The following is a 57671-nucleotide window of genomic DNA, read 5'->3' as shown; positions in this document are numbered from 1 at the left end:
ATGTTATTGGTCATGCCAGTCAGTTATTAGGACAAATGGCCATAGGTCTTGCTCAACGATTTAATGCACAACACCGCTTAGGCATGGATATGAATAGCCAGATTGGTAAAGATTTCTTTACTGATTTTAATGACGCCTCCTTGCAGGCAGCTCGTTCCGTACCTTCTTCAAATAACACAGGTACTGCCGTTCTATCTGTTGCTATATCGGATATCGCTCAAACCAAACTAAGTGATTATGAATTAATAGTCACTGACACAGGAACTAATGAGATAAGACTAATTCGCAAATCAGACGGTCAATCAACAACATTAAATTGGACGGATACGCCTCCAACACCACCAGCAGGGCAAATTGTCGTTGATGGAATGACTATTACTGTTAATGATGTTGGTAATTTAAATAATGATGATCGATTTACGTTAACTCCGACTCGTGGAGCTTCCAGGGATTTGAAGTTACTCATTACCGATGCACGAGAAATTGCATTTGCTTCACCTGTACGTACACAAACCTCATTAGCCAATACAGGCAATGGTCGGATTGCTTTAGGAGACATATTTAATACCACGACCGTTAACAAAGAATTTCGCATTGATTTTATTTCAGATACTCAATACAACTTAGTCAATGTGACAGACAGCATCACGACAGGTCCCTTTGCATTTACACCCAATTCTGACAATACTGTTCTCATTCCTGATGCATTGACACCGTCTTATTCTCTTGTTCTGTCTGGTATCCCAAAATCTGGAGACAGTTTTTCTTCGTCTTATAATAGCGGGGGAATAGGGGATAACCGCAATGGCTTGGAATTAAATGCCTTACAACGAAATAAAGTCTTTGAAGGTGGCACGGAAAGTTTATTCGATAGGTATTCTAATTTAATCGCCCAAGTGGGTGGAAAAACCTATCAAGCTAAACTTCGTAGCGACGCTGCCGATATATTACATCAACAAGCTGTCGAGTTTCGTGAAAGTAAAAGTGGTGTCAACCTGGATGAAGAGGCTACCAATTTATTACGCTTTCAGCAGGCTTATCAAGCAGCAAGTCAGGTAATGGCAGTTTCTGGTCAGATGATGGATATATTATTTGCCGCTATGAGGTGATTATGCGTATTTCAACGAATCAAGTGTATATGCGAGGCCTGAATAACATGTTGGCTCAGCAAGTTGAAACTCTAAAACTACAACAACAATTGTCATCACAAAAGAAATTGCAATCTCCATCAGATGATCCTATTACGGCTGCAAAAATTGATTTGATGAAACAACGCATTAATAGCACAGATCGCCTGCAGCAAAATCGTGATGCTGCTCTAAGTGCTCTAAGTTATGAAGAAAGTACCATGAGCAACGTTATCAATGTACTTCAACGAGTTCGCGAGATACAAGTACAGGCTGGAAATACATCGCTTTCAGAGGCCGATCGTAAAGCGCTAAGTGAGGAAGCACAAAGTTTATTAGAACAATTGCAGGGACTGGCTAATACTCAAGATAGTAATGGTTATTATCTATTTAGTGGTGCAAAAACATCCACACAAGCAATCACTCGAGATGCAAGTGGTCAATTCGTCTACAATGGGGATGAAACGCAACGATTTCAATCAATTAGTGGTGGGTTGAATGTCGCTGTTAATGATAATGGCTCTGACTTATTTATGCGAATCCCAAATGGCAATGGTTATTTTACTGTAAGCCAACCTGCAACACCGAATACAGGGAGTGGGGCTGTTAATTCAGGCACAGTCGTGGATATTGCTGCCTATGTTCCTGATGATTACACCCTGCAATTTGTTTTAAATACATCTAACCAGCTAGTGGTTATGGTGAGTGGCTTGAATAGTGGGCCGGTTATTCCGCCAACAGGCCTTCCTGATGATGCTCCGTTATATCAAGAAGGTGCTGCAGTAACGTTTAATGGCATTCAGGTTACAGTGACCGGTCAACCTGGTGTTGGCGATTCATTTAGTATCCGACCATCGCAAAATGAATCCCTTTTTTCAACAGTAGACAGAATGGTCGTGAATTTAAATCGTTCATTCTTAACAGCAGCTGATAAAGCAGTAGTCGAGACAGAAAATCACCAGTTACTGGATCAATTAGATTCCGCTCTTGATAACCTGTTGGCCTTTCAGGCTCAAGTAGGTGCGCGTTTAAATCAGCTTGATGTGGCAGAGCAAGTCAATGGTGATGTCTTACAAACAAGCCAGGAAACACTATCCTCCCTGGAAGATATCAATCTTGCCGAAGTCGCTGTAAAACTCGAGCTCCAACAAGTGTATCTACAAGCAGCTCAACAAAGCTTCGCAAAAATCCAGGGTTTATCGCTATTTGATTATATCTAAAGGTAGTCTGGTTGACGCGTAGGGGCAACCGAGGATATCAATAAGTCACCAATCAAATGAAGACCTGGTTGTCGCAGAGCGTCAACCAGGCTACGCTTGCTTAATTTTTCAATTTAACTTCTGAAAACTTTTATCCGATTGATTTAATTGGCGTCCCGGAGAGGATTCGAACCTCCGACCTGCCCCTTAGGAGGCGCAAAAGGTATAATCTCATATTGTGTCGTTAAATCCAATAGTCCTTGTATATAAAAGCTTTTTCCTCATTGCCAAGTCTCATGTTGTCCGATAAAATGCGCCAAAATCCGATAGTTTGGCTATACCCGTGGCTATACCAAAAATCATGAGGTAATTAATGGGAAAATTGACTGCAAAGCAGGTTGAGCATTTAGCAGCAGAAGGCAAAGAACGGCGAGAAGCTGATGGTGACGGGTTATTTCTAAGAGTCAGACCAAGCGGTGCTAAAAGTTGGTTGTTTTGTTATCGATTAGGCAGTGATAGACAATGGCTGCAGATGACTATTGGTTCTCTAAAAGATGTTTCCCTTAAAGAAGCTCGTGAGAAATTAAAAGAATTAAGACGCTTGGTTGCCGATGGGATTGATCCTAGAAATGCAAGGGCTGCAACAAAAGCAGAAAATACCCAAGCCGTTACGATGCAAGCCTTATTCAATTCGTGGATAGAGTTTATAAAAATCAGCAGTAATGTAACTGCTGTATGGATAAAGCGGCACGAAGATCGTTGGCGATTGCATTTAAAAGCTTGTTTGGGGAACATCCTGGCACGAGATATCACTCGTGCTCATTTATCAAGTGCTTTAGATGCAATGGTTCGCAAGGGAATAAAAGAAGAAACAAGAAAAGCACTGACAACCCTGAATCTAATGCTGGACTATGGCTTAACTCGCCATTTAGTTGAATCTAACCCTGCCAGGATGTTAAAGCCAAAGGATTTTTTTGTGACTGCTGCGAAGCCTCGTGATCGAGTTTTAGCACTGCCAGAACTACGTGAATTGTGGAAGGCGCTTGAGCAGGCCAATGATCTGGCATCTAACAACAATATTTCCAAAATGTCTCTGATAACCACCAGTGCGATAAAACTACTCATATTAACAGGTGCTCGTCGTTCAGAAGTGGCTGGGATGAAATGGTCAGAACTAAACTTTGAAACTGCGGAGTGGATTTTGCCTGCAGAGAGAAGTAAAAACCGTCAAGCACATGCAATGTATTTATCTGAGCTTGCAATAGCTATTCTGGAGGCTTTAAAGCCTATTTCTGGGCATTCTCTTTTTGTTTTCGATACAGGACGTTATTTAGAGCATGGGCATATTCATGAGGATTCTTTAACAGGAGTGATTGCTCGGCTAAGAGGTGTTGTTAAGGGAACTAAGAAAAAAACAGTAAATAATGCACCTTTAGAGCAAATGCAGCCGTTTACTATCCATGATTTAAGACGTTCTGCTGCGACAGCATGGGGTGAGTATTTGAAGACTGATCCTCATGTTATTGAGCGTATGTTAAACCATCAGCCAGCAAATAAATTAGTCGCTACTTATCAACGTGCTATTTATGCTGATGAGCAAAAGGAGGCTTGGCTTAAATGGGGTGAATTAGTTGAACACATGGTAGCTAATGATCCCAACAACTTGGTTTTATTTTCTAAAATAGTTTCGCGAAAGGAAGCGGTATGAATAATACGGTAGTAGTAGATCAAAATTTAACTCAGCTATTAAAGGTTGATGAAGAAAACAGACGCCAACTGTTGAGTGATGGGATCAAAGGTAATATCCCCTTTTTTATTATGAATATTAAAAGCAGCCAGTTTCAATTGCTTACGGTGGGGCAACTGCAGCAGATCCAGAGTGCGCATCCTGAGAAGGCGCGAATTTATTTAGAAGATTTCCAGATGACCATTTTTAATGGCAAAGTGGGTAACACGGCTCATAGTCAATTTTGCAATTTCAGTGACTTATGGACGAATAGCAGCCATTTGGAAGAGGTTCATCCCTTAGATAAAGAGGTATTAATGCCAGGTGATGAACATTATGCATCGGAATTAGATATTGCCAATATGGCGCAACGAGCCCTTATTAATCAGAAAGTAGCTTCAAAAGATTTTAAAAAGCAGGCGCGGAATTACTTGAAGTCAAATTATCCCAATCTATCTGAAACAGCAATCATAAGAATCATTGCGATTATTAACCCTGATTGCAGTAAAAGCGGTGGTAGACCTAAAATAAATTAGAAAAACCCTCATAAGGTTTTCATCCAGTGTTTATATGGAAATTTAAAAACATCATGCCTCTTTTTACCAAAACCCCTATAACCGTTTCAACTGTTTTGGTCTGTCATACCTTGTGAGACTACATGAGTCTTAAACAAACATAGGTAGAGATAACATGTATCAACTTCCCGAAAAAGGCTGCATTCGTCTTAAACATATTCTTCAGCTAATTGATGTTAGTAAATCAACATGGTGGAAAGGAGTTAAGGACGGTCGATTTCCACAACCTGTACGATTTGGTTCTCGCCTGACTATGTGGCGTGTGGAGGATATAAGAAGACTTATAGAACAAGGAAATTGTAAATGGAATTGATGACTGAGGGTACAATTTCTAAAGGCAAAGGGGTACATGTGGCGTTAGTAAGAGCATCAAGTATCAAACCTGAGCCTGTCGCTTGGCTTTGGAGAGATTGGCTCGCTGCTGGTAAGTTGCATGTGCTTGGAGGTACGCCAGGTACTGGTAAAACGACCATAGCTTTAGATTTTGCAGCAGTCCTATCTTCTGGCAGATGTTGGCCTGATGATTCACCTGCAAGTTGCGGCAATGTGGTGATATGGAGCGGTGAAGATGACCCCAAAGATACGTTAATCCCTCGCCTGCTTCAAGCAGGTGCAAATATGGATAACATATATTTTATTGCTGGTGTTCAGGAAGACAAAAAGAATCGATCTTTTGATCCTGCCATTGATATGGAACCACTATTAAAGAAGCTTGAAGAAATTGGCAATGTTCGTTTGTTAATAATTGACACTATTGTCTCTGCTGTTACAGGTGACAGCCATAAAAATGCAGAAGTCAGACGAAGCTTACAGCCTTTAGTTGATTTGGCTGGAAAATTAGGCTGTGCCTTATTGGGCATCACTCATTTTTCCAAAGCAACACATGGGCGGAATCCGATTGAACGATTAACTGGCAGTTTAGCTTTCGGAGCGTTAGCACGTGTGGTTCTTGTAGTTGCTAAGTTACCCAAAGAAGATGACGAAGACGAAATGACTTGGTTATTAATGCGTGCCAAGTCCAATATTGGCCCAGACGAAGGCGGATTTGTTTATCAGTTACAGCAAAACGAGCTGGCATGCCATCCAGGGGTATGTGGATCATTTATCAAATGGAAGCAGTTTGTCGAAGGCTCTGCCCGAGATTGGCTTGCATCTGCTGAAAAGACAAATGAAGGTAAGCGTCAAGGGGCATTGGAAAAAGCAATTAAGTTTTTATCAGAATTGCTAATGAATGGACCATTACCGCAGGCGGATATCGAAGCGCAATATCTACATGCTGGCCATTCGCATTCAACGATGAGGCGTGCCAAATCTAATTTGCAGATTCAGTCAGTCAAAGCAGGTGGATATTTTGGTAGTGAAGATCAGCAATGGCTCTGGACATTACCAAACACTGTCACTGAAGATGAAGATATAGGTTGAAGGTGATCAAAAACTCAGAAGATGCTCAAAAATAATATTGATCATCTTCTATTAAATTGAACATGTTCTGCAGGTTTTCAATCATTGATTGAGATTCAGTTTCGAAATTTGAACGATGGTGGGTGGAGGTAGCCGGGTTTTTGGGGTCGTAGGGGTCATCCGGTGGCATATAACTTTCTCAACATCTCTGCCAGTCAAAATTATAAGTGTTCCAAAATTTATCAACAATATATTTCATGTATCTTGAACTTTCATTCTTTATCTTTGATAATCATTACTATTATTTTTTGACTGATGAGAGGTCTATCTTGGAGACAACAATAGATAAATGGATTTCAGTAGAAGGCGTTGCTGAATACCTGGATGTTTCATCGGTAACCATCTATCGCTGGCTTGAAAAGGGAAAAATTCCAGCGCATCGAGTGGGTAAACAATGGCGCTTTAAATCCAGTGAAATTGATGCATGGGTCATTTCTGGAAATGCAGCAGAACAATCTACCGAAACAGAATAGAGATTTTTATGTTAGAAGATATCCAAAAAAAGCTATGGTCTACCGCTGACAAACTCCGTGCAAATATGGATGCAGCCGAATATAAGCATATAGTGTTGGGGTTAATTTTTTTAAAGTACATCTCCGATGCTTTTGAAATGCGCCGTCAAGAGTTAAAGAAACGCTTCATGGATTCGAGCGATGAATATTTTCTTCCAGATGCTGATGCAGAAATGCTTGCCGAAGAATTAGAAGATCGCGACTATTACAAAGTAGTGAATGCCTTCTGGGTTCCAGCAGCAGCTCGTTGGGAAAGTATTCGTGCACGAGCCAAACAGGCCGATATTGGCAAGTTAATTGATGATGCGCTGTCATTGATAGAGGCAGATAATCCGAAGCTTAAAGGGATATTGGATAAACGCTATGCTCGTGCGCAATTGCCCGATGGCAAGTTAGGAGAATTAGTTGATGTCATCTCTTCCATTGGCTTTGGCGCAGCTAACCAAAATGCAAAGGATTTACTTGGTCAAGTGTATGAATATTTTCTAGGTCAGTTTGCCAGCGCTGAAGGTAAAAAAGGCGGACAGTTCTACACCCCTGCAAGCATAGTACGAACCTTGGTTGCTGTTTTAGCGCCTCATGAAGGCAAAGTATACGACCCATGCTGTGGTTCTGGTGGTATGTTTGTTCAGTCTGAAAAATTCATTGAAGCTCATGGAGGCAAAATAGGTGATGTCTCTATTTATGGGCAAGAATCAAACCCTACAACCTGGCGCTTAGCTGCAATGAACCTTGCCATTCGTGGTATCGATTTTAACTTTGGCAAAGAGCCTGGCGATTCCTTTACTAAAAACCAACACCCTGATTTACGTGCTGACTTTGTCTTAGCTAATCCACCCTTTAATATTTCTGACTGGTGGCATGGTAGCCTCGAAAGCGATCCTCGCTGGGTATACGGCACACCCCCACAAGGTAATGCAAACTATGCTTGGCTACAACATATGCTCTATCATCTGAAACCTAATGGTCGGGCAGGTATCGTATTAGCAAATGGTTCCATGAGCTCAAGCCAAAACAGTGAAGGTGATATTCGCCGCAAAATGGTAGAAGCAGATGTCGTGGAATGCATGATTGCTTTGCCAGGCCAGCTATTCTTTAACACCCAAATTCCAGCCTGTTTATGGTTTCTTGCCAAACAAAAATCAATCCGTAAAGGCGAAGTATTATTTATCGATGCTCGTAAACTGGGAACAATGATTAGTCGCTCACAACTTGAACTCACGGATACTGACATCCAGAAAATTGCGGATGTTGTACATGCTTGGAGATCGGATGGCGAAACCAATGCAGATTATGCTGATATTCCAGGTTTTTGTCGTAGCGTCACTTTGGCTGAAATTGCAGAACATGGGCATGTATTAACACCAGGTCGGTATGTAGGTGCTGAAGTAGTAGAAGATGATGATGGAAGCTTCATGGAAAAAATGCAGCATCTAACGGAAAAATTAGGTGAGCAAATGGCAAAGGGAGCCGAATTAGATGTCGTTATTCGTAACAATTTGGCCAAGCTTGGATTTGAGATTTAAATCATGAATGAAGAGAAGAATATAGCTCATAATGTTGAGTACAAAAAATGGATTACTGATTTAAAATCCAAGTTAAAGCAAGCCCAGCTTAAAGCGGTTGTTACGGTTAACCAACAGCTATTAATGTTCTATTGGGATCTTGGAACAGATATTATCGAGAAACAGAAAATCACTGCTTGGGGTGAAGGCCTTCTTAAGCAATTAAGCCAAGATTTAAAGAGCGAATTTCCCGATATGAAAGGATTTTCAGAGCGAAATCTTAGGCTTATTCGCCAGTGGGTACAGTTCTGGATTGAGAGCTCTGCAAATTGGCAACAAGCTGTTGCCGAATTAACCCAAATCCCTTGGGGGCATAATCAAGTCATTATTAATAAATGCAAAAATGCTGAGGAAGGTCTTTATTACATTAGAAACACAATCGAATATGGCTGGAGTCGAAGTGTTTTAACGCATCAAATTGAAAGTAATCTCTGGCAACGTGAAGGTAAAGCACTATCAAATTTCACTAAAGCCCTCCCATCCCCTCAGTCTGATTTAGCGCATCAAACCTTGAAAGACCCTTACGTCTTTGATTTCTTACGTCTAACCAAAGGCTATGATGAAAGAGATCTAGAGCAAGGATTGATTGAGCACATAACCCAATTTCTTTTAGAGCTCGGCGCAGGTTTTGCCTACATTGGCAGGCAAGTACCTCTTCAGGTTGGTGAGCGTGAATTTTTTATCGACTTATTGTTCTATCATACCCGGCTTCACTGTTATCTAGTCGTCGAATTAAAAAATGTAGACTTTGAACCTGAGCATGTGGGTAAGTTAAATTTTTACATCAAAGCTGTGGATGCTCAATTACGACGGCAAGGTGATGAGCCTACGATTGGCCTCTTGCTCTGCAAAAGCCATGATAAATTGGTCGTAGAATATGCCCTTAGTGATGTTAACAAGCCCATAGGAGTATCTGAGTACCAGATTACTCAATCGTTGCCTGAAGAGCTTAAATCTAGCTTGCCTACTGTGGAAGAGATTGAGGCAGAGTTTAGAGGGACAAAAGACAATGACTGATAAAAGCTTTAGTAGAATAAAATTTACTAAGTACACAACTTTTAAAATAGGTGACTTCGCAGAAGTGAAAGGAGGAAAAAGGCTTCCAGTAGGGGAAAAATTTTCAGAGACTACAACGGACCATCCATATTTACGGATTGTAGATTTTAAAAGTAATGGGATTATAGATACTGCCTCATTGCAATTTATAGAAGAAAGCGTGTTTAACAAAATATCAAGGTATATAATTTCAGTTGATGATTTATATATTTCTATTGTGGGCACGATTGGGCTTGTTGGCTCTATTCCTCCCTCGCTCGATGGTGCAAATTTAACTGAAAATGCTGCAAAAATTTGTAATATTAATTCAAATATAATAAATAAAAAATATTTGGAGTATTATCTTCGATCGACTATCGGACAAGAGGAAATCCGTAAATTATCCGTGGGATCAACGCAAGCAAAATTAGCTTTATTTCGAATTTTACAAATTTCTGTTCCATGCCCATCCTTAGTAATACAAAACTCTATTGTGCAAGTACTAAACTCTCTTGAAGAGCGTATAAAAATTTTACATGAGATGAATAGTACGTTAGAGAATACTGCCCAAACTATTTTCAGATCATGGTTCATGGATTTCGACCCCGTACACGCAAAAGCAGAAGGCCGTGAACCTGAAGGAATGGATGCAGGAACAGCAGCACTTTTTCCTGATGGTTTTGAGGAGTCGGAGTTGGGATTAATTCCGAAGGGGTGGTCGATTGCAAAAATTGAGCAAGTGCTAGAATTAGCTTACGGTAAAGCATTAAAAGCAACAGACCGTATCTTTGGTTCAGTTCCAGTATATGGTTCTGGTGGAGTTACTGGATATCATAATGAAGCATTAATAAATGAACCATCAATTATTGTAGGCCGTAAAGGTACGGTAGGGAGCTTATATTGGGAGGATCAGCCTTTCTTTCCAATCGATACAGTATTTTATGTAAAAGCAAAAGTGCCCCTTACTTATTGCTATTACCTCCTTCAAACGCTGGGTTTAACTGAAATGAACACAGATGGAGCTGTTCCCGGGCTCAATAGAAATAATGTTTATCGATTAAAAATAGCTATGGGCTCAAATGAAATTATTCAAGCTTTTGATAATGCTGTAATGCCCCTTAGAAAAAAAATTTCCTATAATTTAGAACATATTAATATTCTCATTAAGCTACGAGATAATTTGTTGCCACGTTTAATCTCAGGGGAATTAACTCTGGCTGAAAGTGAAAAAGTACTAAGGGATTATGCATGACTAATATAGAAAAGGATTTTCTTGCGGATGCCTTATTGCGTCATAATTACTTACCTTTTCAAAAGAGACTAAAAGAGGAAATGCCCCCAATTTTCTCAACAGAAATGTTTAAAAAAAACATAGCCGATTTGCTCTCTTCAACTAGTAAAAGAGCGAAAGATTTTCCCGGCTATGATCAGGTTGAGTATCATCTAACACGATTTAATAATATTAATCGTATTTTATCCATACCACATCCTGTTTCTCATTCCAGACTTTGTATTTCTATTTGCGAGAATTGGGAAAGAATTGATTATATTTGCAACAACAAAAATAGCCAAATAAAGCCAATGTCCCATGAAGATGGACGTATCATAATAATGAATGGATATAATGATCCTTCTTTAAAATTTCGCAAAACCATCGATAATTCATTTGGAAAGTTTTATAGAGTGAACACTGATATATCTAATTTCTTTCATAGCATTTATTCACATGCAATACCATGGGCACTTGTGGGATTATCTGAAGCAAAAAAGATTACAAAGAATAGTTGGTACAATAATTTTGATTATGCAATTAGACAAACAAAGCGTAATGAAACCCAGGGCATAGCTATTGGTCCTGCAACTTCCAGTATTATTTCAGAAATTTTACTTGATAGTATAGACAAAGCACTGTGTGACGCTGGCTTTGATTTCATTCGGTATGTTGATGATTATACGTGTTATTGTGAAACCGAAGAAAAAGCTCAAGAATTTATTCGTACTTTATCTAAAGAGCTTGCTAGATATAAGTTAACCCTCAATATTAGGAAAACATTAATTACAAAGCTACCCATTCCTATTAATGATGATTGGACTACAGAATTACATACAAAGAACACTCATGCAGATTATATGAACTCCTATCAAGTCATTCACTTCTTGGATTTTGCAGTAAGATTGTCCAAGGCGCATCCGGAAAGTAGTGTATTAAAGTATGCAGTAGCCGTTATTAGTAAGAAAAAATTTAGCGAAATAGCTAGTAGGGATATGATGAACTACGTTTTGACTTTAGCTTTTCATCAACCAGCCTTATTGCCAGCTTTATATTCATTAATTGTTAGACATCAAAGTTCCTTTTTAGGTAACGATTTAATTATCAACAAGCTGATTCTTATCGTCGAAGAGAATGCAAAAAATCACCGATCAGATGGCATGTGTTGGGCAATATTTTATTTATGTTTGTTGAAGGCAGAGATACCACAAGAAACTTTGGACAAAGTGATAAAAACAAACGATGTTTTTTCTATACTGGCTTTATATTATGGCGGTAATCATAACGAAAGAATTGTAGAATATTGCAATTCATTAGATAAGCAAGATTTATATGAGTTGGATAGACATTGGATACTCCTTTATCAGCTATTTTTTGATGGTACTTTAGCTAACCCTTATAAAGATGGTGCATTTGAGCTTCTTAAAAAGCAAGAAATTAATTTCCTATTGCCTTTAAAAAATGTGCTTCCAAATAATGAATTGGAGCTCCTTGATGACTGAAGACAAACTCGAGCAAGAGATGCTAACCTGGCTAACCGAAATTGGTTATACCCATGTTTATGGTCCAACCATTGCCTGTGATGGCGAGGCTTCAGAACGTAGCAACTATCAAGACATTTTGCTAATAGAACGTTTGCAAAGGGCTATCAATCAACTAAACCCTGAAATTCCATCAATAGCTCGAGAAGATGCTTTACAGCAAGTACGTGATTTAAACACACCAATTCTGTTATCAGCGAATCGCCGCTTCCATCATTTTTTAGTAAATGGTGTTCCTGTAGAGTATCAGAAAGGTGGTGAAACTCGAGGGGATTTTGTTCGTTTAATTGACTTTGAAATACCATCGAATAACGAGTGGCTGGCAGTTAATCAGTTCTCTATCAAAGGTGAAAAAAACACTCGGCGTCCAGATATCGTTTTGTTCATTAACGGGTTGCCGTTGGTTTTAATTGAATTAAAAAATTCGGCTGATTTAAACGCTGACATAGGAAAGGCGTTTAATCAAATCCAAACTTACAAAGAACAAATTCCAGATATTTTTCAATACAACGAAATTTTAATCATTTCAGACGGGAGTGAAGCGCGTATGGGCTCACTTTCTGCCAATATGGAGCGCTTTATGTCATGGCGCACGATTGATGGAGTGACGCTTGATCCATTAGGCCAATTTGGCGAGCTTGAAACGTTGACCCGAGGCATACTTTCGCCAGTTTACTTTTTAGATTACATACGGTTCTTCATCTTGTTTGAAGATGATGGTGAGCTTGTCAAAAAAATTGCTGGATACCATCAATTCCATGCGGTACGAGCTGCTATCCAACAAGTAATCACTGCTTCGCGACCAGATGGCAATAAAAAAGGTGGCGTTGTTTGGCATACTCAAGGAAGCGGTAAAAGTATTACCATGACTTGCTTCGCAGCACGAGTGATGCGCGAAGTGGCGATGGAAAATCCTACTATTGTTGTTATTACTGATCGCAATGATTTAGATGGTCAGTTATTCGGCGTATTTTCTCTTGGTCAAGACTTGCTGCGTGAACAGCCTGTTCAAGCTGAATCACGGCAAGATTTGAGAGCAAAATTAAGCAATCGCCCATCGGGTGGAATTGTGTTTGCCACTATTCAAAAATTCATGCTGGGTGAAGATGAAGATGTTTTTCCTGTCTTATCGGATAGACGTAATATTGTTGTCATCGCTGATGAGGCACATCGGACTCAATATGGCTTTACAGCAGAGCTTAAAGGTAAATCTGGTCAAGAGAAGTATAATGTGGGATACGCCCAGCATTTACGCGATGCTTTGCCCAATGCCACCTTTGTTGCTTTTACCGGAACCCCTGTTTCAAGCGAAGATCGCGATACTCGCGCAGTGTTTGGCGATTACATCCATATCTATGACATGCAACAAGCTAAAGAGGATGGCGCAACGGTTGCCATTTTTTATGAATCACGGCTTGCCAAGTTATCTTTAAATTCAGATCAAATTCCAAGACTCGATGATGATATTGATGAGCTGGCAGAGGATGAAGAGGATAGCGAGCAAGCCAAACTGAAATCACGCTGGGCTGCTTTAGAAAAAGTAGTCGGTGCTGAGCCACGGATAAAACAAGTAGCTGCCGATTTAATTAATCACTTTGAAGAGAGGAATAAAGCACAAAATGGCAAAGCCATGATTGTGGGTATGAGCAGAGATATTTGTGTTCACCTCTATAATGAGATTATTGAGCTACGCCCAGAATGGCATAGCGGCGATCCAGCTAAAGGAGTAGTAAAAGTCGTTATGACAGGTACTCCTAGCGATAAAGCTTTATTGCGTCCTCATGTTTATTCTAAACAAGTACGCAAAGACCTAGAGAAACGCTTCAAGAAGCCAGATGATGAGTTACGTTTGGTCATTGTCCGCGATATGTGGCTAACTGGCTTTGATGTGCCTTGTGCTCATACCTTATACATTGATAAGCCAATGAAAGGCCACAACCTTATGCAAGCCATTGCCCGGGTGAATCGTGTGTTTGGAGACAAGCAAGGCGGTTTGGTAGTTGATTATATCGGCATTGCCAATGATCTGAAAAAAGCTCTGAAAGATTATACAGCGAGCAATGGTCACGGCAGACCAACTGTTGACGCTTATGAAGCCTATGCCTTATTAGAGGAAAAATTGGATGTACTGCGTTCAATACTATACGGATTTGATTACAGTAGTTTTCTAACCAGTGGTCATAGCCTCCTTGCAAAAGCTGCTAACCATGTGTTGGGTGTGGATGATGGTAAAAAACGCTTTGCCGATACAGCACTGGCTATGTCGAAAGCCTTTAGCCTCTGCTGCACCTTAGATGAAGCGCGAGCTGTTCGTGAAGAAGTAGCCTTTATGCAGGCGGTAAAAGTAATCCTGACTAAACGTGATTTTACAGCTAAAAAGCGTACCAATGAAGAACGAGAGTTAGCTATAAGGCAAATAATAAGTTCTGCAGTGGTCTCTGATGAGGTGGTAGACATCTTCGATGCTGTCGGTTTGGATAAGCCGAATATCGGTATTCTTGATGAAGAGTTTCTTGCGGAAGTGCGAGAATTACCCGAGAGAAACTTAGCAGTGGAATTGCTAGAGCGTTTGCTTGAAGGTGAAATTAGAACCCGTTTTTCAACGAACGTTATACAGGAGAAAAAATTCTCGGACCTGTTGGTTAATACCATAAGACGATATCAAAACCGTGCTATTGAAACAGCGCAGGTGATGGAAGAACTATGTGATATGGCCAAGAAGTTCAAAGAAGCAGTTAATCGTGGCGAAGAATTAGGTCTTAATGAGGATGAATTGGCTTTCTATGATGCATTGGCTAATAACGAAACATCTGTGAGAGAATTAGGCGATGAAACACTCAAGAAAATAGCACATGAACTTACTGAGAGTCTACGCAGAAATGTCAGTGTGGACTGGTCTGTACGGGAGAGCGTGAGAGCTAAATTGCGCTTGATGGTTAAACGTATTTTGCGTAAGTATAAATATCCCCCTGATAAACAGGAAGAAGCCGTTGAATTGGTTTTAAGGCAGGCTGAATCATTGAGTATGGCATGGAGCTAAAAGAAGATTTTATGACGGGTAGTTATTTAAAGACTGACGCCTTTTCTTATATGGGTTTACATAAAAAAGCTCACAGAGAAATAGACAGGTTAATTACGTCAGAAAATAGTATGGACATAATCTCTAGTGTGGATCATGCCCTTAATGCCGCATTTTCCATCTTTCATTTATTGGAGTGGAAAAAGCATTTAGACCAATCTGCTGATACACAGAGCAAAAAAACCAAAGCCAGGGACTTGTGCATCAATAGCAATAACAAGTCATTATTATTACTGCATGATGTGGTTACACGGAATAAGCACGTGACAGTTTCAGCTCCGATGCATCCTGGTGACATTGAGCCGAAGGTCGAAGAAGATTGTAACTTTATTTGTACGCAATCAGGCGATTATTTGGTAACAGAAGATAATCGGAGATTAGTTACAGAAGGCTCAAAAATAACCGTTTATTTTGGCGACGAAATAGCCACTAATGTTTTAAGTGAGGCATTGGGGTATTTTAATGCAGAAAATTAAAGAAGATAGACTCTTCTCAGCGTCAGATTTGGTTGTTTTTTTAAGCTGCCATCATGCAACATACCTTGATTTAAAATGGCTGGCTGGCGAAATTAAACCAGCAGAAGATAGTACCTCAAATAAGTTACTCCAGGACAAGGGGTATGAGCACGAAAAGAATTACCTTCAATCGCTGAAAGATAATGCTAAAGTCATCTTTGAAATCTCTAAAGATCAGCCTCCAGAAGTTCGCACATACCAAACTACTGATGCATTACAATCTGGGGCTGAGATTATTTATCAAGCAAGGCTTACTGATTATCCTTGGTATGGTGATGCCGATTTTCTAATTAAGACTAATGCTCCCTCCAAATTAGGCGCGTTTAGCTATGAAGTACTGGATACAAAATTAAGTCGATCACCTGAGCCAAAACACATCATGCAGTTATGTGTCTACAGCGATCTCCTTGAGAAAGCACAGGGAATACGACCCAAACTGATGCATTTAGTTTTAGGCGATGGTTCGCATGTTGAATTTAAAGTGGATGATTTTTTTCATTATTACCAAAAGGCAAAACAACGATTTCAAGCCTATGCAAATAATCCGCCCGCCTGCTCTTATCCAGAACCTTGCGCACATTGCCTCTTATGCCACTGGCGTGATCGCTGCACAGAGCAATGGCAACATGATGATCATTTAAATTTGATTGCCAATATCCAGCGGCCTCAAATTGATAAGCTATTAAAAGCCAGTATTAATACCGTAGCTGATTTAGCAGCTTTGTCAGTTGACAGTAAGATTGAAGAATTAAATCAAGATGTACTCTTAAGGCTTCGTTCTCAGGCTATGTTGCAAACATATAAGCGCAATACGAATCAAAACAAGTTTGAAATTCTTGAGTCTATGGTTAGTAAAGGATTCGAGCGCTTACCACTTCCAGGTAAGGGCGATCTATTTTTTGATATGGAAGGCGATCCTCTATATCAAGGTGGGCTTGAATACCTGTTTGGAATATATTATCTGAATGAGGGAAAAGAAACCTTTCTTCCATTTTGGGCACATAACCATAAAGAAGAGCGATTGGCTTTTGAACAATTCATGGCATTTCTTGAGCAACACCTCACTCAATATTCAGATGGCCACATTTACCATTACAATCATTATGAAACCACTGCTTTAAAGCGATTGGCTTGCCAATATGGGGTTTATACTGAGCAGGTAGACAACCTTATTGCGTCAGAAAAAATTCGTCGATTTATACAAGGTTGTGCGCGAAAGTATCCGTACCTCTGAACCTGGTTACTCCATCAAAAACCTTGAAACTTTTTATATGGAAAAAAGAGACAATGCCGTTGCCACTGCTATGGATAGTATTGTGGTTTATAACCAATGGCGTGAGTCGGGTGATGATGCGCTTCTTCAAGAAATAGCTGATTACAATGAGATAGATTGCATCTCAACAGCACGCTTACGTGATTGGCTTATCACATTAAGACCGGAAGGGGTTGAATGGTTTAAGTGTCAGGAGCAAGAAGATACGGGAACGCCATCAGCACGTAAAGATTGGGAAATTGAATATGAAAAATATCATGCTCTTTTGAATGTGGACACAGATGATGGTAATACCCCTTTACGACAGAGGATATTGGATTTATTAGAGTTTCATAACCGTGAAGCTAAACCACAATATTGGGCTATGTTTGAACGTCAGGATAAATTTGAAGATGAGTTAATTGATGATACGGATTGTATTGGTGGATTGATTCGGTTTGGAGAGCCTGAGGAAGAAAAAAGTTCATTTGTTTATAGCTATCACTTTCCTGCCCAGGAATACAAAGTGAAAGTAGGAGATGGGGTAATTGACACCTCAACTTTGGATTCGGTTGGAACAGTCTTTGCCATTGATGAAGATGAAGGAGTCGTTAAGCTTAAGAGAGGCAAAAAACAGGCACCACCGCCAGATCGATTTTCAATTGGTCCTGGTAGGCCTCTTGATGCTACAAGTATGAGAGCTGCCATTTACAATGTTGCAGATAACATTATTGAAGGAAATACTCATTCCTATCAGGCCATCAAAGAAATCTTAAATAAATCATTGCCTCGCATTAGAGGAAAAACTGCTGGTTCATCTTTAATTACCTCAACAGACCTTCAGAAAGAAACGCTTGAGATAATAAATAATTTGGATAACAGTTATCTTTTCATACAAGGCCCGCCTGGAGCTGGAAAAACTTATACCAGCAGTCACATTATTGTTGAGCTTATGCGTCGAGGCAAAAAGATAGGCGTTGCTGCAAATGCTCATAAAGCCATTCATAACTTGTTAGATAAAATTGAAGCGGTTGCCAAAGAGCAAGGCTTTCAATTTGCAGGGGCAAAAAAGGCAAGCAAGGGAAGCGTTGAATCTTACTATGAGGGGCGATGTATAAAAAGCATCGAGAAAACAGAAGCACTCACTTTGAATGAAAATCTAGTTGCAGGTACAGCATGGTTTTTTTCAAATGACTATTTGAAAGAGCAACTAGATTACCTCTTTATCGATGAAGCAGGTCAGGTTGCCGTAGCTAATGTTGTTGCGATGGGAATAGCTGCCAAGAATATTATATTGATCGGTGATCAAATGCAGCTTGGACAGCCTATACAAGGCACTCATCCAGGTGAAGCAGGCCTTTCGATTCTCGATTTTCTTCTAGGCGATCATGCGACTATTCCGCCTGAGCAAGGTGTATTTTTAGATAATACCCGAAGAATGCGCCCAAGCGTTTGCCAGTTCATTTCCAACGCTTTCTATGAAGGTAGACTTAACGCGCACGAATCAACATCTAATCGATCTTTACTATTTAATGGAATTGCCTTGCCTGAGGAAGGAATTCATGTGATTGATGCTAACCATGAAGGATGCTCTCAAAAAAGTATTGAAGAGGGAGTAATCATTAAGCATCTTTATAAGGAGCTACTTAAACAGCAGTTTAAAGAAGATGGTAAAGAGCCACGAACAATAACTTTCAAAGACATTCTTGTTGTGACTCCCTATAACGTGCAGGTCAATTATCTACGCTCTATTTTGCCAGAAGGCGCACAAGTAGGTACGGTGGATAAGTTTCAAGGACAAGAAGCGCCTATTGTCCTTGTTTCCATGGTCACCTCAAGTGTGGAGGATTTACCGCGCAATATTGAGTTTCTCTATAGTAAAAATCGGTTGAATGTAGCCATCTCGCGCGCTCAGTGCTTATCAGTAATTGTAGTGAATCCAAATTTAATGGAAGTGCCCTGCAAGACAGTGCAGCAAATGAAGTTGGTGAATACCTTTTGTTGGCTTACCGGAATAAGTAGCAATTGATTTGGCTATACCTGTGGCTATACCCGAAGTAAAAAATCAAACTAAAAATTCAAATTAAAAATTGTAACCTATTGATAAATATGGCGTCCCAGGGCGGATTCGAACCGCCGACCTGCCCCTTAGGAGGGGGCTGCGCTATCCAGCTGTGCCACCGGGACTTACGTAGGCAAGTCTAGCGTTTGCGTTGGAAAATAACAAATTCTTTTTCAGGTCTAGGTTTGTAATCACACGAGTATAATGAAAATTGAACATGGGATTGGGCTTTGGAAAAGAATTTGATAACTTATTGTAATAAAGCTGATTTTTAGTAACATAGTTTAGGTAAATCAAACAGGGATGTGAATGAAAAAATCTATTGGATTTATTTTGGCAAGCTTTGTTTGCTGTAATATGCAAGCCAATGCTTATGCATTACAAACGACTCTTTATGGTGGTATTAGCAGTACCGATCTCGACATGGGGCTTTTGCATATTTCGAGTGAAGAAACTGATACGTTGCATAATAGAAATGATAGTCAGGGAACAATCGGGGTAGGGCTTGGGTGGCAATATGATTTTAATCAGGGAAATGGATTTGGGTTGATTAATAATGTTATTGTCGGGCTTAACTATTTTCATTTCAAAGCAGAACCTCACGGTATTGTTTGGCTTTATGGACTACCTCAATTTGCCAGCTTTGATTATCACCTGTCACTAAGAACCAACCGCTGGTTGTTAAATGGACAGGCAGAGTTATTTTCTTTCTGGCAGACAATTCATCCTTATGTGGAAGCCGGTATTGGCGTTAGCAATATTCGCAGTCAATACTGGGAGCTACCTAGGGAATCCGGTGTAGCAGAAGGGAATTTAATTTTCTCAACACGTACTAATCATCAACTTGTCTATTCTTTGGGTGCGGGTATTAAAAAGCAGCTCTCACCTAACTGGATATTATCACTGGCGTATAATTTTACTGATTTTGGCACTATCCACGCTGGTCCTTATGATGCTGATGTAGTCATTCAACAGCCCCTAGATGTTGATGTCAAATTACATACAGCGTTACTTGGCCTTAGTTATCAATGGGTGTAACAGGAAGCAATAGCATGAACGTTTTTATCTCGATTTGTAGTTTAATTCTTAGTTTGCTTTCTATAAGCACCTCAGCGATAGCAGCGCCCTTGTTTATAGCGACCTATCCCCAAAAATACATAGTCAGTTATGGGGCTAACCATCAAACTCTGCAGTTGCAATATACTATCGTCAGTAATTTGGCGAATAGGTCACAAGACTTAAGCAAATTTGGATTTGCTTCAGCTAAACCTGATGCACGGATTCTTCTTAAGAGTATAACCAATACCTGCAGAGGGATTTTACCCCCACAAGGCCCTAGAGGTGTGTGTACGGTGAATGTTAATCTTCAGGTTACCGGTATACAATACCCAAGCCATACTGCCTTACCTAATGCGGCCTATCATTTACTATTCACGTATGGTAGTGGACGAGGGACGACGATGAGTAGTGTCCCCATTATGTTTAATTTCGCTACTGGTGCAACTATTCCTACTGCAGCCAGGACATTTATTTTTAAAAATAATTGTAATTACAATGTTTGGTTAGGAATTTCAGGTGGGGCTACCAACAGTATCAAACCGGCTATTGCTGGCGATGCTCAGAGCTGTAAGGATACTGTCCATTCTTCAGATTGTTACCCTGGTTCAGTTTGTATCCCGGTGAGCGCAGGAGTTAAGCATTGTTTTTGGAAAAATCCAACGCCTACCGGCGGGAATTACAATTTAACGCAAGGGGGCGGCAGTGCTACGGTGACGTTCCCTGTTTATAACAATGGTATCGACGCACAATGGAGTGGAGGAGTCGCTGGTCGCACCAATTGCACAAGCACATCTTGCGATACAGGGGATTGCAATGGTGGTGCAACCAGTGGTCATAATGGGGCGTGCAAAACCGGGACAGGATTTAATGCACCTGTATCAACCGCTGAATTCACGTTATTAGGCACATTGCCACTCGTTTATAACAATACGGCGCGAGGTAATACAGATAAAGATACCTATGATGTGACCATAATTAATGGTATCTCTACCGCTATTAGCATGGCCCCTAGTAATGGCACTTGGGGGGGAAGTCAATCACCTTATAGCTGCGGTGTTCCAGGAGCTACAACTAATGTTCAATCATCGGCTGCCTGTGATTGGAGTAGCTTTAATCCACCAAACCTCAAAGCATATCGTTGGGTAAAATACACTAACACTGCCGTACAAGATCAATGTTTAAATACTAATTGCGCCCAAGGAGAATGCGGGGCTGCTTTTAATCCAGGCAATGGTGGAGTAGTTCTCAAAAATGTTTGTGGGACACCGTTGGGCTATTGGACTGCGGATGCATTTTGCGCTAAAGATTCCACGTTCCAGGATAGTCGAATAAATATTAACTGCAGTGCGCATCTTGCTTCGCCTGATAGCCAGTATACACAGGCCGAGTTGTATGGTTGCTCTAAAGGTATCTTTAAGAACTCTTGTTATACAGCAGGTGCTGTGTCAGGTTCTTGTTGTGGTTGTGTGAATTGGAATACATTGGGTATTAATGTCCCTGCACCTCCTATTACCCAATCTTGCGGTGGAGTAAAAACAGACAGTTGGGTCAATGTTTCACAGCCTAAACTGGAATGGCTAAAAGAAGCTTGTTCGAATGCCTATGTTTATCCTTACGATGATGCAAGTAGTACGTTTACCTGTCAGAAATTGAATAGTCAAAACATTAATCAAGTAAATTATTTGATTAGTTTCTGCCCTCAGACGTAGGCGGTTCTTTTTTTAGCTTTTTATGCAATGTCGGGATTCTACTTAATGCGTATTGAGCTGCTTTTGTTAAAACCTGGACTCGGCTGCCATTAAAGTATTTGGTTTCAGTATAAACTATAAGTTTTTTGTGCAGCTTAAATCCAAAGCCATAACAAACAGTCCCCTCAGGAATACCATCCATGGGCTCTGGCCCAGCAATGCCAGTGGTAGCGACTACGACATTGGCTAGACTGTTTCGTAAAGCGCCTTCTACCATTTCGTAGGCTACTTCTTCACTGGTTAAAGTATATTTATCAATGGTTTTTTGTTTGACATCCAAAATTCTTTTCTTTGCATCCACAGAATAAACGACATAGCCTGCGTCAAGACATTCGCCACTTCCTGAGATTTTAGCGAGTAAATGAATAATTCTTCCTGCAGTACATGATTCAGCAGTTGTTAATATTAATTCTTGCTCTTTTAAATAGGCTAGTACGTCCTTTACCTTATACATTTTTACGTCCTGTCGTTGGTAATAATGATTAGAAAAATTGAAGATAGAGTAAAGTAATTGCTGATGTTGTCATGAGCAGCAAGGTAGTGATGCCAAAAATATTAGACCATTTACTATTGGTAAATTTGCCCATAATTTTTTTATTATTGGATATAAACAATATGAAAATAATGAGTATTGGAGCACTTATTCCATACAAGATAGCAGTATATAAAAGTGCTTCCAGGGGATTTAGGCCTATAAAATTGATAGCCAATCCAATAATTAAAGAAATGATAATTACCCCATAAAAGCATTTGGCTTTAAAAAATTGTTTATCAAGGTCACCTTTCCAATTAAATGTTGTGGATAGAATATAGGAAACACAGCCTGTTAAAACGGGGATAGCTAAAAAGCCAGTACCAATGACTCCCAGTGCGAATAGTAAATAAGAGAATTCACCAACCAGGGGTTTCAAGGCACTCGCGGCTTGTTCTACTGTCTCAATTTGGTGGATGCCTTGAGGAAATAAAATAGTTCCAGTTGTCAGGATAATAAAATACATAACCAGGTTAGAACTGAACATACCAAAAACAACATCCTTATTCATATTTTTGATGTCGTGCCTACTCACAAACACATATTTGCCTTGATGATTTTCTGCTTCCATGGTCGCTTGCCAAAAGAAAAGATAAGGGGAAATAGTGGTACCCAGAATGGCTACTAAGATTTGGAGGAATTGTTTATTAAATTGGACGGTTGGAATAAACGTGTGTTTTAAAACCTCAAACCAATTGGGTGTCGAGATAAAAGGAATGATTAAATAAAGGAACAGTGATAGACAAAGATACTTTAAAGTCGCAACAATCTTACCATAGGATAAAAAAATGATAGCCAGCATTAATACAATCGTGAAAAAAATTGAAAATACATAGGAAGGAATAACAGGAACTACTAGATTTGCAACTGCCCCCATACCTGCAATATCAGCCCCTATATTTAACAGGATAGCTGGAACAGTTATTAAGAGTACGAATATCACTAAAGGTTGCGGGTAATATTTTTTTATATTGGCGGTTAATCCTGCTGACGTTACCATGCCTATTCGAGCACACATTTCCTGGATTGATACCATCAACGGAAAGGTAATTAGGGCAGTCCACAGCGTTGCCAGCCCAAATTGTGCACCTGCTTGTGAGTAAGTGGCAATTCCTGATGGATCATCATCACTCGCCCCTGTGATAAGACCTGGCCCCAGTTTTTTAAAGAAGTTAATAAACCGGGAGCTGTGTTGTTTTTTTGATTTCATATCAGTAGGGGCCATTAGATAATTTATTATGCTTTTTTAACCAATATAGCAGGAGCTTATCTTTATCTAAAGTATTGATATACCTCCGATTTTTTGTTGCCCACTGGTGGAGTTTTCCGTGTCGCCAGTCGTGAAGTATTTGAGGATGAATATAATTTCGTTGGCAGATAGCTGGTGTGTGCCCCAACAACTGAGCGACTTCTTTAAGCGCCTCATTGAGTAATTTTGCTGTCGGCTTTTTCTCGGTCTTTGTGAGCTTTACTAAACCATAAAGTATTTCTCGACAAGCAATCCAGGTACGAAAATCCTTGGCTGTAAAAGGTTTTTTGGTTAATGCATACAAGTATCCATTGATCTCCTGTGAAGTTACTACTTTAATATTCTTATTTTCATCGATATATTTAAATATTTCATAACCAGGAATTTCTTCACATTTTTTAAGCACTTTAACAATTTTTCTGTCCTTTAAATCGATATGCCAATGCGTGGCATTTTTTCCTTCGAAGTCTAAAGAAACTTGATCCTCTGTAATGGAGAGGTGTTTTTTGCGCAAAGTTGTTAAACCATAAGATTGATTTTCTTTCGCATAAACGGTATTTCCTATGCGCATACAAGATTTATCAAGCAGATAAATAATGGCACAAATAATTTGAGTTTTATCCAAACTTGGAGGTTTATTAAGTACTTGATTGACATGTTTGCGAATGGCAGGAAGGGCTTTTCCAAAGTTTGTCATCATATGGAATTTTTGCTGTTGGCGAATCTCTTGCCATAGAGAATGGTAGCGATATTGTTTTCTATTTCTATCATCCCTTGCCGTTGCCTGAATATGACCATTGGGAAAAGGACAAATCCAAACGTCATGGTAGGCTGGGGGAATTGCCAATTCTTGAATACGTTTTAATTCTTTCAAGTCAGTAACGCGTGTACCATCCGGATAGTAATAACTAAAATTTTTTCCAGAACGCTTACGGGAAATACCAGAAAGTGAATCATTTACATAACGTAAAGAAGCATTTTTGGCAATTTTTTCACATTCTTCTACTGAATATAATGAAATTTCCATGAGCTTATAACTTTGTAATAGTGAGGTTGCAACGCCTAAAAATAATAAAATGTAAATAAAATTAAAAGGATAAAACCAATAACAGCAATAGAGCCGTGCCCCATAGCTAACAATTTAGGAACTTTTTTACCGGTAATATCTCGATAAAAGATAAAGATCCCACCTAAAGCAGCTAAAAGAAAGATAATAAGGCTTGCTGTGGGCGGCTGATAGAGTAATGAATAAATAATTACTAAAAGAAGACCACAACTAGCCATTGCTCCATGAATAATGGCAACTCCCTTAGGAGTATTCTGCTCGGCTAGTACATAACTTAAGAGATATATTCCCAGTATAGCTGCCAAGCTAAAAAAAATAATGGCCAAAATTAGTATCATACAATTCTCCGTTATTCCTTTTTCCCCTTAGGATATTCCTTTCTTTCTAAATTATATGTCGCCGGTCCCTCAAGTACTTCTCCTTCAGGTGTAAAGCGACTGCCATGACATGGGCAATCCCATGTTTGTTCAGCGTTATTCCAATTCACTATACATTTCATATGCGTGCAGACTGCAGAAACCATGTGTAACTGGTTTGAACTATCTCGACAAACCGCCCATTTTTCGCGATTAATTTCTACTATCTTGCCTTCACCGCTTTGAATGTTTTCCAGATTATCGCCATTTCCTAAAGGTAGATCTTTAGCATACTGTGCGAATACATTTAAATTTTCTTTAGTTAGAAAACCTAGTGATGAAAGGGGAGTGAAACGATTAGAGAAATAGGTCTCACTAAAAGGATCAGTCTTATGCAAGATTAAATTGGCAACGAGTAAACCTGCCATGGTGCCATAAGTTAACCCATCCGCGAAATAGCCTGTCGCCATGTAAATATTTTTAGTGGTTCGATTTGCAAGGCCAATATAGGGTATTTTATCCGCGGACTGAAAATGTTGCGCAGACCAACAATAGGCGATTTCTGATATTGAAAAATGTTCTTTAAGAGAACTTTCCAAGTCAGCAAAATGCAAGCTCATGTTTTGTCCTTGTCCTGTTTTATGATGGCTTCCGGAAATTAGAAGTATTTCAGGTTCTGATTTGGTTAAGGAATGTGTACTGAAAATACGTGTAGGTGTACTAAGTTCCCATAGATGTCCTTCAGGATAATTATTACCTTCCAAATAAGCCCCAACGACATAACTGCGATAGGGGGCGGTAAACATTTGCGTTAAATTAATATCGAGTGGGGTATGAGTTGCCATAAAAACGCTGTTTGCATGAATTTCTGCTTTCTCTGTGAATAACGTACAGTACTCAGTTTCTTTAATTGCAGTCACTCGAGTGTTCTCAAAAATGAGACAGCCTTTTTCGGCTAAGAGAGCCGCCATTGACCGAACATACTGGAGTGGATTAAATCGTGCTTGAGCTGGCATGACCGCCGCTTTTGTAAATTTTAAATCGAAGGGTAAACTGGTGGCATAATCTATATCCATTCCAATTTGCTTTAAGGTTTCTACTTCTTTTTGAAGTTTCTGCTCGTCATCTTTTGATGTGGTATAAGCATACCAAGGTCTGCGATGAAATTGACAATCAATGCTATGGCTTGTTACATTTTTTTCAATTAAATCAATTGCTAATTGACGAGATTGAGCAATTTGTTTAGCGGTGGCCAGATCAAAACTAGAAACAATCGATTGATAATAAGGTTGGACAGGAACGTAAAGATTACCTGTCGAATGACTGGTAGTGATGCCACCAATTTTATGTGCCTCTAAAATTATCACCTTCTTACCAGCATTTAATAAGGCTGCTGCTGCGGAAATACCAGTGATTCCACCCCCAATAATGGCGACATCAACCTCAATATTCTCAGAAAGATCGGGGTAATCAATTGGAGGAGAACTGGTTATTTCCCATAAAGAGATTCCTTTCATTACATATCCCTAAATGTATCACGCATTTGTAAGTTACTTACGTAACCTACAAATTGGGCGTCATCTAGACGCCACCACGTGTTAACATTAAAATGATTACTATTATTAATAGCAATCCTACAATTCCACTAGGATAGTAGCCCCATCCGCTGCTATACGGCCAGGCGGGTAAGACAGCCAATAAGATAATAATTAATAATATTAAGCCAAGTGTACTCATGATAATTCCTTTTTCGCTGAGGTTAGATTTCAGTGACTCCTTCATGATAATAGCGAGCTTCTTCCTCCTTAATTATGGCACAACTGGTTTAGAAATGATCAATTGAGTTTTCTTAATAAAACTTAATTTCCTGTTACTAATGAGAAATAAAGCTCAAGGGCAGTGAAATAAGGTTTCAGATAAATGGGGCCAATAAAAACAGTAAATTGACAAGCTAAAACACGAGGAATAGCTAGTTTCTCTTAATTATTTTTTTTACTTCATTCCAATGGTAAGTATTAATGACATTCCTTTTTTCAAGCCAGCCTCTTCTGGCTTGAAAAATGCCAAATTGCATATAAGCAAATTCGCGGACACTGTGGGAGTCACTTGAGATAGCAATTTTAACATCCATTTCTTTAGCTAGTTTGCAATAAATATCATTAATATCAAGACGATAAGGTTGAGCATTTAATTCGATGATGCAATTTCTATCAGAAGCTTCCTTAAATATTCGTTCTATATCAATAGGATAAGGAGGTCTTGACTTGATTAAACGCCCTGTGGCATGTCCAAGAATGTTAAAATAGGGATTATCCATGGCTCTTAGAATGCGTTCTGTTTGTTTGTTCTGGGGCATTTTAAACCTGTCCTTTACATCATCGGATAAGTCAAGGGAACCATCTTCTAAAATATTCACCTATAGATTTTAGAATTACAAAATTCTTTATGCTGGAATTTAACTTATCAATGGCTTTTATCTGTTTGAATAGACGTTTTTCATCAAGGCCATTGGTTATTGCTAAACGTTTAGAATGATCAGTAATTGCAAGATATTCATAACCTCGCTCAATGGCTGCATGGACCATGGTTTCCAAAGTCTCTTTTCCATCTGTCTCATTTGTATGAGAGTGTAAATCTCCTTTGATATCGCCTAAGCTAATCAAACGGGGTAACCTGTTATCACAAAGCGACCAGGAATAAATTAACTTTGATACCTGACCAAACATTCACGCTGACTTGATTAGGCGTTTGTAAAAGTATATCGACGACTTCTCTAAACTGGGTGAATTTGTTAATGACAACAGAAGGCTCGTCCGTCGCAGCCAGTATATCAATTTGCTCTAAATTTCCTTTTTCCGGCGAAAATCGCCATGCATTCAACCTGGATAATTTCATGAATTTCTTGCATATTTTTTATTAGAATTTTCACTATCGGGTAGGCATGATATAACCGAATAAATTTTCTTGATTTTGGATGTTTAATTTCATTTTTAAGATGCTCTTCGAACTTAAGGGTAATCCATTTTAAATGACGAAGATTTTGATTATTAATAGCGTCTAATAAAGATTTTTTTGTTCGTATATTTAGGTCATTTAACACGGCAATTCGTTTCTTACCTAAGCCATGGATATGTTTTAATTCACTCTCCAATTTATTGCTTTGATATTTTATTTTGGGGATTTCATTCGTTTTTAAAATATGAAGGATGGTAAAGGCGATACCTTTACGAATCCAGGGAAGTTTGGTCAGGTCAAAATCAGTTTCAAGGAGAGTTACGAGCCCTTTATCTAATTTTAAAAGAATACGGGCTGCTCTTCGATATGCTCTTGCTCGATAAGGATTATCGCCACTCGCTTCAAAGTGAAACGATCCGAAGTAATCAAAACTTATATAATCTTGAATAAAAAAGGTGTCGGGTCAGTGACCCCCAACACCTATTCTAGATTGCTCTGAAGTTTGGTTTTATCCCAGAGGACGGGATAGTATAATCAAATTAAGCAAGTTCTCTTTGGATAAGTTGTGCTTGTTTGAGATGTTGTACAACATGAGCACGAGTAAGTTCTAACTGTCTTCTTAGCAGAGGACTAGTTGCTTCGTTAGCTAGCTTGTGATCGATTAAGTGTAATGCAGCGCTATGATCTTTTACCATTGCACCGATATAAGCTCTGTCAAACGCCATACCATTTAGGCGGTTAAGAGTAGCTAACTCTTGTCTGCCTTTCTGTTTGAGCATCATCGCAACATTCCCATTGACTGGAGCAATGCCGAGTCTGTGGCTTACATTTTGAACTTCCTGTAGATTTTGGCTATGTGCTTTGTTCATCCAGGCTGCGTAATTTTTTACTGCTGGATTAGTGGCTTTTCTTTGAGCTTCTGTTGCGGCTGCAATTTCATTTTGGTTAAGAACAATTAAACCACCTAAAATCTTGGCATCTACTTTTGCTTGCGCAGGAGTTATAACTACGTTGGCAGGTTGAGCATAAACATCGTTAGAGTTGGAATTTAAAGAGCATCCTGATGCTAAAAGAACCGCACTGCAGGTTAATGAAACTAAAAATTTTGCTTTCATGAAATGTCCTTATTTGGTTATCCTCGGGCAGCATTAGAATACAATAGAAGTCCATAAAAGAATACAGTGCAATAGTATTCTTTTTAAAATTCAGTTGCTTAAGTGTTACATTGAACCGTTCTTCAATAGGAGCTTTGATTTAGTTCAAGACAGGAGTATGAATTTCTGGTTCCTGTTGTCTATTTTCAATAAAAAAGTCCTCTGGCGAAAGTACCATGCGGGGTATTCCACCCGCTTGGGCTAGATATACAAGCAAGCTCTTGTGTTCTGTTAATCGAGTTGCAAAAAACCTCAGGTTCTGTGTTGATATTCCCCGACTTGCTTTATATAAAAGAGAGCGTGCTACCTCTCCCGACTTTAGATATTTAAAGACGGCTGTAGGATTTAAAGAGTAACCTTCATCATGCAAAGCTGCCGGAGTTAATTTCATATTAGCGGCTATCACAAACAAACCAACAAACACAGTATTTCTAATTAATAAATCAAGGTACGGATTGGCATCATCACCTGATACCCTATCATCATATCTAAAACAGGGTTAACCAAATAATTTTGGGGTAATAGCGAAGTAATTGTTCCTTCAAGGATGTGCTCACCCATTAAATGCATCATTCTTGTGGTATCCGCGGGTACGACCACTCCACTTGCTTCTGCGTGAGAATCGTAGGTTTGAGGCTCCTGATTAATCACCAGATGAGGGATTGCGGCAAGTAGTGCAGTTAGGCGAATACTTCCTCTACCTTGCAAAACTACAACAACGTTATAGACTTAATCCAATCGCATTGCGAAAACACTGCCACCAAAACCTGAACCAACGATGAGAATCACACTGTTTAGAACTGAACATCACATAGTTATTGAATTTGTTTATCTATTTAGTATGTATAAGAATTAAAAAGTGCAAGAAATAAGTATAAAAAAGGTTTGTACCTTAATTAATTTTTATGTGTGGTATCAAATGCCTCCAAACCTGGATTCGAAATTTTCTTTTTCTTAACAATAACTACGCTTATTTCGATTGTTTCAGATTTTTGACATTGTTATCATAAATTGTGGTTAGAAAATCTTGCACGGCTAACAATATAATCGAGGAAGTCAAATAAAAGTATGGTGAGCCAGCTTAGCAAAGACTAAGACGCCTAAAGTACTTTTGGTGGCCTCCACTTGAGCAGCGAACCGTTGCAAGAGTCTAACCCCTTACTACTCTCTGAATTATACTACTCATCCCTAAATTTGCTGTATATCCTTGTAGACAGTAACCGCTTCCCTCTGCCATAGTTAATGAACAAAAATATTGACCAGAGTGCATTATGTCACGCTTAAAAAAAATTTTAATGATTGTTGGGGACTTCAACGAAGATCTTGAAGTGTATTTTCCATATCAAGCAATGATTATGAATGATTATCACGTCGATACAGTCTCTCCCGATAAAAAGAAGGGTGATTTTATTCAGACAGCTGTACATGATTTGGATAGACCAGAATTACAGTCCTACACGGAGAAATTGGGGCATCTATTCCCTATCACTGCCGATTTTTCAAAACTAAATTTAAACGATTATTGTGCTTTAATTGTTCCAGGGGGGAGGGCTGCGGAATATCAACGACTTAACAAAGATATTTTAGCAATGGTCAAGCATTTTCATGATGCCAATAAGCCCATTGCTTGTACTTGTCATGGCATACAAATTCTTGCTGAAGCTGGCATACTTAAAAATAAAAAATGCACGACAGTTGGTTTTTGTGAACCGGATGTTAGAAACGCAGGGGGGCATTTTGTTGATTCAGGCCTGGATGGTGTTGTTGTTGATGGCAAATTAATTACCGGGGCTACCTGGTTTGGAAATGCACCTTGGATAAAAGAATTTCTGCGTGTTTTAAAACAAGAAAATTAGGGCGTCAATCTCAAAAAATTATCTCGTACTAAATATTCTCTGGGTGCCTGGTAGAAGCTGAGGCACGTAAAGAATAGCTGATTAATAGGGTAGGTTAGTTCAGATGATCTAATCTACTGCCTAGGTGAGCATAGAATCACCAAAGAAATTTTCCTACGTGCCTCGGCTTGTCCGAGGCATCCATTTACATCTCGATATAATTAGGCCCACCACTTCCTTCGGGGGCTTGCCAAACGATATTTTGACGTGGATCTTTGATGTCACAAGTTTTACAGTGAATGCAGTTTTGCGCATTAATTTGTAGCTTCGGTCCTGTTTCATCTTGAACAATTTCATAAACAGCAGCAGGGCAGTAGCGTGTTTCAGGTGACGCATAGAGCTTATAGTTAACATCAATCGCAAGTTTGGCATTGCGTAATTTTAAATGACTAGGCTGATTTTCCTCATGATAAGTATTTGACAAATAGACGGAAGATAACCGGTCAAATGTTAAAACCCCATCTGGTTTTGGATAGTCAATTTTTTTAGCTTTCTCTGCAGGAAGTAAGGTTGTATGATCAGCATGATGTTTCAGTGTCCATGGCGATCTGCCACGAGTTATATAAGTTTCAAACGCTGCATTCGCTAAACCTATCCAAAGACCATAACGAAAACCAGGCCGAATATTTCGGACTTGGTATAACTCTTTTTCAAGCCAGGATTGTTTTATTTTTTCGGGGTAGGATTTGATTTCAATTTGAACGTCGTCTTTTTCCCTGGTTAAGACTTCAAAACAGGCTTCTGCTGCAACCATGCCTGACTTCATTGCAGTATGAATGCCTTTAATTTTGGGGACATTTAAAAACCCTGCAGCATCACCAATGAGAGCTCCACCTGGAAACGTAAGCTTAGGCATTGCTTGCCATCCGCCTTCGTTGAGTGCTCGGGCACCATAACTAATACGTTCGCCTTTTTCAAGCAGCTCTCGCATCATTGGGTGCGTTTTAAAGCGTTGTAGTTCACCAAAAGGATTAAGCCAAGGATTTGTGTAATCAAGACCTATCACAAAACCAAGAGCCACGCGATTTTTAGATAAATGATAAATAAAGGAACCACCATAGGTGGCATTATCTAAAGGCCATCCGACAGTATGAATAACTTTCCCAAGTTGATGTTTTTCTGGAGAAATTTGCCAGACCTCTTTAATTCCAATTCCATAAGTCTGAGGTTGAACCTCATCACGTAGATGAAAACGTCGCATTAAATTTTGACTAAGTTGCCCCCGGCATCCTTCAGCGAAAAGAGTCTGTTTTGCATACAAATGCATTCCTGGTTGATAATTGCTTGTTTTATCGCCTGCTTTGTCAACGCCTACGTCACCTGTAGCAACCCCTATAACTTGACCATGGGTGTTGTAAAGAATTTCGGCTGCAGCAAAGCCTGGATAAATTTCACATCCTAAGTTTTCGACTTGAGTCGCTAGAAATTGGCAAAGCTCACCTAGGCTAATGATATAATTCCCATGATTTTGCATAGGCTTAGGCGTCGGGAGACGAAAGGATCGCTGACTAGTCAGAAAATAAAAGTCATCTTGTGCTACAGGTGTATCCAGGGGTGCTTCTTGCCAAGTGTCAGGTAAAAGCTCTTTTAAGCTTCTTGGTTCTAATACTGCGCCGGAAAGAATATGGGCTCCAACCTGAGCTCCTTTTTCAAGAATGCACACAGTAATTTCCCTATTTTCTTTTGCGGCAAGTTGCTTAAGTTTTATTGCAGCCGACAAACCAGCAGGGCCTGCACCAACAATGACTACATCATATTCCATTGTTTCGTGTTGCACACCGAACTCCTTTACAGTCAAAAAGGGAAAATGATCGCTTTAATTGCGCATAAGATCAAGTTGACTTTGATAGACTTCGCAGGTTTTATAGAGAATATGATATTTATTTTTCTTCTTGTATAATGTTGATTCTATTTGTTTTTGAATTATTGCAAATGCCTCTGCGAAAAATCCTCACCGCTGTTTTTTATCGTAAGCCTAATGGCTTGGAACCAGTTCGTACCTGGCTAAAGTTACTCGCCAAGACGGATAAAAAAATTATAGGCAGGGATATTAATGAAGTTGAATGCAATTGGCCTGTAGGAATGCCCAAGGTAAAATATTTGGAGAAAAGACTTTGGGAAGTACGTTCAGATATTACTGGAAATCGATCGGTAAGAACTCTCTTTACTATCAATAATAAAAGGATGTATTTGGTTCATAGCTTTTTTAAAAACAGCACCAAAACCCCTGGACGTGAGCTAGAAATAGCTAATGAACGTAAGAATGAAATTTTAAAGAAAGGGGGCCATAGCATGCATGAGAGTAGTAGTTTTTTCAAATAAAATCCACATTGACTTAAATTTGTTCGAAAATTAAACTATAGGTATCTCTATTCTCAAATACTTCGATTATGGCTAATACAAAAAAGATTCATCAGCGTTCTCTCAAAAAACAACGTCAGGAAAACCTTGGAGAGGATTTAACCGCAGATACTTTTTTGGAGTTCGCAAAAGAATTTTTTAGCGCTAATGAAGACCAAATGAAGGAGTTTCTATCTCCAGTAAGGCGCTCCGATGGCCGTTACGTAACGAGCGAGGCAAATCTTGACAAATTTATTGATTTAAGAATTTTTCGTGAAACTCAGATAAAACGTTTTTTTCGTTGGCTATCAACCACACCTCCTTTATTTAATATCTTTTTTACATGGCTTTTTATTACTCAACTCGGAATGAAATTAGCTTACTTCGAGCAACAAGAAAATGTCGGGGCCAAAGACATTTATAAAGAGGGAGAGAAACATGCCATAACTAATAAAGAGGATGAATTTACTATTCATAATTTAGGGCATGCTACGCAATTAATTCAAACTTCGGGAATGAATATTCTTACTGATCCTGTTTTTGGAAATTTAGCGCCGGTTATTTATCCCGCAATGACCAAAAATCTAGGACATAATGTTAAAGCCGAAGAGTTGCCACACATTGATGTCATTTTGATATCACACAATCATCGTGATCATGTGGATGTTGATTCTCTTAAAAAATTAGTGATGCATCAGCCAAGGTTATTAGTTCCCATTGGCGATGAGGATTTTTTTAAATCATTAGGGTTTACTAACGTACATGGTTTTGAATGGCACGAACAGATAACATTAACGTCAAACTCTGAAAAGACCGTTACCTTTTGTAGTGTTCCGGCAGATCATCGTTCAGGCCGACATGGTCATGATTCGCATCAATCCTTAGTGATGGGATGGACAATAAGTCCAGAAGATCGTGAAGAAATTCTTTATTTTGCGGGTGATACTGCAAGGATAAATGATGCGCGAATGAAAGGATTAGCGCTGGATATTTATCAGCTTTACCAGCACAAGAATCTACAATTAGAAACGCTTCCTCGCATAATTAACCTGGAGCCAGGTGGACCTAATTATACACGCAAAGATATGTTACCTACTCATCAATCTGCAGTAGATAGTGTTGTTTCTTCTTTTCGATTGGCACTTGCTTTGGAAGAAGTGAGTCGTAAAGATCCTGATGCTAAAACTCATCCTCCTGCAGTCGATTGGTTAGCAACAACGGCGACTATTTTTATGCATCAAAATAAATTTGAATTGGGACCTGATCGTTTCAACGAGAATTATTTTATCTTTACACGCTTGTGTAGTTATTTGCAGATGTCCGATACACAACTTGTAAAGCATGAGAAGAAACAGGAAGGTAAAAGTGCTTCCTGGAGTTTATTCCATCGTCGCAAAGATTTTATTATTTCTGGTGTAAAAGAATTAAAAGAAATAGCAAAACAAATATGGCCTGCTGATTCGCCAAAAAAACAGCAAGAAAATATCGTCAATTTTATTAAGGCACGAACCCATTTCCCATTAATTCGAGAAAAGCTAACCGCTGATGAACCATTCATATCCATTGGTGAACAATCAAGCATTGTTCCGGATACAATGGATCCTATAAATGGGAAATTAAAAGGAGAGAAGAAAGATTCTGATTCGCCATCAGATAACCCTGCTTTTGAAATGTAGCAATAAAGGACTATTGCTGGGTCCTGCCTCGGACAAGCCTAGGCACGTGGGGAGGGGTTCTAACTTTTTGCGTTTACCGGCTACTTCAAGTTAGCGGCCATTTCCTCCCATGCCACCTGTACCAGCATAGCTGCCAACACCACCGCCACCATAATCTTCAGAGTCAGAACCTCTGCTGCCAGAACAAGCGCTAAGTAAGGTCGAAAGACCAAGCAGGGCTTAGAAAATAAATACTATTGCAATCCTTGTCTTTCTCATGATAACTCCGGTGTTGATATTAACTTCTTCTTAATCAATGACTTCTCAGTTTACGCTACTTATATGAGGAAATCATCCAAATTAATTTTTTATCTTTAGTTGTTCATAATTTAAACATAACCGCTTAAATGGTCTATAGTTTTTTCATTGAGTAGTTCGTTTGTTCGAATATAGGGCTCCTAAACTATGAGAGAAAAAGTCACAAATATTACTCTAATTGACATTCTCAAATCTCGTGTTGAAACCTTTCCTGATAAACTGGTCTACACATTTTTAAGTGACAAAGAGGAATATCTAATCACCAATGCTGAGCTTTTACAAAAAGTAAGAGGAGTCGCTTCTTGTTTATTGCCAAAAATATCGAGTGGCTCCAGGGCCATTTTATTACTTCAACCAAGCCTTGATTATATCATTGCATTCTTAGGTTGTTTGATGGCTGGAATCACAGCTATTCCTGCCTATCCTCCCTCTAATACTCGCCATACCCAGCGTTTGTATTCTGTGATTGCTGATGCTTCTGCTTCAGTGATGATTACTACCACGCCGGTGAGTAATCAATATTGTTTCGAAAATTTGCAATTATTCCTGATAGACCACCCCGAAATGGTGGATATTGACGAAGAAAAATTTCCAATAATTACTCAGGATACACTGGCATTTTTACAATACACGTCAGGTTCAACGGGTAATCCTAAGGGGGTGATGATTAGTCATGGAAATATTCTTGCCAATGCGAATGTAATTTCAAAACTTCTTAATAGAAGTGTTCGCAAAGTTTGCTCCTGGTTGCCACCTTTTCATGATATGGGGCTTATTGGTGGAATCTTGTATCCGCTTACAGTGGATGCCGATGTTATTTTAATGGCTCCAACACGATTTTTAAGAAAACCTTTTCTTTGGTTAAAAGCAATTAGTGATCATCAGGTTGATACCTCACCAGCTCCCAATTTTGCCTATGAATTATGTATAAATACAATTACCGAAGAAGAAAAAGCACAGCTTGATTTATCTCACTGGCGTATCGCACTCAATGGCGCTGAACCAGTCAACGCGAAAACTTTGGAAAAATTTGCACAAGCGTTTGCAAGTTGCGGTTTTAAAGCAGAAAGTTGCTATCCAACCTACGGAATGGCAGAAACAACGCTTATGGTTTCAGGGAAAAAGCCAACTGGAAAGACCGTTGTTTTACATGTTGATAAAGAGGCGTTAAAGCGCAACGAGATTAAAAAAGTAGAGGATACTTATCCTAGTAAAATTAGCCTGGTAAGTTGTGGAAAAGTTGATTCAGACCATAAAGTTAACATTATTGTTCCGGGAACAAATCAGGTTTTGGGTTTTTATGAAATTGGTGAGATTACTATCGCAGGTCCCATTGTTGCACAAGGTTATTGGAATAAACCTGAACTCTCAGAACAACAATTCAGGTTGCGTCTTCAAAATAATGAAGAGTTTTTTTTAAAAACAGGGGATTTAGGGTTTAAAGATGAAAATGGTGAATTATTTATAACTGGTCGATTAAAAGATTTAATTATTATTCGCGGTCAGAATATTTATCCCCAAGATCTTGAGGCTTCTGTTGCAGAATCTCACAGGCAATTAATTCCCTCAGGAACAGCTGCCTTTGCTCTAGAAAGCGAAGAAGATTATGAGCTGGTCATCGTACAAGAAGTGCATCGGCATGCTAAAAATTTCGATGAGATCTTCTCAGCTATTTTAAAGTGTTGCTCTGAAGAATTTTCAATTTTACCGTCAAAAATCGTTTTTATTCAACAGTCTACCTTGCCTAAAACTTCAAGTGGCAAAGTGCAGCGAAATTTATGTAAACAAGCATTGTTAAACAATGAGCTGAAAATTATCGCTCAATGGCAAAGAGGATTTGAACAGGGTCCTTCTGATTCTGGGCAATCCTCACAGCAAATTGATGAATTACAGCGATGGATGAAACAATGGTTATCATCGGAACTAAAAATTGACGAGCAGCAAATAATACCAACAATAAATTTTGCGCATTACGGTATCGATTCGTTAAAAGCAGTGCGTTTTTGCGTGGCTCTTGAAGAAAAGCTAAAAACAAAAATTAATCCAAGTTTGTTATGGACTTACTCAACAATAGAACAATTAGCGGGATATTTAATGGGAGGTCTTCCCGAAAATGAAACTGTGCAATTACATAATGCCCACTTTGAACCTATTGCAATTATAGGTATGAGTTGTCGATTTCCAGGACAAGTGGATAACCCCGAAACCTTTTGGCAACTATTAGAGAACGGTAGGGATGGTATTACAGAAATTCCTTCTGAACGCTGGAATATAGCTGACTATTATGATCCAAAACCTGCTACCCCCGGAAAAATGATCAGTCGCAAAGGAGGTTTTATCGATAATATTGATAAATTTGATGCGACTTTATTTAACATTAGTTCAAGTGAAGCCAATGAGATGGATCCCCAACATCGATTATTACTTGAATTAACTTGGGAAGCGTTGGAATGCAGTGGTATCCCCCCATTATCATTAGATAATACTAGTAGTGGGGTTTTTGTTGGTATTTCTTCGAATGACTATAGTCATCTCAAGTTAAATTTTTATGCTCAGGATGTAAATGGTTTTTATGGCTTGGGGAATGCTCACAGTGCGGCTGCTGGTAGAATTGCTTATTTTTTCGGCACACGTGGTCAAGCATTTGCAGTAGATACAGCCTGTTCATCTTCTTTGGTTGCAGTATCCAACGCTTGTCGGGATTTACAGACCAACAGTTGTGATTTGGCAATTGCTGGAGGAGTAAATCTTATTCTTGAGCCTTCTTTAAGCATTAGCTTTTCTCAAGCAGGCATGCTTTCTCCTGATGGCAAATGTCAGGTATTTGATGCAAATGCAAATGGTTATGTGCGTAGTGAAGGTGGTGGCGTTGTAATTCTTAAACGACTTAGTGATGCAAAGCGTGATAGAAATAAAATTTTAGCAGTGATAAAAAGTGCTGTTGTAAATAGTGACGGTCATAGTAATGGTATTACTGCTCCTAGTCCTGTTGCCCAAAAAGAATTAATCACTAAAGCAATTCATTTAGCAAATTTACCCATTGATGCAATTGGTTATGTTGAAGCGCATGGTACAGGCACTCGCTTAGGTGATCCTATTGAATTTAATGCATTAAAAGATATTTTTGCTACAGGATCTCGAGAGACACCTTTGTGTATTGGGTCAGTAAAAACAAACATTGGCCATCTGGAGGCTGCAGCAGGAATGGCAGGGCTCATTAAAACAATTCTAATATTGCAGCATAAAAAAATCCCAGCCAATTTACATTTTAACCAGGTGAATCCTTTAATTGATTTGGATCAAATACCTGCGCGTGTTCCTGTCAATCTGGAGTCTTGGGAAACCACGGCAACTTATCCTATCCGTTATGCTGGCGTAAGTTCTTTTGGATTTACAGGAACTAATGCGCATTTGGTATTGGAAGAAGCACCACAATCAATAGAACAGCCTACCACAACCCCTGAACGGCCGGTTCATATCCTTACACTCTCGGCACACTCACAGGATGCTTTGAAAGCACAACGCAGTAATTTATTAGCATTGCTTGAACACGAAAAAATGCTCAATTTACCGAGTCTTTGTCACAGTTTGAATACCGAAAGAAGTCACTTAGATTTTAGGCTTGCTGTATACGCACAGACGGTTGATGAATTAAAGATTAATTTACAAAATGCTTCTATTCAGTCTATGCCACCTTGTGGTTTAAAAAAAATTGCATTTTTATTCACTGGCATGGGATCACAATATTCAGAGATGGGTAAGCAACTTTATCGCACTCAACCTGTGTTTAAAGCGGAGGTAGATTATTGTTGTCGGATTGTTAATGAGTATTTTCCTGAATGCATGCAAGAGGTGATGTTTAATCCACAAAAAGGGACATTTCTGCAAGAGTCTGAGTATTCTCAGCCCGCTTTATTTATCCTTGAATATGCATTGGCTCGATTATGGCTTCATTGGGGTATTAAACCAACTGCCGTGATTGGCCATAGCTTAGGAGAGTATGTCGCTGCAACTATTGCGGGCATGATGCGTATAGAAGATGGGTTAAAGTTAATCGTTTGGCGCGCAAGGCTTATGCAAATGCAAAAGCCAGGGGCTATGCTAGCTTTGGTAGTCGATGGCAATAAAGCACAGGAATTATTGAAGATAGTCCATAATGAAATTCCTGATGCGATATTAGCGATTGCCGCTATTAATAGTAAAACCCAAACTGTTTTTTCAGGGGATATGACAGCAATCTCGCGATTAGAATCTTTTTGTCAGACCTTAAAGATTAAAACAACAAAACTAGATGTGGCGCATGCTTTTCATTCAGAGCTTATGCAACCAATGATCAGGGAATTTACCCAGATTGCTAATACCATAACTTACAGCAAACCTACTATGCTGGTTATCTCTAATGTGACAGGAAAGGCGCTTGAATCTATAGATGGGCATTATTGGGCCGAACATGTGCTGGCTAAGGTTAATTTTAGTGTGGGGATCAATGAATTAATCAAAGAAAACTATACTATTTTCTTTGAAATGGGCCCTCAACCTGTCTTGTTGAGTTTCGCAATGGCTCATCATCCCACCCCAGATGAAGCATTGTGGTTAACATCTTTGAAAAAAGGACAAAAAGATTGGGATATTCTTTCTGGAACACTAGTATCAATTTATCGAATGGGAATTGATATAGATTGGTTTTCTTTTGATAATCCTTATCAAATTAAACCTTGCCCTCAAGTTTTACCAACCTATCCTTTTCAACGTCAACGATATTGGTTACCACTTGATAAGTCTGACAATAAAAGACCTGAAAAAGATTATCTCGAACAAGTATTAAATAAATCTGTTTATCAAATCGGTTGGGAGAAACTATCTTCGCCAATGGCTATAGTCAATAATAAATCAGAGCTTTGGCTAATTTTTGCCAATGAGGAGAATACTGACACACTGGAAAAAATGTGCAGTGATCTTGATAATGTCATTGTGGTTAAGCCTGGTGAGATTTATAGCGAGAATAAAAATAGTGTCACCCTCAATCCAATAGATGTTAGTCATTTTCAACAGCTGCTTAACAACATCTCATTGCCTTTTAGTGTAATTTATTTTTGGGGATTTCAAAAAAATAAGGTCTCCTCACTAAGTAACAAAGAATTTAATAACTTTTTGCAAAGGGCTTGTTCTGGCATGCTGAATTTAGGACAAGCGCTAGCCACAGCAAAAAATATCAATAAAATTTGGGTTGCAACCAGTGCGGCACTTTCTCCTTTTAAAGCCGAATATATGCCTTTATCCATGACTTTAGTGGGTATGTGTAAAACATTAGTGCTTGAATATCCTAAGTTAGATTGTCAGTTAGTTGATTTTGAATCAGGTGCTACAGGGGAGGAGGTCGCTAATCACCTGTTGCAATTGATAGGCCGTAATTATGAAGAATTAGTGATAGCTGTGTCTCAAAATAACTATTATGCCCAACGACTCGATGATTATACTCTTAAATTATCGCGCAATAAGGTGATTAATGCCGAAGCATCTTATCTTATTACTGGTGGATTTGGTGGAATTGGCTTTACCTTATGTCAATGGTTAATACAGCAAGGAGCCCGCTTTATTGTCTTGCTAGGAAGACGGGAACTCAACGGTATTCAGGAGCAATTAGACACACTGGTGACAGCTGGCGTTACTATTTCTTACTTCCAGGCAGATGTTAGTAATTTTAAGCAGTTAAAAAATACATTGCTTAGTGTTCAGCAAAAAATGCCTGCCATTGAAGGGATTTTTCACACAGCGGGAGTATTGGCTGACAGTTTGTGGCTAAGTCTAAACTGGACGCATTTTGAGGATGTTTTTCAGGCAAAAATTCAAGGTTCTTGGAATTTACATTGTTTAAGTATTGAACTGAAACTTAATCTCCGGCATTTTATTTTATTCTCCTCAATAAGTTCCTTGCTAGGTTCTTCAGGACAAGCAAATTATGCTGCTGCGAATGCTTTTCTTGATGGTTTAGCACATTACCGTCATCAGTTAGACCTGCCTGCCTTGGCCATCAATTTTGGTCCTTGGGAAAGGCTTGGAATGACGCGTCGTCAAAATCAATCCTGGTTAGAGGTTGGAATTCAAAATATTCCAGTACAAGAGGGAATGGCAACATTAGAGGCAATGATGTCTTCTTCTGCTACCGAGCTTTGTTTACTACCGCATACTGTTTCTGAAAACAAACTGCGGGCATTTCCCAGGAGTCACAGAAAACTATTATCTCGGATAGTTCAGACTGAGAAAATTCAAAAAGTAAATGATGAACCTTGGCAGAATTTAAAGGATCTTAGTAAAGAAGAACAGTTGCTTTATATCAACGATGTATTATTTACAGCCATTCAAAAGATATTACATTTACCAGAGAATAAACCGATCACTGGAGACAATACCTTATTGTCTTTGGGCATGGACTCCTTATTAGCAGTTGATTTATTGCATAAGTTAAAAGCTAAACTGCCTCCTGAGGTCAACTTAACAGCTCAAGTATTACTTTATGAAAATCATTCTATTTATACATTGATTGAAGTAATTCAGCAGCAATTGAGCAGCGTTAAGCAAACAAGGAGTGATTCCAATGTTTTGATGCCGCCAAACTCCCAATTCATGCAGCTTTCCCTGCAACAAGTAAGAATATGGCGTCATATACAGCAACAACCAGACAATCCTGCTTATGTTGTTTCATACTCTCTCGAATTAAACGGTATTATTGATGCCGATATTTTAGAGCAGAGTATACAAGCTGTTATTAATCGTCATGACATGCTGCGTTGTAGCTTTCATTCTTATTTGGGCAATATTTTTCAATATTGCCATGAGAAGGTAGCATTTAATCTCGATCGTCTCGATTTTAGTAAACTCTCCGATGAGGAGCATGACTTATATATCGAGAAACAATTAAGGCAAGTTGGTCATCAGCAATTTGATTTAGCTCAGGCACCTTTATTCAAAAGTACCTTAATTCAGTGTGCAAGGGAGCGGGCATTATTGACTGTTAACATTAGTCATTTACTTACTGATGGAGCAAGTAGCCTCATTGTTTTGCAAGATATATTGCATTTTTATCATTTATATTTAACCCATAGCTATACATCGCTGCCAGCTGCTGTCCCTTATCAGTGCTTTATCAATTGGCAGCTACTAAATCTTGTAAATGGTAATTATCAGCATTACGCCAACTTTTGGCGTGAGAAATTAAAAAACTTTAATCCTCCCCAGTTACCGGTCGACAAAGAGCGACAAATGTCAATGACACCACAGGTAGGGAGCAAGGAAATTATTCCTGTCACAATAAGACAATTAAAAGCATTACAGCATATGGTAAAGCAGAATCAAACAACGATTGCTACTGTGTTATTAGCTATCTATGGTCTTCTGCTGACTAACATGGCTAATACAACCCATGCGTTCGTTACAGTTTTAGTCTCAGGGCGAGATTTAGAGGACTATAAGACAACTGTAGGAAATATCGCCAACGAAGTACCCAGTATTTTGCATTGTAAACCAGAGTACAGCTTTATTGAATTTATTCATAAAATCCAGGACGATTTTGCTAAATCACTTCCTTATCAATATTTTCAACCAGAACAGATGGTCGAGCTCGATTTACCTGTTCCTGATACTTCTTTTGATTTTCAAGTTTTGCAGCCTGAGCAATTTGATGTTGGTTTTTCGATGAAACCAGTTTGCTTGAAACAACCCAATATCCCATTGTGGGGAGAGAAACCCCGAAAACTATCACTTAAGTGGACCTATGATGGCAGTTTATCTGGGTACATAAAATACCGAAGTGATTTATACAACACAGAGACTATTGTTGATTTTGTTCAACAATTCCTGAAAGTGTTGGCAGAGATTATTAAAAATCCAACTATAACTTGCAAAGAACTTATTGCTCTGAGTAAGGAGATAAGGGTATGGAAGGGGTAGAAGTAATTAAAACATCTTCAATGGATATTTTCAGGGATTATGATATTCGTGGTGTTATCGGTAAGTATCTTAATAAGAATACTTATTATACTTTAGGATTGGTTATTGGTTCAGAATTACGAGAGCTGTTTCAACAAAACTGTATTATTGTTTGTCGAGACAGTCGAGAAAGTAGCGAGGAATTTGCAAAAGCATTGTCTTATGGATTGTTACTTGCTGGTGTTAATGTAATTGATATTGGCTGTTTACCCACCCCTGTGCTTCATTTCGCAATGAATTTTCTCAAATGCTCATCAGGGTTAATGGTAACTGCAAGTCATAATCCCAGTAATTACAATGGACTGAAAGTCATATTGTCTGGGAAGAATTATCACGGTGCAGGTCTTGAAGGGTTATATCATCGCATAATTGAAAGTAACTATTTAATCCAAAATAGTCATGGCAGGTTAACAAACTATGATTCTGATAAATTAGTCGCTCACTATATTGAAACTATCAAAGATGATATTCAGTTAACAAGAAAACTACGAGTGGTCGTTGACAGCGGAAATGCGATAGCCGGTAAAGTAGCACCTCAGTTATTAGCCGCTTTAGGTTGTGACGTTATTCCTTTGTTTTGTGATGTACAAAGTTCTTTTACTAATCATCATCCTGATCCTGCGTTGGAAGAGAATTTGTATGATTTGGCGAAAATTGTGCAACAAGAAAATGCTGATTTGGGGGTGGCTTTTGACGGTGACGGTGATCGTCTAGGTGTTGTGGACAACTACGGTAGAGTAATTTGTGCTGATAAAGTATTACTCGCATTTGCTGCTGCTTTATTAGAACAACAACAAAATGCTGCGATTGTTTTTGACATTAAATGCAGTCAGCAATTAACTGACTATATCACTGCCCATAAAGGTAGAGCGATTATGACTAGAACAGGCATGGCTCATATCATAGAAAGTATGGTGAAGCATAAAGCAGTGCTTGGAGGTGAATTTTGCGGTCATTTTTATTTTTATGATCGCTGGTTTGAACATGACGATGGGATTTATGCCGCTGCCCGCGTCTTGGAATTATTAAGCCAATATCCAGCGGATGCGTATAGCTTCTATAATCAATTCCCATCAGCAGTTGCAACAGGAGAACTGAAAATAGCAATTGCTGAACATAAAAAACAACTATTCATGGAGCAGCTTTTAGAATTGGCTCCATTCATAGGGGGAGAGGTTTTGTATATTGATGGATTGCGCGTTAAGTTTCCAAACGGTTGGGGACTGATACGATCATCCAACACAACACCCTATCTCACAGCTCGTTTTGAAGGAAAAACAGAGCAGGACCTGGAGTTAATTAAATTATTATTTCGCGAATTAATCTTGAGCATCAATCCTAAATTAGAGATTCCTTTTTAGACTACATTATTATTGAGCTTTATTTTAACGAAAATAGCAGCCCTATTTAAAAGGGTCTTGGGTTTACAATTCAACGCTTTGGCAATGATATGACAAAAAAAACAATCGCTATATTTGACTTCGATGGCACACTGACAACAGGAAGATCCAGTCGCTTAATGTTCTTTAAACATTTAGTCGGACGCTCTAAATTATTCAGTGGCTTATTTATGGAGTACTGCCAACATGGCATGAGTAAATTAAATCTTTTTAAAAAAACTTCCAGAGGGGCTTACCTGGATAACTTTTTACTCAACGGATTTAGCCAGCGGGAGCTACGATTTCAGGCAGAAAATTTCATCACACATATATTAGTAAATCACATTCGTAAAGAAGCACTGGAGCGTTTATATTTTCACCAGAAGGAAGGGCATATTTGCATGATTATTAGTGGGGCATTAGATATTTATCTGAAACCTTGGGCTAAGCAGTATCAAATCGAGGAAGTCATTTGTACCGAACTTGAGTTTGATCCTATCACCGGCAAAAGTACTGGACGCATGTTAAATCCGTATTGTTTAGGTCAAGAGAAGGTTGAGCAATTCAAGAAATTGTATAGCAATCGAAATGATTATATTATTTATGCATATGGTGATAGTCCTCATGATCTCGAGCTCTTAAACTATGCAGATCATGCATTTTATAAATGCTTTAACTAATCAACAAATGCAATAACGCAGATGGAAAGTAACTATCTGAACTAGTCAAAAATTATTAAATTAGTAAAATTGCTTGATCCTCTGGAAAAAACTTTACAAATACCGTATAAAATGAAGCTTATCTCGTAGCATCAAAAAGTTATTTAATAATTATAAAAAAGGATGAGCGCATGACATATAGAACGCGAATAATCGCGCTGGGGTGTGTTCTATCACTTAATGCCTCGGCAGAAAGTTACCTACCAGCTATTTCGCTTGAAGAGACACAAGGCAATCGTTGGTCTCTTATAGCAAGTTTGGGCTACGGACAATATCAACATATGTACAGTAACGAGGGTAAAACTCCATTAGGACGTTTGGCAGTCGCTGCAGAATTACTTACAACAACGCAAACTGCATTTGGATTGGAAGTGGGGGTGCAGAATGGTAATCGCATGCGCGTTGCTGTGCCAGTGAATACTTTGGACATTTTGGGCGGTGTTGTTAAAACTACAGTAAAACCCATGTTGGATTTGCTCCTTACTGCAAATACCACTCCCATCAATGAAAGTTTGCTTTTTACGCAACTTAAGGGGGGGATTGCTTACCGCCAGTGGCAAATGGAGACTGATTTTATCAGTAATAAAACGGAGCTAGCCGGAGAAGTGCAGGCGGGTTTTGGTTATCCTCTTACGGAAGTAACCAGCTTGAATCTGCTTTATCAGGGGGTTTTTGGAGGTAATCCTAGGCTTCGTCAGAACTCTTGGAGTGACAGTTGGCATTTTTCGAGCATTCCTGTGCAGCATGGTATACTATTTGGCTTCTCAGTTATAGCCTAATCAAAGTGGGTTGCTTCACAGCGTCGCAATGAACATCGACGTTTTTGCGATAAAAGCGAAGCAATCCAATTCAGTGTTATTTAAGTTTTTATGGCTTGCCTCATTGCGTTTATGATGAGTATTGTTAGGGACATGTCAATTCGAAATTTTTATCGCAATCGTCATATTCAGATTATAAAGAATTGAGCCATTCTCAGTTTTTACCTCAATATAGTCGCTTCCATTATCTGAATAGAAATGGATGTCTCCTGCGGATGCATTAAGATTAATCTTAAGACCGTTATTGAGATCCAGGAAAACACTTTTATAAGCCGCAATTGCTTGTTCGATTCTGTCAGTTAGGGCACTCACGGATCACTCCTTTGATGTCTTATAATCCTTGTTGAATATTATAGGTTATTCTATTGCGTTATATTTTGTTAGAATTGCTCATTTCGTATAAGGATTTTAAAGGGGAGTTACCTCTGTGGAAACTTATGTCTCTAAATCCGAATGGGATCTTCCTAAAAAGCTTAGTGCTTTTTTTTGGCATTTTATAAAAAAACAACCAGTTGCGTTCACTCTTTTTTTTCTAGCTCCCATTGCTATGGTGCTTGAAACCACTGTTTTTCCTTATGCCCTTAAAATGATTGTTGATGGTCTAACTACACAACAAAATAATCGTTCAGCCGCTTTTTTAGCTGTAGCCCCTGCTTTGTGGTTAGGTGGTGGGGCATGGGTCATTTCGGTGTCGATTATTCGTTTGCAGAATTGGTGGCAAGGTTATGTAATTCCAAAGTTTCAAGCACAAGTTCGTATGTCAGTTTTTAGTTATTTATCAAGACATTCTTATTATTATTTTTCAAATCAAATGGCAGGTAGTCTGGCCAATAAAGTCAATGACTTGCCACGTTCACTTGAAACAATTCGCATGATCATTAGTTGGAATATTATTGCTACGTTCAGTGCTATTTTGGCTTCTTTATTAGTACTGATAACGATTAATGTTTGGTTTGCAGTGATATTACTCACTTGGGTGATCATTCAATTTTCAATAAGCCTCTATTTTGCGCGAAATATTAATCATTATTCCGAAGAAAATGCAGAGGATAAAAGTGAATTAAGCGGTAGGATCGTGGATACTTTAGGAAATATAGGGACTGTAAAATTATTTGCCCGCACGCATGATGAATTAGAATATCTCACTAAAAGCCAAAAACGTGAAGCAAAGAGCAATAAAAAATTGATTATTTACATGAATGTATTTCGTCTCTTTCTCGACATTCCTGTGACAATCATGCTGGGATTAACCGTATTTCTTCTTATCGTTTTTTGGCAACATCAGTTAATTTCCACTGGTGACCTGGTGTTTATTTTCAGTTCCGTTTTATCCATCATGACTCAGATGTGGATGTTAAGTCATGCAATGGCTGATCTATTTCGTGAAATAGGCATCGCCAAACAAGCATTGTCACTCATTATGACGCCTATAGAGGTCACAGATGTTAAAAATGCAAAGCAATTGCAAGTGACTGAGGGACGTATTGCCTTTGAAAATGTGAGTTTTCATTATCAGAAAGGAAATAGGGTTTTTCAAAATAAGTCTGTAATTATTCATCCTCAAGAAAGAGTAGGCTTGGTAGGATATTCGGGCAGTGGTAAAACGACATTTATCAACTTAATTTTACGCTTTTTTGATGTAGAGGCAGGACGCATTCTTATCGATGGACAGGATATTAGCCTCGTTACCCAAGATTCCCTGCGAGCGGCGATTAGTATGATTCCCCAGGACCCCACATTGTTTCATCGTAGTTTATTCGAAAATATTGCGTTTGGACATTTAAATGCAACAGAAGAACAGGTGATAAATGCCGCCCAGCAGGCCCATTGCCATGAGTTTATTACTAATTTGCCGCAAGGTTATGAAACCTTGGTGGGGGAAAGAGGAATTAAGTTATCAGGTGGACAGCGGCAGCGAATTGCTATTGCGCGGGCGATTTTAAAAAATGCCAAAGTTCTGATTTTGGATGAAGCAACGTCGCAGCTTGATTCTTTAACCGAAGAGTCAATACAAGCCTCTCTATTTGAGCTAATGCGAAATAAAACGACATTGGTTATTGCTCATCGATTATCAACTTTACTACACATGGATAGAATCTTGGTTTTTGATAAAGGGATTATTGTGGAAGAAGGATCGCACAAAGATTTGATTAAACAAGGTGGTTTATACAAGGCAATGTGGGATGCGCAAATAGGTGGTTTCTTGCCAGAAAAAAGAAACGCTAGTCCCTCAAACTAAGATGAGGACATGTCAATGAGAGATGGTGAGTTTTATGCAGGCGGGTTAGAGCTACGTTTTTTTCATAATGATGAATTTGAAGATGTTAGGACCCCAGCATGCAGCGATAAAGCTGCTGCAACTGCCCGAAATGCATTACGAATTTTAATGATGGGATGGCACGAAAACTGGCCAGAGATTATCTCTCCTCAAATTATTCAAGCAGTCTTTGTTCGTCGCGATAGGGAATTAATGCGAGGTATGCGCTTAGCCTTTCAGGAAGGTTTTGAGACTATTTATAAGCAACTACAAGCACAAGATCAATTATCCCCAGCGCAATTAACACAAGCAGAATTCTATATTAGCAGTTGTTTAACGCTGTTACCGTATAGTGATATTAATCCCTACGAATCAATTACTATACCACAACGGATAAATAACGAATGGCGCTTGGTTAACTATAAAGTTGTGCCTATTGAATTAACACCGACTAATGGCTTTCATAAATTATTTATCCAGGATGAAGATAGAGTATTTGCTTATGGATTAGAACCTATTGCTGATAAGGAAGCACAATCTCATCTTATATTTATGGGCACAACTTATCCAGCTGGACAAGGGTTCAACGAGCAAGTGAATTCTGATCTAAAAGGATTTGATACGGTTGGTAATAATTTGTATCTCAGTGGGCGTAGCCGAATACTTGCCTGGCTTGCAACACAGACTCAGAAAGTTAAAGTTTGTGGGACAAGCTTGGGAGGCTCTTTATCACTTCTGTTTTCTATTGATCAAGGCGATAAATTATCCCAGGTACATGCACTAAATCCTGCTGGTCTTTATGATTCCTGGTTTAAGGATCATATTGACAATTGGGAAACGCTAACCACCAAACCGGAGGTCACTGTATTGAGAGGCGGGAAAGATCCTGTTTCTCGATTTGGCGCCTGGAAGTCTGAGTGGAATATTTTTCATGTAATTCCTCCGGCTAATAAACAAGGGCCTAACAAGTTTGTTGATCATGCTCTTAATTATACAGGTTTTGCCGAAACACAATTTATCAAGATAGATACAGCATCGGATAATGAGGAAAATAAGCGACGTAACTTCTGGCTTTATACTTTAGGTAGAGGGTTTATCTATTATACAGGTGTGGTTCCATACCTCTATGTCATTCGCCCTGGGTTACGCTTTGTTGCAAACCACAAAATGCAAATGGTATTGACGTGTGCCTTATTTTTACTTTTTACTCTTTTACCTATTTTTTTACCGAGTATAGTGCTTCCTGCTTTGGGTTTGGCCGCTATGCTTATCAATGCATTTGTATCGAGCGTTGTTATTGGTTTTTTAGCCGACAAAACCTTATGGTTTTTCGTTGATTTATACAAGAACGAAAGCGATTCAAAATTTTCAAAATTTTTAGGTTGGCTACGTCAACAATCTGCTTTTACGCTCACAGCTCTTGGCCTTGGCGCTGCATCAGCAGGGCTATCTCTTTCCTTGTTCCTTGTGGGACCTCTATTATTTCCCTCTATTTTATTTGTCTTAGCCAGTATAACTTTGGTGATTTATCTTCCCTATAAGATCAATGAAATGCTCAGTGTAGTATTCAGTAACGGAAAAATTCCCCCACCAGCCTGCCATGAGCCCTCAGTCACAAGAAATCCCTCTTTAGATATATACACGAATAAACAAGAAGAAATATTCAGCTTGAAAGAATTGGGTGACTATTATAAAGCCAAGCGAGAGCTTGTGAAAAATAAACCCTTTATACCCCTAGAAGATAAGCTGGATAAAAAGAATAGATTTGGTGGTCGTTCAAAAAAAGAATTACTTAGCCAAAGCTTACTTGAAGATAGTAATAAAACGTTTGTTACTGTAAATGATACAGCAGCAAAAATTTATGATATGAGACAAACTGTACGCCTGATGAATCGTATTGGGTTTTATCCAGAAGAAACGTTTAAAGAGATCTTAAAAGAAAATCATGACAATTATCAAAGAGGTAAACCAGAAAATCTCTTGAAATATTAGCGAATACTTTCTGGATGCCTCGGACAAGCCGAAAGATACAGTTGCCTATTCCTCTTCGTGCCTCGGCTTGTCCGGGGCATCCGGAGGACGTTCAAAATTAAAATCTTCACGCTAGTCTTCTCAGTTTTCTTCGCTGAAAGCTTCCAGTCCGGCAACGTCTGTAATTACATCAAAACATTCCTGACCGCGACAGATGTAGGCACAGCATTCCTTTTTAACAGTTTTGATGGCCAATGCTTCTGGAAGTTTCTCTGCATTGTTTGGGATGGCATAAGTATAATTATTTCCGCCTTTTGCAATCTTCCTCCACGCATTAATTGCTTTGGGGGCGCCGCGAATAACAATGATAGTTGGTGGAGTTAAATAATCTCTTAGGCCTAGCGACAAGGAGCAATGTTCAGCTGGATAGCGAATTAATAAATTCCAAGCAGATTTTAAGGTCTGTTCAGCTGCTTGAATGTAGCGCATTTCTCCCAACAGATAACCTAATTTAAGCAGGCCGCGGACTAAAATGCCATTCCCAGAAGGAGTAGCATCATCCATCATGGATTTAGGACGATACAATAATTTTTCATGATTTTCTGCTGTAAAAAAGAAGCCTCCTGCTGTTTCATCCGGGAAATCAGTTAAAACAGCTTCGGCAAGCTCGATAGCAAATAATAAATGGTCAGTATTCCACGCTACTTCTAGAGAGGTGAGCAAGGCATCTAATAAAAAAGCATAGTCATCAAGATAAGCAAGTAAATAAGCCTTGTCATTTTTATAACTTGCTGATAAACGCTGACCATCCCACATGTTAGTTTGAATGAAGTTAATGGCCTCTTGTGCCGAAGTAATATATTTCTTTTCATTTAAACAATCTCCGGCCAACAACATGCCCTTAATCATTAATGCATTCCATGAGGCTAAAATTTTTTCATCACGAAAAGGAGGAACTCGCTTATTACGCGCAACTAATAATTTATGGTTTGCTGAAGCAATGAATTCTTTTGTTTTAGGCAGAGGAATGTTTAAAGTTTTACTAACAGAGTAAGGAGTTTGGGCAATATAAAAATGCCAATGCTTTTCAAAGTTAGGAGGTTTATCAATGCCATAATGCAATGCAATCGCAGCATACTCGTCGTGTGAGAGTAAAGATTGAATTTCAGTTCTTTCCCAACGATAGAATTTTCCTTCCACACCTTCAGAGTCAGCATCCAGGCTGGAATAATAGCCGCCCTCGGGGGATGTCATCGTTGTCATTACCCATTTAGCGGTTTCTTTTATAATTTTTTTAAAAAGCGATTTTGGAGAATCTTTAACGGCAAGGGAATAGAGTGTTAATAATTGGCCATTGTCGTAGAGCATTTTTTCAAAATGAGGGATACGCCACTTTTTATCCACTGTATAACGATAAAAACCACCTCCTAATTGATCATAGATTCCTCCTATTGCCATGTGTTTTAAGGTGTCTAAAGCGAGTGGGGAATGATTCTCCAATAAAAAAACTAATTTGCTTGCTTGTGGAAATTTAGGCGCTCCTCCAAATCCCCCATCTTGTTTATCATAATTCTGCTCAAGATAATCGAGGGCAACTTGTAGAGGTTGGTTACTTAGGGAAAGTGCAAAAGTCTTATTTTGTTGTTGTAAAATTCGTCTTAATTCCATCCCTTGTTTTTTGATATCGTTTTGCTGAGTTTTATATAAATTAGCAATGACTTGCAAAATAGTTTTAAAACTAGGCATTTGATAGCGTTCTTCTAATGGGAAATAAGTGCCACTAAAAAAAGGAGTAAGGTCAGGTGTTAGAAAAATTGTAAGCGGCCAGCCTCCACTTTGTTGGCTTAGATAGTAATGTGAAGTTTGGTAAATTTTATCTAAATCAGGTCGCTCTTCTTTATCAACTTTAATATTGATAAACAATTGATTCATTAATGCTGCTGTTTCCTGATTCTCAAATGACTCATGGGCCATCACATGACACCAGTGACAGGCTGCATACCCTATAGAAAGTAGAATGGGTTTATTTTCTCGTTGTGCTTTATGAATTGCTTTTTCTCCCCAAGGATACCAGTCCACGGGATTATAAGCATGCTGTTGGAGATAAGGGCTTGGTTCATGAATCAAATGATTTGCAGATGGATGAGACATAATTTAATCGCTTTAAAATAGCTTTCTCTTGTTACTATAGCAAAACCTTGTATAAGTCGAATAAAGAAGGTTAAAGCTTATTAAGCTTTAACCTTTGGAAAAAACTATTGACCTGGGGCAGTAGTTGTAGAAGGTGCTGTTGTAGCTGGTACAGTTGTAGTTGAAGTTGTTGAACTTGGGGTTTCAACGTCAGCAGGCGTACTGGTAGATGCCGGTGCATTGACTAAGTATTTCTTGGCAAAATCAGTTCCTATGCATTCACCAATTTTACGGCCCCAAGTATTGGCTGTGTCATTATCAATCGTTGCAGGTAAGCTTGAATAGAATTCAGTTTGACATTTTTCAAAACTAGGCGAGATGAGCGATACGCATTTAGTGTTGTCTATATTGCGATCCTCGAGCTTCTTCTTAAGAGATGCATCTTCAAAAAATCCCTGACAAATCATTGAAGGTGCCAATGATTTTAGTTGAGCAAACCATTTATCTTTTGGCATCTCAGATGGTTGACCAGTAGCAGAGCTGTCAGTCGATGAGCTTGAGCTGCCTGGAGTTGGTGTTGCAACTAAGTATTTGGTTGCAAAATCAGTACCTATACATTCTCCAATAGTGTGTCCCCATTTAGAGGCACTTTCTTTATTTATTGAGGAAGGTAAACTTGAATAATATTGCGTTTGACATTTCTCAAAGCTGGCAGGAATTAAAGAAACACATTTAGTATTATCAATTTTTAATTCTTCCATGCGTTTTTTTAATGAAGCATCTTCAAAAAAGCCTTGGCAGATAACAGTAGGCGCAACTTCTTTTAATTTTCCTAACCAATCATCCTTGGTCATTTCAGTTGGAGAAGCCGCTAAACCTTGTAATGGTAACAGTACTATTCCAAGGCCTATCAAAGTCTCTAATTTGGATTTCGTTGACATTTTTATTATTCCCTTAATCGCCACGTACTCTACAAGAATAGACAAAAAAATATAGTTTTACTAAAGAAAAATTCATTTATTTCTCAATCATCTAAACATTTTCTTTATTTTGTTCTAAAATTTTTCAGTATGTTCGTGCTTATGGGCAAAAGGTATTCAAAATTGGCTGCCTATTGTTACGGATGAGGAAAAAAATTATGAAGTCAATTCACTATGCAAAAACTAACACGTAAATTTTATGATAGAGACACAATTGTTGTCGCTGAGGATCTTTTGGGGAAATATTTGGTTCATCATGTTGAAGGGATTAAGCGCATTGGCAGAATTGTTGAAGTTGAGGCTTACTTGGGCCAACATGATCTCGCAGCACACTCCTCCAAGGGTATAACTCCTCGTACCCAAACAATGTTTGGTCCCCCTGGCTATGCGTATGTCTATCTCATTTATGGTATTCATCATTGTGTTAATGTTGTTACCGAAAAAGAAGGCAATGGCTCGGCTGTGCTTCTGCGAGCTATAGAACCTATTTGTAATATTACAGCACGTACAAAAGGCCCTGGTCTGTTGTGTAAGGCAATGCAAATTGATAAACGCTTAAATGGTCATGACTTGTTAAGTGATAACTTTTTCATTGCTCAAATGTCTGAAGAAAAACCAATAGCAATTCAAAATAAACCGAGAATTGGTGTCGCTTATGCTAAGCATTGGGCGGATGAGTTGCTGCGATTTTATATTAAAGATAATCCCTTTGTTTCTAAACTATAGGGAATTTATGATGTTATATGCTGCAAGTAAGCAATAGAACCGTCTTCATGGATTTCTTTGATAGCTTCAGCAAATAAATAGGTTGCATCAAGAACTACCACCTTTTTTTCTAACAAATCTTGATGCACTCGAAAAGGAGGAATGCTGTTAGTAATAATTATTTTTTCAAGATAAGGTAGGGAAAGTACTATATTGGCATCTTCGACAAAAATGCCATGTGTGGCACATACGATAATTCGCTTCACACCTTTTTTATTTAGAGCTTCAGCGCAGAGTTTGATTGTGGTTCCCGTGCTAATTATATCGTCAATAATAACGGCAATGCCGTCTTTAAGCTCACCTATAATTTCCTGGCTACTTGTGACAATCTCTAAATTTCTTTTCTTGTCTATAAATGCTTTTCCTACTTCTCTTTGAAGCAGGTGAGAAAGTGTTTCTCTTAGTTGTTCTGCTCGTTTTAGACCACCGCTATCTGGAGAAACAATGGTGATGTCTTCATTTTTTATAAGTGTTACCAGGTAGCGAGCAAATAAGACTTGTGCTTCCAAGTGTTCTGTAGGAATGCGAAAAGCATTTTGAAATGCTGCCAGATTGTGAATGTCTAGAGTGAGAATGCGATCGGTACCCATCGCTTCAAATAATTGTGCGACATAGCGCAAGGTAAGGGGATCGCGAGCTTGAGTACGTCTGTCTTTACGGGAAAAGGCTAAATAAGGAATAACTGCTGTAACTTGGCAGGCAGAGGCATCTTTCAAGGCGCCAATGAAGAATAATAGTTGACATAATTTGTCGTGAACACTTTGTTTATCATCATGAAATAACGACTGCACCAAAAAAACATCCCGTCCTCGCACATTTTCAAGCGACCGTACATTGCGCTCACCATCTGTAAATTCTTTTTCCTCATGAGAGGAAAGCGGAAGTTCTAGATGTGTCGCAATTTTTTGCCCCCAATTAAGTGATGTATTCAATGCAAAAAGTTTAATTTCCATATTAAATTTCCTGTTCCAGGATAGAATAAACCTTGGTTGCGAGCTTATTCGGGGCTGCTAAAAAATTATATTTAACGCGAGTTTCACCTACTTCATAATACAGTTTATTTATCCCTGCAAACAAAAGTGTACCACCGGCTTCCTTCAGTATAACTTCTGGACCACAAAGATCCCATAAATGACAATGTCCTGAAAAATTGAAATACAGATCTGCTTCCTTCTTGGCAATTTTTCCTAGTTTAAGCCCCAGAGAACCACATTTGAAAATTTGATTAATTTCAAGTTGTTTGGCAATTTTATCGGCCTTGATACTCCAATGCATTCTTGATTGAATTAAAATTGCTTGTGAAGGGTCAGAAAGGTGTCTCACTTTAAGTTTTACAGTATCTTTGGAATTACTATAAAAGGCTCCCCGTTTTCTAATAGCATAATAGAGTTCATTTGAGTCGGGTTGATAGACAACTCCAAGACGAGCTGTCTTGTTAATAGCAAGTCCTATCATAACAGACCACTCACTACTGCCAGCAATAAAATCGGCTGTACCATCAATTGGGTCTATGAACCATACTCTGTCAGTGGGGTAATTTTCGGAAGGTATTGATTCTTCTTCAGAAATGACAAGGTCATTTGGAAATGCACGAGAAAGCTCACTCACCAGAAATTGACTAGCTGCCTTATCGGCATCAGTGACTAAACCTAAATGCATTCCTTTATCATAAATCTTATATCCGGATTTACGAACAGTTTGCACTAGCGAACCTGCCTGGCGTGCCAAGTTGATAACAAATTCCAGATCTTTATCTAGTTGATTCATGGGGTTAGCTCGCTAATAGAAAACTAAAATTTTATTCTTACATGTTTAGTACAAAATTAATTAAAAATTAACAATAGGCTTAATATACACTTAATAAAAATCTTGTTGGTTACATGTATAATAATTATAACTAACCTTCATTTTAAAAGTATTAATAAATGTTTAGAGCCTTTGAAAATTATCAAAAAAATGTAGTGTTTTTCCACTCTAATTTTTGTCAATTCGAGTTGGCAAAGAAATGTAATATTGCCCGCTCTAATTTTTTAATCGCGTTGACGAATGAAGAAATTTTCTCTAAACGGCTTACTACCCAATTACGACCCGCTGCAGCAGGCATTCCGTATCATATAAGTGCTGAAGAGCCTGAGCAAGTTATTGTTTTTAAAAAAATAATAAATAGTTTATATAATATTGAGAAGATTTTTTCTGAGATAGAGGCATTGAATGTCGATACGCATGTTCCAGGTCATTTGTATAATGCAACTAGTCTTGTTAAAAATCTTTATCATGCAGTTAATCAGGCTTATGAGTTAATTCAATTGGTCAATACAGGTGGAACTGCAATTCAGTCTGTATTTGCTCCTCAATTGGAAAACATGAGAGTCGGCTTTGAGCTTCTTTCAGAACAGCTTCAACAATTCTCAACTAGCCATGGTAGTAATTTAGAGGACACCTTAGGAGAAAAAGCGGCACAAGCAATTAGTTTTCTCCCTACAGAAAGAATGACCAGTGATGATGTTAAGTTTGACAGTTTAACTAAATTTATCCTGGATATCCCTGGATACTTGCATCAACTACAAGCTATTATTCAAACTGAATCTTTATTTCCTGAGGGCGTTAATCCTGCGACATCGAAAAGAGAACAACCACGACTTGAAAGGAATGCAAAAAATCTTGCTAAGCATCTTGAGAAACTCACTGCTAAATCAGGTTTTGCCCAAAATTACCGGTTGTTAAAAGTGCTCAAAAAGCTTGGTAATTATGCAACTGACTTCATCAATACCGGAGCACCGGCGACCAAAGCCGCCTATGAAAAGTCAGTTGAAAAACTAATCCAATTTAAAACAGAGCTTCTCCCTGTTGTCATTGCTGAGTTAGAGTCACTGGAAGAAAATCTTGGTCTTATGCCGGGTAGTCTAACAGAGCCTACATTAAAATCAGCGGAATCGTATTATGAAACCATGGCACAATCTTTAGAAAAGCTGGGTAAGTTTACGGAGAAAATAGACAATGCCGAGTCCTTACTGAATAAATGGTACGTAAAAGCGGGTAGAGCAATTTTATTAAGTGACGATCGGGAAGTGAATCTAGGGCCTGCTGTACAAAAAAAAGAGGATATAGAGCACATTGTCCATGAAAATTTCCTGGAGCAGAGGAAAAGACTACAAATAGGAAGGGCTAATCGGTCACAATTAAAATTAAATGAGTTATCTCATAGCGAAAAAGCTGCCACCGCCTTTTTTGAAAAAATTCAAACACTAGGTACCACATATAATGATTCGTTCGCCAATCTTTCAATAAAAGAGCGACAAGAGCTTGCTCACTTGTATCAACAGTTTCAATCGTATGTCGTTGCTCATGATTCAAATTTAGATAAGGACATTGTCAAATTTCTTAATTTAAATGTTCAAGAAAAAGAACAATTTGAAAAGG

General features: G+C 38.7%; 47 protein-coding genes and 1 tRNA gene (2 of these 48 cut by a window edge). 28 read left to right on the top strand and 20 right to left on the bottom strand.

The window, feature by feature from the left end:
* From flgK to LHA_RS17525, 15 genes are all read left to right on the top strand, one after another.
* A protein-coding gene (flgK, locus tag LHA_RS09415; RefSeq protein ID WP_045106313.1) for a flagellar hook-associated protein FlgK crosses the window boundary here: on the top strand, positions 1–1109 show its 3' portion. 841 nt of this gene lie to the left of the window's left edge; 1109 of the gene's 1950 nt are visible here — the last part of the coding sequence; its start codon lies beyond the left edge, outside the window; it ends in the stop codon at positions 1107–1109.
* Positions 1110–1111: 2 nt separating this feature from the next.
* A complete protein-coding gene (gene flgL / locus LHA_RS09410) occupies positions 1112–2347 on the top strand; it encodes a flagellar hook-associated protein FlgL (RefSeq protein ID WP_045106312.1) in 1236 nt (411 codons plus the stop codon).
* A 352-nt stretch (positions 2348–2699) separates the two neighbouring features.
* Complete coding sequence (locus LHA_RS09405) at positions 2700–4034, top strand: tyrosine-type recombinase/integrase (protein ID WP_052673666.1); 1335 nt, start codon at positions 2700–2702, stop codon at positions 4032–4034.
* Positions 4031–4588, top strand: a complete 558-nt coding sequence (locus LHA_RS09400; protein ID WP_045106311.1) for a hypothetical protein — start codon at positions 4031–4033, stop codon at positions 4586–4588. The genes LHA_RS09405 and LHA_RS09400 overlap by 4 nt, the downstream gene beginning before the upstream one ends.
* Before the next feature lie 154 nt (positions 4589–4742).
* Complete coding sequence (locus LHA_RS09395; RefSeq protein WP_045106310.1) at positions 4743–4940, top strand: helix-turn-helix transcriptional regulator; 198 nt, start codon at positions 4743–4745, stop codon at positions 4938–4940.
* Positions 4931–6049: an AAA family ATPase gene (locus LHA_RS09390; RefSeq protein WP_045106309.1), complete on the top strand. Its 1119-nt coding sequence runs from the start codon at positions 4931–4933 to the stop codon at positions 6047–6049. The genes LHA_RS09395 and LHA_RS09390 overlap by 10 nt, the downstream gene beginning before the upstream one ends.
* Positions 6050–6285: 236 nt before the next feature.
* Positions 6286–6561 (top strand): helix-turn-helix domain-containing protein, encoded by a 276-nt coding sequence (locus LHA_RS09385; protein WP_331709207.1) that lies wholly within the window; start codon positions 6286–6288, stop codon positions 6559–6561.
* Between the two features lie 8 nt (positions 6562–6569).
* A complete protein-coding gene (locus tag LHA_RS09380) occupies positions 6570–8126 on the top strand; it encodes a class I SAM-dependent DNA methyltransferase (protein WP_045106308.1) in 1557 nt (518 codons plus the stop codon).
* Between the two features lie 3 nt (positions 8127–8129).
* On the top strand, positions 8130–9182 hold the full coding sequence (locus LHA_RS09375; RefSeq protein ID WP_045106307.1) for a PDDEXK nuclease domain-containing protein: 1053 nt from the start codon (positions 8130–8132) through the stop codon (positions 9180–9182).
* Positions 9175–10452, top strand: a complete 1278-nt coding sequence (locus tag LHA_RS16790) for a restriction endonuclease subunit S (protein WP_052673665.1) — start codon at positions 9175–9177, stop codon at positions 10450–10452. The genes LHA_RS09375 and LHA_RS16790 overlap by 8 nt, the downstream gene beginning before the upstream one ends.
* On the top strand, positions 10449–11972 hold the full coding sequence (gene drt4 / locus LHA_RS09365) for an antiviral reverse transcriptase Drt4 (protein WP_045106306.1): 1524 nt from the start codon (positions 10449–10451) through the stop codon (positions 11970–11972). Before LHA_RS16790 ends, drt4 begins: the two co-directional genes overlap by 4 nt.
* The gene (locus LHA_RS09360; RefSeq protein WP_045106305.1) at positions 11965–15051 is read left to right on the top strand and encodes a type I restriction endonuclease subunit R; all 3087 of its coding nucleotides are present in this window, start codon (positions 11965–11967) and stop codon (positions 15049–15051) included. The genes drt4 and LHA_RS09360 overlap by 8 nt, the downstream gene beginning before the upstream one ends.
* Positions 15042–15566: a hypothetical protein gene (locus LHA_RS09355; RefSeq protein ID WP_045106304.1), complete on the top strand. Its 525-nt coding sequence runs from the start codon at positions 15042–15044 to the stop codon at positions 15564–15566. Before LHA_RS09360 ends, LHA_RS09355 begins: the two co-directional genes overlap by 10 nt.
* Positions 15553–16839 carry a TM0106 family RecB-like putative nuclease gene (locus tag LHA_RS17150; protein ID WP_197541140.1) on the top strand — a complete coding sequence of 429 codons (1287 nt, stop codon included), beginning with the start codon at positions 15553–15555 and terminating at the stop codon, positions 16837–16839. Before LHA_RS09355 ends, LHA_RS17150 begins: the two co-directional genes overlap by 14 nt.
* Positions 16814–18886 (top strand): DEAD/DEAH box helicase, encoded by a 2073-nt coding sequence (locus LHA_RS17525; RefSeq protein ID WP_269447697.1) that lies wholly within the window; start codon positions 16814–16816, stop codon positions 18884–18886. The genes LHA_RS17150 and LHA_RS17525 overlap by 26 nt, the downstream gene beginning before the upstream one ends.
* A gap of 81 nt (positions 18887–18967) precedes the next feature.
* On the opposite strand, the gene LHA_RS09345 is transcribed toward LHA_RS17525, so the two are convergent.
* Positions 18968–19044 (bottom strand) — tRNA-Arg (locus LHA_RS09345).
* A 184-nt stretch (positions 19045–19228) separates the two neighbouring features.
* On the opposite strand from LHA_RS09345, the gene LHA_RS09340 reads away from it, so the two are divergent.
* Positions 19229–19957: an outer membrane protein gene (locus LHA_RS09340; RefSeq protein ID WP_045106303.1), complete on the top strand. Its 729-nt coding sequence runs from the start codon at positions 19229–19231 to the stop codon at positions 19955–19957.
* 14 nt (positions 19958–19971) lie between these two features.
* A complete protein-coding gene (locus LHA_RS09335; protein ID WP_045106302.1) occupies positions 19972–21687 on the top strand; it encodes a thaumatin family protein in 1716 nt (571 codons plus the stop codon).
* On the opposite strand, the gene LHA_RS09330 is transcribed toward LHA_RS09335, so the two are convergent.
* The 13 genes from LHA_RS09330 to LHA_RS09280 all read right to left on the bottom strand — a co-directional run bounded on the left by LHA_RS09330 (position 21665) and on the right by LHA_RS09280 (position 29746).
* Positions 21665–22180 (bottom strand): CinA family protein, encoded by a 516-nt coding sequence (locus LHA_RS09330; protein WP_045106301.1) that lies wholly within the window; start codon positions 22178–22180, stop codon positions 21665–21667. The two genes, LHA_RS09335 and LHA_RS09330, sit on opposite strands and share 23 nt — an antisense overlap.
* 28 nt (positions 22181–22208) lie before the next feature.
* On the bottom strand, positions 22209–23468 hold the full coding sequence (locus tag LHA_RS09325; protein ID WP_045106300.1) for an NRAMP family divalent metal transporter: 1260 nt from the start codon (positions 23466–23468) through the stop codon (positions 22209–22211).
* Position 23469: 1 nt separating this feature from the next.
* Positions 23470–24534 carry a DNA topoisomerase IB gene (locus LHA_RS09320; protein WP_082060325.1) on the bottom strand — a complete coding sequence of 355 codons (1065 nt, stop codon included), beginning with the start codon at positions 24532–24534 and terminating at the stop codon, positions 23470–23472.
* A gap of 35 nt (positions 24535–24569) precedes the next feature.
* Positions 24570–24911, bottom strand: a complete 342-nt coding sequence (locus tag LHA_RS09315) for a hypothetical protein (RefSeq protein ID WP_197541138.1) — start codon at positions 24909–24911, stop codon at positions 24570–24572.
* An 11-nt stretch (positions 24912–24922) separates the two neighbouring features.
* Entirely contained in the window at positions 24923–26446 is a 1524-nt protein-coding gene (locus LHA_RS09310; protein WP_045106299.1) for an FAD-dependent oxidoreductase, read from the bottom strand.
* 64 nt (positions 26447–26510) lie between these two features.
* Positions 26511–26666, bottom strand: coding sequence for a DUF3309 family protein (locus LHA_RS09305; protein WP_082060400.1), 156 nt, complete (start codon positions 26664–26666; stop codon positions 26511–26513).
* A 232-nt stretch (positions 26667–26898) separates the two neighbouring features.
* Positions 26899–27285 (bottom strand): PHP domain-containing protein, encoded by a 387-nt coding sequence (locus LHA_RS16085; RefSeq protein WP_052673664.1) that lies wholly within the window; start codon positions 27283–27285, stop codon positions 26899–26901.
* Between the two features lie 31 nt (positions 27286–27316).
* The gene (locus LHA_RS17520; protein WP_256597150.1) at positions 27317–27592 is read right to left on the bottom strand and encodes a PHP domain-containing protein; all 276 of its coding nucleotides are present in this window, start codon (positions 27590–27592) and stop codon (positions 27317–27319) included.
* Between the two features lie 16 nt (positions 27593–27608).
* Positions 27609–27824, bottom strand: a complete 216-nt coding sequence (locus LHA_RS16955) for a hypothetical protein (RefSeq protein WP_147292338.1) — start codon at positions 27822–27824, stop codon at positions 27609–27611.
* A complete protein-coding gene (locus tag LHA_RS17670; protein ID WP_370447946.1) occupies positions 27760–28320 on the bottom strand; it encodes a nucleotidyltransferase family protein in 561 nt (186 codons plus the stop codon). The genes LHA_RS16955 and LHA_RS17670 overlap by 65 nt, the downstream gene beginning before the upstream one ends.
* A 103-nt stretch (positions 28321–28423) precedes the next feature.
* On the bottom strand, positions 28424–28999 hold the full coding sequence (locus LHA_RS09290) for a DUF4142 domain-containing protein (RefSeq protein ID WP_045106296.1): 576 nt from the start codon (positions 28997–28999) through the stop codon (positions 28424–28426).
* A gap of 139 nt (positions 29000–29138) precedes the next feature.
* Complete coding sequence (locus LHA_RS09285) at positions 29139–29462, bottom strand: hypothetical protein (protein WP_045106295.1); 324 nt, start codon at positions 29460–29462, stop codon at positions 29139–29141.
* Positions 29463–29473: 11 nt separating this feature from the next.
* Positions 29474–29746 (bottom strand): hypothetical protein, encoded by a 273-nt coding sequence (locus LHA_RS09280; RefSeq protein WP_045106294.1) that lies wholly within the window; start codon positions 29744–29746, stop codon positions 29474–29476.
* A gap of 563 nt (positions 29747–30309) precedes the next feature.
* Between LHA_RS09280 and LHA_RS09275 the strand changes: the two genes are divergently transcribed.
* Complete coding sequence (locus LHA_RS09275) at positions 30310–30894, top strand: DJ-1/PfpI family protein (protein ID WP_045106293.1); 585 nt, start codon at positions 30310–30312, stop codon at positions 30892–30894.
* A 184-nt stretch (positions 30895–31078) separates the two neighbouring features.
* Here LHA_RS09275 and LHA_RS09270 read toward each other — a convergent pair whose 3' ends face one another.
* On the bottom strand, positions 31079–32710 hold the full coding sequence (locus tag LHA_RS09270; RefSeq protein WP_045106292.1) for an electron transfer flavoprotein-ubiquinone oxidoreductase: 1632 nt from the start codon (positions 32708–32710) through the stop codon (positions 31079–31081).
* Between the two features lie 122 nt (positions 32711–32832).
* Between LHA_RS09270 and LHA_RS09265 the strand changes: the two genes are divergently transcribed.
* The 6 genes from LHA_RS09265 (at position 32833) to LHA_RS09240 (ending at position 46109) form a co-directional block, all read left to right on the top strand.
* Positions 32833–33255 (top strand): type II toxin-antitoxin system RelE/ParE family toxin, encoded by a 423-nt coding sequence (locus tag LHA_RS09265; RefSeq protein WP_052673662.1) that lies wholly within the window; start codon positions 32833–32835, stop codon positions 33253–33255.
* 68 nt (positions 33256–33323) lie between these two features.
* A complete protein-coding gene (locus LHA_RS16075; protein ID WP_052673661.1) occupies positions 33324–34949 on the top strand; it encodes an MBL fold metallo-hydrolase in 1626 nt (541 codons plus the stop codon).
* Positions 34950–35393: 444 nt separating this feature from the next.
* On the top strand, positions 35394–43193 hold the full coding sequence (locus tag LHA_RS09255; protein WP_052673660.1) for a type I polyketide synthase: 7800 nt from the start codon (positions 35394–35396) through the stop codon (positions 43191–43193).
* On the top strand, positions 43181–44593 hold the full coding sequence (locus tag LHA_RS09250; RefSeq protein ID WP_045106291.1) for a phosphomannomutase/phosphoglucomutase: 1413 nt from the start codon (positions 43181–43183) through the stop codon (positions 44591–44593). The genes LHA_RS09255 and LHA_RS09250 overlap by 13 nt, the downstream gene beginning before the upstream one ends.
* Positions 44594–44682: 89 nt before the next feature.
* Positions 44683–45291: an HAD-IB family hydrolase gene (locus LHA_RS09245; protein ID WP_045106290.1), complete on the top strand. Its 609-nt coding sequence runs from the start codon at positions 44683–44685 to the stop codon at positions 45289–45291.
* A 170-nt stretch (positions 45292–45461) separates the two neighbouring features.
* Complete coding sequence (locus tag LHA_RS09240) at positions 45462–46109, top strand: hypothetical protein (RefSeq protein WP_045106289.1); 648 nt, start codon at positions 45462–45464, stop codon at positions 46107–46109.
* Between the two features lie 135 nt (positions 46110–46244).
* Here LHA_RS09240 and LHA_RS09235 read toward each other — a convergent pair whose 3' ends face one another.
* On the bottom strand, positions 46245–46460 hold the full coding sequence (locus LHA_RS09235; RefSeq protein WP_045106288.1) for a hypothetical protein: 216 nt from the start codon (positions 46458–46460) through the stop codon (positions 46245–46247).
* A 115-nt stretch (positions 46461–46575) separates the two neighbouring features.
* On the opposite strand from LHA_RS09235, the gene LHA_RS09230 reads away from it, so the two are divergent.
* Both LHA_RS09230 and LHA_RS09225 read left to right on the top strand, forming a co-directional pair.
* Positions 46576–48387 (top strand): ABC transporter ATP-binding protein, encoded by a 1812-nt coding sequence (locus LHA_RS09230; RefSeq protein ID WP_052673659.1) that lies wholly within the window; start codon positions 46576–46578, stop codon positions 48385–48387.
* A 15-nt stretch (positions 48388–48402) separates the two neighbouring features.
* Positions 48403–50397: a DUF1275 domain-containing protein gene (locus tag LHA_RS09225; protein ID WP_045106287.1), complete on the top strand. Its 1995-nt coding sequence runs from the start codon at positions 48403–48405 to the stop codon at positions 50395–50397.
* A gap of 120 nt (positions 50398–50517) precedes the next feature.
* Here the strand turns inward: LHA_RS09225 and LHA_RS09220 are convergent, their stop codons facing one another.
* Entirely contained in the window at positions 50518–52527 is a 2010-nt protein-coding gene (locus LHA_RS09220) for a thioredoxin domain-containing protein (RefSeq protein ID WP_045106286.1), read from the bottom strand.
* A gap of 104 nt (positions 52528–52631) precedes the next feature.
* Entirely contained in the window at positions 52632–53447 is an 816-nt protein-coding gene (locus LHA_RS16070) for a hypothetical protein (protein ID WP_052673658.1), read from the bottom strand.
* 213 nt (positions 53448–53660) lie between these two features.
* Here LHA_RS16070 and LHA_RS09205 point away from each other — a divergent pair, with 213 nt between their 5' ends.
* Complete coding sequence (locus LHA_RS09205) at positions 53661–54212, top strand: DNA-3-methyladenine glycosylase (protein ID WP_045106285.1); 552 nt, start codon at positions 53661–53663, stop codon at positions 54210–54212.
* A gap of 5 nt (positions 54213–54217) precedes the next feature.
* On the opposite strand, the gene LHA_RS09200 is transcribed toward LHA_RS09205, so the two are convergent.
* Both LHA_RS09200 and LHA_RS16065 read right to left on the bottom strand, forming a co-directional pair.
* Entirely contained in the window at positions 54218–55204 is a 987-nt protein-coding gene (locus tag LHA_RS09200; protein WP_045106284.1) for a ribose-phosphate diphosphokinase, read from the bottom strand.
* A gap of 1 nt (position 55205) precedes the next feature.
* The gene (locus LHA_RS16065) at positions 55206–56018 is read right to left on the bottom strand and encodes a 3'(2'),5'-bisphosphate nucleotidase CysQ family protein (protein ID WP_052673657.1); all 813 of its coding nucleotides are present in this window, start codon (positions 56016–56018) and stop codon (positions 55206–55208) included.
* A 158-nt stretch (positions 56019–56176) separates the two neighbouring features.
* Here LHA_RS16065 and LHA_RS09190 point away from each other — a divergent pair, with 158 nt between their 5' ends.
* Positions 56177–57671, top strand: the 5' portion of a protein-coding gene (locus LHA_RS09190; protein ID WP_045106283.1) for a hypothetical protein. Its footprint extends 5258 nt past the window's final position; only the first 1495 of its 6753 coding nucleotides appear in the window; its start codon is at positions 56177–56179; its stop codon lies beyond the right edge, outside the window.

The organism is Legionella hackeliae (assembly GCF_000953655.1).
Taxonomy (GTDB): Bacteria; Pseudomonadota; Gammaproteobacteria; order Legionellales; family Legionellaceae; genus Tatlockia; species Tatlockia hackeliae.
Note: the sequence above shows the minus strand (reverse complement) of the source record. Positions and strands in the feature narration are given on the sequence as shown.

Coding starts and splice junctions, on each gene's coding strand:
- LHA_RS09265 (WP_052673662.1), top strand. CDS start 32,833: ATGTTGATTCTATTTGTTTTTGAATTATTGCAAATGCCTCTGCGAAAA.
- LHA_RS09240 (WP_045106289.1), top strand. CDS start 45,462: ATGACATATAGAACGCGAATAATCGCGCTGGGGTGTGTTCTATCACTT.
- LHA_RS09320 (WP_082060325.1), bottom strand. CDS start 24,534: ATGGAAATTTCATTATATTCAGTAGAAGAATGTGAAAAAATTGCCAAA.
- LHA_RS09310 (WP_045106299.1), bottom strand. CDS start 26,446: ATGAAAGGAATCTCTTTATGGGAAATAACCAGTTCTCCTCCAATTGAT.
- LHA_RS09380 (WP_045106308.1), top strand. CDS start 6,570: ATGTTAGAAGATATCCAAAAAAAGCTATGGTCTACCGCTGACAAACTC.
- LHA_RS16065 (WP_052673657.1), bottom strand. CDS start 56,018: ATGAATCAACTAGATAAAGATCTGGAATTTGTTATCAACTTGGCACGC.
- flgL (WP_045106312.1), top strand. CDS start 1,112: ATGCGTATTTCAACGAATCAAGTGTATATGCGAGGCCTGAATAACATG.
- LHA_RS16955 (WP_147292338.1), bottom strand. CDS start 27,824: ATGAAATTATCCAGGTTGAATGCATGGCGATTTTCGCCGGAAAAAGGA.
- LHA_RS17150 (WP_197541140.1), top strand. CDS start 15,553: ATGCAGAAAATTAAAGAAGATAGACTCTTCTCAGCGTCAGATTTGGTT.
- LHA_RS09405 (WP_052673666.1), top strand. CDS start 2,700: ATGGGAAAATTGACTGCAAAGCAGGTTGAGCATTTAGCAGCAGAAGGC.
- LHA_RS09290 (WP_045106296.1), bottom strand. CDS start 28,999: ATGAAAGCAAAATTTTTAGTTTCATTAACCTGCAGTGCGGTTCTTTTA.
- LHA_RS09330 (WP_045106301.1), bottom strand. CDS start 22,180: ATGTATAAGGTAAAGGACGTACTAGCCTATTTAAAAGAGCAAGAATTA.
- LHA_RS09390 (WP_045106309.1), top strand. CDS start 4,931: ATGGAATTGATGACTGAGGGTACAATTTCTAAAGGCAAAGGGGTACAT.
- LHA_RS09255 (WP_052673660.1), top strand. CDS start 35,394: ATGAGAGAAAAAGTCACAAATATTACTCTAATTGACATTCTCAAATCT.
- LHA_RS09225 (WP_045106287.1), top strand. CDS start 48,403: ATGAGAGATGGTGAGTTTTATGCAGGCGGGTTAGAGCTACGTTTTTTT.
- LHA_RS09200 (WP_045106284.1), bottom strand. CDS start 55,204: ATGGAAATTAAACTTTTTGCATTGAATACATCACTTAATTGGGGGCAA.
- LHA_RS09220 (WP_045106286.1), bottom strand. CDS start 52,527: ATGTCTCATCCATCTGCAAATCATTTGATTCATGAACCAAGCCCTTAT.
- LHA_RS09395 (WP_045106310.1), top strand. CDS start 4,743: ATGTATCAACTTCCCGAAAAAGGCTGCATTCGTCTTAAACATATTCTT.
- LHA_RS09250 (WP_045106291.1), top strand. CDS start 43,181: ATGGAAGGGGTAGAAGTAATTAAAACATCTTCAATGGATATTTTCAGG.
- LHA_RS09385 (WP_331709207.1), top strand. CDS start 6,286: ATGTATCTTGAACTTTCATTCTTTATCTTTGATAATCATTACTATTAT.
- LHA_RS16790 (WP_052673665.1), top strand. CDS start 9,175: ATGACTGATAAAAGCTTTAGTAGAATAAAATTTACTAAGTACACAACT.
- LHA_RS09360 (WP_045106305.1), top strand. CDS start 11,965: ATGACTGAAGACAAACTCGAGCAAGAGATGCTAACCTGGCTAACCGAA.
- drt4 (WP_045106306.1), top strand. CDS start 10,449: ATGACTAATATAGAAAAGGATTTTCTTGCGGATGCCTTATTGCGTCAT.
- LHA_RS09355 (WP_045106304.1), top strand. CDS start 15,042: ATGGAGCTAAAAGAAGATTTTATGACGGGTAGTTATTTAAAGACTGAC.
- LHA_RS09275 (WP_045106293.1), top strand. CDS start 30,310: ATGTCACGCTTAAAAAAAATTTTAATGATTGTTGGGGACTTCAACGAA.
- LHA_RS16070 (WP_052673658.1), bottom strand. CDS start 53,447: ATGTCAACGAAATCCAAATTAGAGACTTTGATAGGCCTTGGAATAGTA.
- LHA_RS09400 (WP_045106311.1), top strand. CDS start 4,031: ATGAATAATACGGTAGTAGTAGATCAAAATTTAACTCAGCTATTAAAG.
- LHA_RS16075 (WP_052673661.1), top strand. CDS start 33,324: ATGGCTAATACAAAAAAGATTCATCAGCGTTCTCTCAAAAAACAACGT.
- LHA_RS09245 (WP_045106290.1), top strand. CDS start 44,683: ATGACAAAAAAAACAATCGCTATATTTGACTTCGATGGCACACTGACA.
- LHA_RS09305 (WP_082060400.1), bottom strand. CDS start 26,666: ATGAGTACACTTGGCTTAATATTATTAATTATTATCTTATTGGCTGTC.
- LHA_RS09335 (WP_045106302.1), top strand. CDS start 19,972: ATGAACGTTTTTATCTCGATTTGTAGTTTAATTCTTAGTTTGCTTTCT.
- LHA_RS16085 (WP_052673664.1), bottom strand. CDS start 27,285: ATGCCCCAGAACAAACAAACAGAACGCATTCTAAGAGCCATGGATAAT.
- LHA_RS09340 (WP_045106303.1), top strand. CDS start 19,229: ATGAAAAAATCTATTGGATTTATTTTGGCAAGCTTTGTTTGCTGTAAT.
- LHA_RS09315 (WP_197541138.1), bottom strand. CDS start 24,911: ATGATACTAATTTTGGCCATTATTTTTTTTAGCTTGGCAGCTATACTG.
- LHA_RS09205 (WP_045106285.1), top strand. CDS start 53,661: ATGCAAAAACTAACACGTAAATTTTATGATAGAGACACAATTGTTGTC.
- LHA_RS09375 (WP_045106307.1), top strand. CDS start 8,130: ATGAATGAAGAGAAGAATATAGCTCATAATGTTGAGTACAAAAAATGG.
- LHA_RS09325 (WP_045106300.1), bottom strand. CDS start 23,468: ATGAAATCAAAAAAACAACACAGCTCCCGGTTTATTAACTTCTTTAAA.